The sequence below is a fragment of the Alishewanella tabrizica genome (genome assembly GCF_014652375.1).
Classification (GTDB): domain Bacteria; phylum Pseudomonadota; class Gammaproteobacteria; order Enterobacterales; family Alteromonadaceae; genus Alishewanella; species Alishewanella tabrizica.
On sequence record NZ_BMYR01000007.1, the window covers coordinates 115,344 to 173,014 of the forward strand.

The 57,671-nt window shown below is 45.3% G+C and carries 55 protein-coding genes (2 of these 55 cut by a window edge); 16 read left to right on the plus strand and 39 right to left on the minus strand.

The features are described 5' to 3' along the window. Positions 1-87, plus strand: the final stretch of a protein-coding gene (gene prsT / locus IE070_RS09400) for an XrtA/PEP-CTERM system TPR-repeat protein PrsT (RefSeq protein ID WP_189482788.1). Its footprint begins 2,673 nt before the window's first position; only the last 87 of its 2,760 coding nucleotides appear in the window; its start codon lies off the left edge, out of view; its stop codon occupies positions 85-87. A 135-nt stretch (positions 88-222) separates the two neighbouring features. On the opposite strand, the gene IE070_RS09405 is transcribed toward prsT, so the two are convergent. The 3 genes from IE070_RS09405 to IE070_RS09415 all read right to left on the minus strand — a co-directional run bounded on the left by IE070_RS09405 (position 223) and on the right by IE070_RS09415 (position 3,128). Then, positions 223-1,233: a PEP-CTERM sorting domain-containing protein gene (locus tag IE070_RS09405; RefSeq protein ID WP_189482789.1), complete on the minus strand. Its 1,011-nt coding sequence runs from the start codon at positions 1,231-1,233 to the stop codon at positions 223-225. A gap of 149 nt (positions 1,234-1,382) precedes the next feature. Next, positions 1,383-2,246, minus strand: coding sequence for a ThiF family adenylyltransferase (locus IE070_RS09410; RefSeq protein ID WP_189482791.1), 864 nt, complete (start codon positions 2,244-2,246; stop codon positions 1,383-1,385). 24 nt (positions 2,247-2,270) lie between these two features. Further along, positions 2,271-3,128 (minus strand): PEP-CTERM/exosortase system-associated acyltransferase, encoded by an 858-nt coding sequence (locus IE070_RS09415; protein ID WP_189482792.1) that lies wholly within the window; start codon positions 3,126-3,128, stop codon positions 2,271-2,273. A 188-nt stretch (positions 3,129-3,316) separates the two neighbouring features. Here IE070_RS09415 and IE070_RS09420 point away from each other — a divergent pair, with 188 nt between their 5' ends. From IE070_RS09420 to IE070_RS09435, 4 genes are read left to right on the plus strand one after another with little or no spacing between them, the layout of a single operon-like run. After that, complete coding sequence (locus IE070_RS09420; protein WP_189482793.1) at positions 3,317-4,072, plus strand: S1 family peptidase; 756 nt, start codon at positions 3,317-3,319, stop codon at positions 4,070-4,072. Continuing rightward, positions 4,072-6,141 (plus strand): XrtA/PEP-CTERM system histidine kinase PrsK, encoded by a 2,070-nt coding sequence (gene prsK, locus IE070_RS09425; RefSeq protein ID WP_189482794.1) that lies wholly within the window; start codon positions 4,072-4,074, stop codon positions 6,139-6,141. Before IE070_RS09420 ends, prsK begins: the two co-directional genes overlap by 1 nt. A gap of 3 nt (positions 6,142-6,144) precedes the next feature. Then, entirely contained in the window at positions 6,145-7,524 is a 1,380-nt protein-coding gene (gene prsR, locus IE070_RS09430; RefSeq protein ID WP_189482795.1) for a PEP-CTERM-box response regulator transcription factor, read from the plus strand. Positions 7,525-7,544: 20 nt separating this feature from the next. Next, positions 7,545-8,537, plus strand: coding sequence for an oxidoreductase (locus tag IE070_RS09435; RefSeq protein WP_229797009.1), 993 nt, complete (start codon positions 7,545-7,547; stop codon positions 8,535-8,537). A 285-nt stretch (positions 8,538-8,822) separates the two neighbouring features. On the opposite strand, the gene IE070_RS09440 is transcribed toward IE070_RS09435, so the two are convergent. Then, on the minus strand, positions 8,823-10,955 hold the full coding sequence (locus IE070_RS09440) for a hypothetical protein (protein ID WP_189482797.1): 2,133 nt from the start codon (positions 10,953-10,955) through the stop codon (positions 8,823-8,825). Positions 10,956-11,225: 270 nt separating this feature from the next. Between IE070_RS09440 and nagB the strand changes: the two genes are divergently transcribed. Next, entirely contained in the window at positions 11,226-12,017 is a 792-nt protein-coding gene (gene nagB / locus IE070_RS09445; protein ID WP_189482799.1) for a glucosamine-6-phosphate deaminase, read from the plus strand. A 72-nt stretch (positions 12,018-12,089) separates the two neighbouring features. Here the strand turns inward: nagB and IE070_RS09450 are convergent, their stop codons facing one another. The 3 genes from IE070_RS09450 to nagK form a co-directional block, all read right to left on the minus strand. Beyond that, entirely contained in the window at positions 12,090-13,409 is a 1,320-nt protein-coding gene (locus tag IE070_RS09450; protein ID WP_229797010.1) for a sugar MFS transporter, read from the minus strand. Between the two features lie 157 nt (positions 13,410-13,566). Beyond that, a complete protein-coding gene (gene nagA / locus IE070_RS09455) occupies positions 13,567-14,685 on the minus strand; it encodes an N-acetylglucosamine-6-phosphate deacetylase (protein ID WP_189482801.1) in 1,119 nt (372 codons plus the stop codon). 2 nt (positions 14,686-14,687) lie between these two features. Then, complete coding sequence (nagK, locus tag IE070_RS09460) at positions 14,688-15,641, minus strand: N-acetylglucosamine kinase (RefSeq protein ID WP_189482803.1); 954 nt, start codon at positions 15,639-15,641, stop codon at positions 14,688-14,690. Positions 15,642-15,856: 215 nt separating this feature from the next. Between nagK and IE070_RS09465 the strand changes: the two genes are divergently transcribed. Next, a complete protein-coding gene (locus IE070_RS09465; RefSeq protein WP_189482805.1) occupies positions 15,857-18,460 on the plus strand; it encodes a family 20 glycosylhydrolase in 2,604 nt (867 codons plus the stop codon). A gap of 342 nt (positions 18,461-18,802) precedes the next feature. Here the strand turns inward: IE070_RS09465 and IE070_RS09470 are convergent, their stop codons facing one another. Next, complete coding sequence (locus IE070_RS09470) at positions 18,803-21,478, minus strand: TonB-dependent receptor (protein ID WP_189482807.1); 2,676 nt, start codon at positions 21,476-21,478, stop codon at positions 18,803-18,805. Between the two features lie 441 nt (positions 21,479-21,919). Here IE070_RS09470 and IE070_RS09475 point away from each other — a divergent pair, with 441 nt between their 5' ends. Beyond that, positions 21,920-22,936 carry a LacI family DNA-binding transcriptional regulator gene (locus IE070_RS09475; RefSeq protein ID WP_189482809.1) on the plus strand — a complete coding sequence of 339 codons (1,017 nt, stop codon included), beginning with the start codon at positions 21,920-21,922 and terminating at the stop codon, positions 22,934-22,936. Between the two features lie 8 nt (positions 22,937-22,944). On the opposite strand, the gene IE070_RS09480 is transcribed toward IE070_RS09475, so the two are convergent. Further along, positions 22,945-24,240: a ribonuclease J gene (locus tag IE070_RS09480; protein WP_229797019.1), complete on the minus strand. Its 1,296-nt coding sequence runs from the start codon at positions 24,238-24,240 to the stop codon at positions 22,945-22,947. Positions 24,241-24,692: 452 nt separating this feature from the next. Between IE070_RS09480 and IE070_RS09485 the strand changes: the two genes are divergently transcribed. From IE070_RS09485 to IE070_RS09495, 3 genes are all read left to right on the plus strand, one after another. Then, positions 24,693-25,676: a hypothetical protein gene (locus tag IE070_RS09485; RefSeq protein ID WP_229797011.1), complete on the plus strand. Its 984-nt coding sequence runs from the start codon at positions 24,693-24,695 to the stop codon at positions 25,674-25,676. Between the two features lie 259 nt (positions 25,677-25,935). Beyond that, entirely contained in the window at positions 25,936-26,775 is an 840-nt protein-coding gene (locus tag IE070_RS09490) for a 23S rRNA (adenine(2030)-N(6))-methyltransferase RlmJ (protein WP_189482811.1), read from the plus strand. 37 nt (positions 26,776-26,812) lie between these two features. Beyond that, on the plus strand, positions 26,813-27,598 hold the full coding sequence (locus IE070_RS09495; RefSeq protein WP_189482813.1) for a S1/P1 nuclease: 786 nt from the start codon (positions 26,813-26,815) through the stop codon (positions 27,596-27,598). A gap of 83 nt (positions 27,599-27,681) precedes the next feature. Here IE070_RS09495 and IE070_RS09500 read toward each other — a convergent pair whose 3' ends face one another. Together IE070_RS09500 and IE070_RS09505 are read right to left on the minus strand one after the other, a co-directional pair. Then, complete coding sequence (locus IE070_RS09500) at positions 27,682-28,227, minus strand: hydrolase (protein ID WP_189482815.1); 546 nt, start codon at positions 28,225-28,227, stop codon at positions 27,682-27,684. A gap of 34 nt (positions 28,228-28,261) precedes the next feature. Then, positions 28,262-28,591 (minus strand): DUF440 family protein, encoded by a 330-nt coding sequence (locus IE070_RS09505; protein WP_189482817.1) that lies wholly within the window; start codon positions 28,589-28,591, stop codon positions 28,262-28,264. 151 nt (positions 28,592-28,742) lie between these two features. Here IE070_RS09505 and rlmA point away from each other — a divergent pair, with 151 nt between their 5' ends. After that, the gene (gene rlmA, locus IE070_RS09510) at positions 28,743-29,555 is read left to right on the plus strand and encodes a 23S rRNA (guanine(745)-N(1))-methyltransferase (protein WP_189482818.1); all 813 of its coding nucleotides are present in this window, start codon (positions 28,743-28,745) and stop codon (positions 29,553-29,555) included. A 26-nt stretch (positions 29,556-29,581) separates the two neighbouring features. Here the strand turns inward: rlmA and IE070_RS09515 are convergent, their stop codons facing one another. The 5 genes from IE070_RS09515 to IE070_RS09535 all read right to left on the minus strand — a co-directional run bounded on the left by IE070_RS09515 (position 29,582) and on the right by IE070_RS09535 (position 33,253). Continuing rightward, positions 29,582-30,796 carry a serine hydrolase domain-containing protein gene (locus tag IE070_RS09515; RefSeq protein WP_189482820.1) on the minus strand — a complete coding sequence of 405 codons (1,215 nt, stop codon included), beginning with the start codon at positions 30,794-30,796 and terminating at the stop codon, positions 29,582-29,584. A gap of 72 nt (positions 30,797-30,868) precedes the next feature. Continuing rightward, a complete protein-coding gene (locus IE070_RS09520) occupies positions 30,869-31,528 on the minus strand; it encodes a hypothetical protein (protein WP_189482822.1) in 660 nt (219 codons plus the stop codon). Continuing rightward, a complete protein-coding gene (locus tag IE070_RS09525; protein ID WP_189482824.1) occupies positions 31,521-32,096 on the minus strand; it encodes an RNA polymerase sigma factor in 576 nt (191 codons plus the stop codon). The genes IE070_RS09520 and IE070_RS09525 overlap by 8 nt, the downstream gene beginning before the upstream one ends. A gap of 26 nt (positions 32,097-32,122) precedes the next feature. Continuing rightward, positions 32,123-32,773 carry an energy transducer TonB gene (locus tag IE070_RS09530; protein ID WP_189482826.1) on the minus strand — a complete coding sequence of 217 codons (651 nt, stop codon included), beginning with the start codon at positions 32,771-32,773 and terminating at the stop codon, positions 32,123-32,125. A 63-nt stretch (positions 32,774-32,836) separates the two neighbouring features. Further along, complete coding sequence (locus IE070_RS09535) at positions 32,837-33,253, minus strand: MAPEG family protein (RefSeq protein WP_189482828.1); 417 nt, start codon at positions 33,251-33,253, stop codon at positions 32,837-32,839. A gap of 263 nt (positions 33,254-33,516) precedes the next feature. Here IE070_RS09535 and IE070_RS09540 point away from each other — a divergent pair, with 263 nt between their 5' ends. From IE070_RS09540 to IE070_RS09550, 3 genes are all read left to right on the plus strand, one after another. Next, positions 33,517-35,577 carry a site-specific recombinase gene (locus tag IE070_RS09540; RefSeq protein WP_189482829.1) on the plus strand — a complete coding sequence of 687 codons (2,061 nt, stop codon included), beginning with the start codon at positions 33,517-33,519 and terminating at the stop codon, positions 35,575-35,577. Between the two features lie 185 nt (positions 35,578-35,762). Next, entirely contained in the window at positions 35,763-36,356 is a 594-nt protein-coding gene (locus tag IE070_RS09545) for a thymidine kinase (protein WP_189482831.1), read from the plus strand. A 13-nt stretch (positions 36,357-36,369) separates the two neighbouring features. Beyond that, positions 36,370-37,383 carry an MJ1255/VC2487 family glycosyltransferase gene (locus IE070_RS09550; RefSeq protein ID WP_189482833.1) on the plus strand — a complete coding sequence of 338 codons (1,014 nt, stop codon included), beginning with the start codon at positions 36,370-36,372 and terminating at the stop codon, positions 37,381-37,383. Between the two features lie 4 nt (positions 37,384-37,387). Here IE070_RS09550 and IE070_RS09555 read toward each other — a convergent pair whose 3' ends face one another. From IE070_RS09555 to flhA, 15 genes are all read right to left on the minus strand, one after another. Then, complete coding sequence (locus IE070_RS09555; RefSeq protein WP_373296959.1) at positions 37,388-37,696, minus strand: EscU/YscU/HrcU family type III secretion system export apparatus switch protein; 309 nt, start codon at positions 37,694-37,696, stop codon at positions 37,388-37,390. Positions 37,697-37,773: 77 nt separating this feature from the next. Further along, the gene (locus IE070_RS09560; protein ID WP_189482837.1) at positions 37,774-38,211 is read right to left on the minus strand and encodes a DUF2802 domain-containing protein; all 438 of its coding nucleotides are present in this window, start codon (positions 38,209-38,211) and stop codon (positions 37,774-37,776) included. Next, a complete protein-coding gene (locus IE070_RS09565; RefSeq protein WP_189482839.1) occupies positions 38,211-38,705 on the minus strand; it encodes a chemotaxis protein CheW in 495 nt (164 codons plus the stop codon). The genes IE070_RS09560 and IE070_RS09565 overlap by 1 nt, the downstream gene beginning before the upstream one ends. Before the next feature lie 26 nt (positions 38,706-38,731). Further along, positions 38,732-39,574, minus strand: a complete 843-nt coding sequence (locus tag IE070_RS09570) for a chemotaxis protein CheW (protein ID WP_189482841.1) — start codon at positions 39,572-39,574, stop codon at positions 38,732-38,734. A gap of 1 nt (position 39,575) precedes the next feature. Beyond that, positions 39,576-40,352 (minus strand): ParA family protein, encoded by a 777-nt coding sequence (locus tag IE070_RS09575; protein WP_189482843.1) that lies wholly within the window; start codon positions 40,350-40,352, stop codon positions 39,576-39,578. 1 nt (position 40,353) lies between these two features. Continuing rightward, positions 40,354-41,319, minus strand: a complete 966-nt coding sequence (locus tag IE070_RS09580; protein ID WP_189482846.1) for a flagellar motor protein MotB — start codon at positions 41,317-41,319, stop codon at positions 40,354-40,356. 3 nt (positions 41,320-41,322) lie between these two features. Then, entirely contained in the window at positions 41,323-42,066 is a 744-nt protein-coding gene (locus IE070_RS09585; protein ID WP_189482848.1) for a flagellar motor protein, read from the minus strand. After that, positions 42,059-43,234: a protein-glutamate methylesterase/protein-glutamine glutaminase gene (locus tag IE070_RS09590; protein WP_189482851.1), complete on the minus strand. Its 1,176-nt coding sequence runs from the start codon at positions 43,232-43,234 to the stop codon at positions 42,059-42,061. Before IE070_RS09590 ends, IE070_RS09585 begins: the two co-directional genes overlap by 8 nt. A gap of 11 nt (positions 43,235-43,245) precedes the next feature. Then, positions 43,246-45,432, minus strand: a complete 2,187-nt coding sequence (locus tag IE070_RS09595; RefSeq protein WP_189482852.1) for a chemotaxis protein CheA — start codon at positions 45,430-45,432, stop codon at positions 43,246-43,248. 15 nt (positions 45,433-45,447) lie between these two features. Further along, on the minus strand, positions 45,448-46,200 hold the full coding sequence (locus tag IE070_RS09600; protein ID WP_189482854.1) for a protein phosphatase CheZ: 753 nt from the start codon (positions 46,198-46,200) through the stop codon (positions 45,448-45,450). A gap of 25 nt (positions 46,201-46,225) precedes the next feature. Beyond that, a complete protein-coding gene (cheY, locus tag IE070_RS09605) occupies positions 46,226-46,609 on the minus strand; it encodes a chemotaxis response regulator CheY (RefSeq protein ID WP_189482855.1) in 384 nt (127 codons plus the stop codon). 42 nt (positions 46,610-46,651) lie between these two features. Continuing rightward, entirely contained in the window at positions 46,652-47,371 is a 720-nt protein-coding gene (locus tag IE070_RS09610; RefSeq protein WP_189482858.1) for an RNA polymerase sigma factor FliA, read from the minus strand. Between the two features lie 8 nt (positions 47,372-47,379). Continuing rightward, complete coding sequence (locus tag IE070_RS09615; RefSeq protein ID WP_189482860.1) at positions 47,380-48,246, minus strand: MinD/ParA family protein; 867 nt, start codon at positions 48,244-48,246, stop codon at positions 47,380-47,382. Continuing rightward, the gene (flhF, locus tag IE070_RS09620) at positions 48,239-49,699 is read right to left on the minus strand and encodes a flagellar biosynthesis GTPase FlhF (protein ID WP_189482861.1); all 1,461 of its coding nucleotides are present in this window, start codon (positions 49,697-49,699) and stop codon (positions 48,239-48,241) included. Before flhF ends, IE070_RS09615 begins: the two co-directional genes overlap by 8 nt. Positions 49,700-49,708: 9 nt before the next feature. After that, positions 49,709-51,820: a flagellar biosynthesis protein FlhA gene (gene flhA, locus IE070_RS09625; protein WP_189482863.1), complete on the minus strand. Its 2,112-nt coding sequence runs from the start codon at positions 51,818-51,820 to the stop codon at positions 49,709-49,711. A 278-nt stretch (positions 51,821-52,098) separates the two neighbouring features. On the opposite strand from flhA, the gene IE070_RS09630 reads away from it, so the two are divergent. Beyond that, positions 52,099-52,410, plus strand: a complete 312-nt coding sequence (locus tag IE070_RS09630; RefSeq protein WP_189482865.1) for a hypothetical protein — start codon at positions 52,099-52,101, stop codon at positions 52,408-52,410. An 80-nt stretch (positions 52,411-52,490) separates the two neighbouring features. On the opposite strand, the gene flhB is transcribed toward IE070_RS09630, so the two are convergent. The 8 genes in view from flhB to fliL are tightly spaced (at most 12 nt apart) and all read right to left on the minus strand, a layout consistent with a single transcriptional unit that may run on beyond the window. Continuing rightward, positions 52,491-53,621, minus strand: coding sequence for a flagellar biosynthesis protein FlhB (gene flhB, locus IE070_RS09635; protein ID WP_189482867.1), 1,131 nt, complete (start codon positions 53,619-53,621; stop codon positions 52,491-52,493). 9 nt (positions 53,622-53,630) lie between these two features. Further along, on the minus strand, positions 53,631-54,404 hold the full coding sequence (gene fliR / locus IE070_RS09640; protein WP_189482869.1) for a flagellar biosynthetic protein FliR: 774 nt from the start codon (positions 54,402-54,404) through the stop codon (positions 53,631-53,633). A gap of 12 nt (positions 54,405-54,416) precedes the next feature. Further along, positions 54,417-54,686, minus strand: coding sequence for a flagellar biosynthesis protein FliQ (gene fliQ, locus IE070_RS09645; protein ID WP_189482871.1), 270 nt, complete (start codon positions 54,684-54,686; stop codon positions 54,417-54,419). Next, complete coding sequence (gene fliP / locus IE070_RS09650; protein WP_189482874.1) at positions 54,683-55,429, minus strand: flagellar type III secretion system pore protein FliP; 747 nt, start codon at positions 55,427-55,429, stop codon at positions 54,683-54,685. Before fliP ends, fliQ begins: the two co-directional genes overlap by 4 nt. Positions 55,430-55,436: 7 nt before the next feature. Further along, a complete protein-coding gene (fliO, locus tag IE070_RS09655; RefSeq protein ID WP_229797013.1) occupies positions 55,437-56,135 on the minus strand; it encodes a flagellar biosynthetic protein FliO in 699 nt (232 codons plus the stop codon). Then, positions 56,135-56,512, minus strand: coding sequence for a flagellar motor switch protein FliN (gene fliN / locus IE070_RS09660; protein WP_189482876.1), 378 nt, complete (start codon positions 56,510-56,512; stop codon positions 56,135-56,137). The genes fliO and fliN overlap by 1 nt, the downstream gene beginning before the upstream one ends. Before the next feature lie 5 nt (positions 56,513-56,517). Then, positions 56,518-57,606 carry a flagellar motor switch protein FliM gene (gene fliM / locus IE070_RS09665; protein ID WP_189482877.1) on the minus strand — a complete coding sequence of 363 codons (1,089 nt, stop codon included), beginning with the start codon at positions 57,604-57,606 and terminating at the stop codon, positions 56,518-56,520. 12 nt (positions 57,607-57,618) lie between these two features. Beyond that, positions 57,619-57,671, minus strand: partial view of a flagellar basal body-associated protein FliL gene (gene fliL, locus IE070_RS09670; protein WP_189482878.1) — the 3' end only. It continues 469 nt past the right edge of the window; only the last 53 of its 522 coding nucleotides appear in the window; its start codon lies off the right edge, out of view; its stop codon occupies positions 57,619-57,621.

Sequence of the window (57,671 nt, forward strand, 5' to 3'; positions counted from 1 at the left end):
GACGAAGCAAGAGTGTTACTTGAAGGTTTTAAACCTAATAGCACACAACATCAAGAAAAGTTAAAGTCGCTATTGATTGCACTCTGATTTAACCGCAAATCACCGTTTAATTTACCTTGTTAAACGGTGTTTTTTAAACGGTGTAGTTTTAAAATATATATTGTCTATATAGATAAAAACAAAAAACCCCGCATTGCGGGGTTTCGTTTTTTCAAATGGTAATTAATTTACTGATTTCTCACGACGACGACGAGAAACTAAACCCATACCTAATAAGCCTGCGCCAAATAAAGCAATTGAAACAGGTTCTGGAACTGCGCTAACGACGACAGAACCACTTAATGATTCACCAGTACGAGCAGTAACTTTAACATCATTTAATGGAGTAACACCAAAACCAGCTAAATTTGCAAAAATTGAGTTTTGCAAAGGCGACCCAGTAAAAGAAAAGTCTCCTGTGCTTTGACCATACTGTAAAGAAGAAATTGACGGTAAAACAGAGTTACTTGGGCCGCTTAAAGTTGAAATTAAGACTGAATTTAGTGATTGAACTGGCGTAGCTGCAACTCCAGCAGTCCATAAATCGACCCAATTAGTTGAATTAACACCATTAACCGTTACAGGCGAAGAGAAAGAAAAGAAATTTTTGATTAGTGGATCTGTTACATCTAATCCAGAATAATCAACTACACCAAAAATACTAATACCAGCAGACGTAGTGCCAACTCCAGAAGACTGCGAGCCCGTAACAGCAAGACTTGCAACTGTTTCGAAAGGCGTAGCAGTTCTAGCAGTAATATTTTTGCTAACTTGAATGTCAATGAAACCGCCTAAAATGGCACCAACTAAATCACCACCTAAAGGTTGAACAAGACCGAAGAAATTGTAACTTGCTTGAAGCTTGAATTCGTTTGAGCAAAAAACACCTTCGTCAGGGTCGCCTACACGTTCACAAAAATTGCTTTGACCATCAACTAGATTAATAGCAGTAACGCCAACATCAGAAAAAATATCACCAACATCAACGTTAGTTTTATTCAAAAGCGCGTTTGCCGCACTCTGGTAATAAACAGACGTTGCATTGGTAATATTAAAACCTAAAGAGGTAATATTTGTTGAAAACATATCGGTTTGAACAAATGCAGCGCGTGGTAAACCAGCGTTAATATCTATCAAAGCGGCTTGTGAGCTAAAGCTCATGGCAATTGCGGTAACTGCTAATAATTTTTTCATGTTTGTTCCCTCAGGATAAGTTTGAATATTTCGCACTCTCGTCCATTAATAATGCAACTAGCAGGCCAACATTTAAAATCCATTACTATTAGTCACTTACAGAAATTCACTATTTTAAAAAACTAAACATGTAAAAAAAACTGACGATATTAATGTGCTTTATTTTTAAGCACGGTTTTTTTTGCAATCATAAACATGATTCTGGATAGCAGGCCATTGGTGCCGAAGGGTAACCAGGTCTTTTTTAGTTTGTTACGATAGGCATCGAAATGTAAGCCGTAAGGTGCACTAACCACCTGGCCACGGTTAAGTAAAATCTTTAACGTGTTGGTTATGGCTATACCCGCGCAGAGCCGAACAGCCATAATAGTAGAGGGGCCTTTCTCAGCAATAAAATCCACTCGGGTTTTATCAACTAAATATGGCAACTGCAACATAGAGGGTGAAAGGCCGACTAAAAATTTTAAGAGTTGATCAACGCGAGATAAATTGCCAAATTTGAAATATTGCTCATACGTCATTTTACCCGGCATAAAACATAGAAAGGCGCAGCCCATGCCTAGAGGTGCCGCTGTCACGATGGGAATATTTTTTTGCGTACAGGCCGCGAATACCAGTTTTCTCGCGTCTAAAGCAAAAAAGTCTAAACTGTCAACATAGATGTCGACACCGTCTAAAAAAGTGTCGATATTTCCTTCGTTTATTCCTTCTGGAAAAAGACCGATTTGACTATCAGGATTAATCTCCAGCGCCATGTTAGCCATCACGTCTAACTTGTTTTGATGAAGGGTGGACATATTAGCGCCGGTTTGACGATTAAAGTTATGCACATCAAACTGATCAAAATCTGCGATAGTGAAATTTTCAACGCCCAATCTAGCCAGTGTAATAAGATGCTCGCCACCGACCCCGCCTAAGCCTGCTATGGCGACTTTGCACTGTTTTAAACGTTGTTGTTCTTGCTCCGTGACCCAACCAATATTGCGTGAAAAGGCCTGTGTATAGTCAAACATAAATAACCTTACATGTTCGTGCTGTTAAACGCTCCAGCCTAAGCTGAACTCATCGGGTTTAACGTCTGTTTCTAAGGCAAGATTACCAAATAATTCGTGTTCTACTGATTGGAGTAAACTTTGATAACCACCACTTAGATTGGCACGAAGTTCTCTTGAATCAATAAAATACGCGGCACGTTGGCCATGATAGTCAACAGGATCGCCTAACTGATGAAACTTGATACCAACATAGCTTAAACTTTTTGCTAAACGAGGCTCCATCATAACAAAGCCATAATAGCGTTTAGTTTTAAATGACATCGCCACCGCCGACATATACAAACAAATCGCGATGTAAGGGAAACAACGAAGCTCAGTAGCTGAAAAAGTATTGGGATCAATGGCACCTGTCGCCGCGCCAGCAAATTTATCAATAGACCGTTTTCTAAAAGCCGCGGGGACCGCTAAGCGCGAAATTTCACAAATTTCATTTCGTTCAAAGCGCCCAGGATAAATCTGTTTATCGGTTATGGCATGCGAACAAAATTCTTCAATGGGCAGTAGTTGTTGAGCAGATTTTGAGTAAATAAGCCTAACAGTACCTGCTAGGTTGCCCGAGTTTAGATGTCTAACAAAGCAATGAATTGAATGCGCATCAAAACCGTCTTTTTCTTGATGTGTTGCGTTTGGTTCTTCAAAACTTAATTCTTCGCAATATACCTGATAACGTAATTTGTACACTTCATCACGTAGGGCATCTGTGTTAGCGATAGTGGGCATTAAAAATTTTGAAAAGTGCTCAGAAATGTTTCTTGCGTCTTTGCTGGCTACTGCGGACATCGCTTTTTTAACCACGCCACCTATGACAGGTGCATTCGCAAATTGACTTATTTTCTTCATAAATGCCTCTGAATAGCAATGTTGCCATTATTACTTAACAGCGCGTGATAATTCTCGCTCAATTGCGTCAAAATACCCATTGATGAGTATGGAGTGAAAATCGTTTTTTTTGCCAGCTTACGCAAGCAAAATATTTTTTATTAATATAATATCCACTTATTCTAGAGTAATTGATAGTGGTAAATTGCATGCTATTTACAAAAACTATTTTTTTATTTATCGTTTTTTTGTATTCAACAACCGTTTTTGCTCAGCTCGCCACTACTGTTAAGCAAATAAAACCTTCAATTGTTGCTATTGGCATCCATAATCCCTCAGCAACGCCCAGAGTTAAACTGGTTGGCACCGGCTTTGTTGTGTCTCCGGGAAATCGAATTGTTACTAATTTTCATGTTATTAGCGCACCATTAAATGATAGAGAACTCGAAACCTATGTGGTTATTTCGGGCTCAGGCACGCAGTTATTGCAACATTCTATTATGGCTCAAACCGTCTCACCTGCTCATGATTTAGCCGTATTAACTATTGAAAAAACACTGCCTGCATTATCGCTTAAAGCCAACAACGCACTACTTGATGAAGGAGAAGACATTGCCTTTACGGGGTTTCCCATAACGCAGGTTTTGGGATTATACCCAGCCACGCACCGAGGTATAGTGGCTGCACACACGCCCGTGGCTATACCTGTAGATCATTCAAGTAATCTGCATGCGGCCGCAATACGCCGTTTAGCCGCCCCCTATTTAGTTTATCAATTAGATGCGGTGGCTTATCCGGGTAACAGTGGCAGCCCATTATATTTACCCAGTACTGGTGAAGTGATTGGCGTGATTAATATGGTGCACGTTAAATCGACACGGGAAGCGGTATTAAGCGATCCAAGCGGTATTAGCTATGCCATCCCTGTAGAACATTTAAAGGCATTATTACGGGAAAATCGTTGATGGCATTTTGGGACACCTTTTTACCAGAGCGGATTGGCTTTGGTTTTGCCGCAGTAGCGTATCTCGTTTTATGTTTACTCATATTAACGACCAAGAGTCGTAATGTTCCCAAAACATTGTTGCTGGGATTTTTTTTCAGCAGTTTTCTCTGGGCAGTACACTATGCAGTTTGGGTAAATAGCTCTTACAATTCTGCTTTCTCTCACTTTTTTGAAATTACACGCCAATTAATGTTGGTGTTATTTTTATTTTCAGCCTTAAATAAACACACTAATTTGAAACACTTTTTGCAACAACCTTACAGCGTTGTTAGCGGCATATGTGCATTGATTTGGTTTGTTTGCTGTGTATTCTTGTCTCTTGAAGAAAGCATACTTTTTACCGGTTATCTGGCTTTTTGTGTTTTATCCTTAGCATTACTCGAAGCGCTATATCGCAAAGCGGCAATAACTGAACGTTGGCAATACAAACCTTTGTTGATTGCACTTGCTGTTATCATCGTTTTCGATTTTGTATTACTGGCTGAATCTGCGCTCTTTGTCAGAATTGACACGCATTTATGGCAAGCGCGCGGTTTTGTGTTTGCCTTAATGACGCCCTTTTTAATTATTTCGATCAAACGCATACAGGCTTGGGGGATCAATGTGTACATCTCCCGCGATATTGTGTTGCAAAGTACCCTAGTTATGGCCGCAGGCATTTACCTGTGCTTGTTGGCCGTAACCGGTTTTTATTTACGCTATATTGGCGGCAGTTGGTCGGAGTTATTGCAAACCAGCTTTATTGTGCTGGGTTTTGCCTTAATGTTGCTGCTGATCCTTTCTGGTACCATTCGCCGCCGCCTTAAAGTGTTTATTGAAAAACACTTTTTTGCCAATCGGTTTGATTATCGTGAGCAATGGCTGAAACTGACCTCTGGGCTTCGGCAAATTGATATTAGCCAAGCCGATCGGCATCAGCGTATTTTGCAAGTGTGGCTGCAAAGTATCAACTATAGCCAAGGCGCCATTGTGCAATACCGGCCGCATGGTGAATTAAAAACCTTGGCCTTACAGCAACGTGGCGAGTTAACAGAAGCCGAGCAGCAGTTGTTGCAGCGCTATCAACACCTTTATGCTTCGCAAAATTGGCAAATTGATCTAAGCGAACCGCAGGGTGCGCTTACGGCCGGCTTGCCTGACGAGCAGCTTAAACTGCAATTGCTGCTTCCAATCAGAACCAAAGAGGGTTTATGGGGCGTGTGTTTAATGCGTGCCGAAAAGGAGCATAAATTGCGCTTAAACTGGGAGCTTCGTGATTATTTGTTTGTGGTATCTGAGCAAATTGCCGCACTGCTTTTATTAATGCAGCACAGTGATAAATTAAGTGAAAACGCGCAGTTTATTGCGTTTAGCAGGATGTCAGCCTTTGTGGTCCACGATTTAAAAAATGTGAAAGCGCAATTAGATTTAATGCTTCGTAATGCCAAAAAACACAAACATAATCCTGAATTTATTGATGATAGCTTTATTACCTTAGAAGCAATGCAACAACGGCTTGATCATATGTTGCTACAACTCACCAATAAACAGCAGGATGAACAACCCTTACGCAGTTTTTCGGTGGCCACTGTATTACGTCACGTAATCAACGAACGCTGCGCTGCAAAACAGCCACAGCCTCAGCTAAGTGTGATCCAAGACGCAGAATTAACTCTCGATGGTCATCGCTTTGCCAATGTAATGTTTCATTTACTTGATAACGCCCAACATGCGACATCGGATACTGGCCGTATTACCGTGACGCTGCAGCATAACGATACGGATGTGCTGATTCACATTGCGGATACCGGCTGTGGCATGAGCGAGGAGTTTATTGCAAACCGCTTGTTTAAACCCTTTGATACCACCAAAGGCAATGCGGGCATGGGGATCGGCGTTTATGATGCGCAAACCTTTATTGAGCAAGCCGGCGGTTCGATAAAAGTCAGCAGTGTGTTGAACGAGGGAACTACCTTTAGCATTCAACTTCCGTTACACTTTAGTAAAACCAATAGCTCAGCAGGTTCGCTGTTGGCACAAGGAAGATAAAACATGAATACTGTTTTGGTAATAGAAGATGATATTGGGATCCAGAAGCAGCTTAAATGGAGCCTAAGTGACTACGAGCTAGTATTTGCAGGTGATCGCCAACAAGCCATGACGCAATTGCGCCGTTATGAACCGGCAGTAGTGACCTTAGATCTCGGTTTACCGCCTGATCCCGCGAATGCCACCGAAGGATTAGCCTGTTTAAGCGAGATCCTTAGTGCCTTACCAGAAACCAAAGTTATTGTGTTAACAGGAAGCACGGATAATAACCATGCTTTACAAGCTATCGCCCTGGGTGCCTACGATTACTATCAAAAACCGATTGATGCCGATGTACTAACCATTATTTTGCAACGAGCCTTTAAACTGGCCCAGTTGGAAAAAGAAAACCACGCGCTTAGGGCAAGTAGTCAGCAACAAGCCGATATAATTGGTAATAGCGAAGTCATTCAAAAAGCCTGCCGTACCGTTGAAAAAATTGCGCCAACCGAAATCACCACATTATTACTGGGCGAAAGTGGCACAGGAAAAGAAGTGTTTGCCCGCGCTATTCATAAACAAAGCCGCCGCGCTGATAAACCTTTTATTGCTATTAACTGTGCCTCTATTCCAGAGAACTTGTTAGAAAGCGAGTTGTTTGGTTATGAGAAAGGTGCCTTCACTGGTGCGGGTAAAACCACACTTGGAAAAATTGAATGTGCTAATGGCGGCACATTGTTACTTGATGAAATTGGCGATATGCCTCTTAGCTTACAAGCAAAAATGCTACGTTTTTTGCAAGAGCGTGTGATTGAACGGGTGGGCGGACGTAGCGAAATTGAAGTAGATGTGCGTGTTATTTGTGCTACCCATCGTGATTTACAAGAGATGGTGGCACAGCAAAGCTTCCGTGAAGATTTATTCTACCGCGTAAGTGAAATTGTGCTGCGTATACCGCCACTGCGTAATCGTGGGCACGATATTATCATTATTGCTAAAGCTCTACTGCATCGCTTTAACCAAGAGTATAAAACCCAAATACAGGGGTTTACTGAATGCGCGACCAATGCCATGTTAGCGCATTCTTGGCCAGGCAATATTCGTGAGTTACAAAACAAATTAAAGTCGGCCGTGATTTTAGCCGAAGCGAAATTTATCAGTGCTGACGATCTTAATCTCAGAGCAGGGCAAAGTCCGGTTAAGATGCAAACACTACGGCAAATTCGCGAGCAAGCAGAATCTGAAGGGATCCGCCAAGCCTATATGTTGTCGAGCAATAATTTATCGAAAACGGCAGACTTACTGGGCGTTACTCGGCCTACCCTGTATGCCTTAATCGATAAATATAAATTGTATGATTTACGTAGCGCCGACGCAGATAACGGCAATGCACTTCCCTCGTAAACAAGGTTATTTTTAAGATCATGTCATCTTTACGCGTTGCATTGTTGGGTTATGGCTATGCCGGAAAAACCTTTCACGCGCCCTTGATACAAAGCTGCTCTGCGCTATCGTTAACGCATATTGGTTCACGTCAAGGGCAAGTATTACAACAGGCTGTTGGCAACCAGATTAGGGTGGAAGCCGACATCTCGGCTTTAATTTCTCATCCCCACATTGATATTGTTGTGATTGCTACCCCTAATGCCAGCCATTTCAGTTTAGCCGAGGCCGCCCTAAACGCCGGTAAGCATGTTGTGGTTGATAAGCCCTTTACCCTAACCTTTGCCGAAGCCACGCGCTTGTGCGAGCTTGCTGTGCACAATAATCGTTTATTATCCGTTTTTCATAATCGGCGCTACGATGACGACTTTATCACGCTGCAACAGCATATAAACACCGGCACTTACGGCACCGTGCAGTCCCTCACATCACGCTTTGATCGTTATCGACCCGAGGTACGACAACGCTGGCGCGAGCAAGCCGTTCCAGGTGCGGGGTTATGGTACGATTTAGGCCCACATTTATTGGATCAAGCACTGCTTTTATTTGGTGAGCCGCTGCGCCTTAGCGGCCATATTCAGATCCGCCGAATTGGGGCAACGGTTGATGATGAATTTGCCATTACCTTACATTATGCGCAGCATCAGGTGCATTTACAGGCTTCGATGCTGCAAGCCAGCCCAACGCCGCGCTTTGAATTACAGGGTAGCAAAGGACACTGGCAGTGCCTGGGGCTAGATCCACAAGAAGAGCAATTGAAAGCAGGGTTAACGCCTTTAGCGCCCAATTGGGGGATAAGGCCTGATGCGGCGTTAGAAAGTGGCGCTGCCGTATTATCGCGCGGAGGCTATCAGCAGTATTACGCGCAATTGGCTGCAGCCATTCAAGGTGAAGCCGCGAATCCCGTTCCCGCCAGGCAAGCAGCCAGAGTGATGTATTGGTTAGAACTCGCGAAAAATCAGCTGATTATGTAGCGCGTTATGCTCGGTAAGCCGCATTTTATTACCTTAAACAGGGCTTCTTTACGTAATCGACTTATTTAGGTGATCGACTTATTAACGTGATCGACTTATTTAGGTGATCGACTAATTAACGTGATCGACCTATTAAAGTAAGCGTTAGGATGTGCCGGGTTACCAAACGTAACCCAGCAATATTAACTACATGATTTACTAAATGATTAACTACATGATTAACGGCATGGTTACTGGCATTATTAACGACAAGATTAAATGCCAGCCACCAAGCCAAGCTATACACTAACCGGGCGTTGCCCCTAATTGTTGTAACAGCACCACGCCAACTACCACAATGGCAATAACCACTAAAACCAGCGGCCAACGGCTTTTCTTCTCTGCATAAGGATCATGCAATGAGCGTTTAGCGCCAGCAGGAAGATGGGCTAAACCGGTTAGTGCTGCGCCAAAGGGTAAATTGATTTTAGCGCGCGTATTCATCGCCCAGCCATTCGCATCTAGTAAGGGGCCTAAATTGCGTCGACGCAACGTTAAAAACGCCATTAACATTGAGGGGGTGGAAATGGCCAGCATCACGCCAATAAACACCAAGGGGATCTGCCACCAGAAAAGGGTAAACAACCCAGCAACGATAGCCGCTAACGCAGTACCCAAGGCCCCTATTGCCATACCAAAAGCGGCAAAAATACCGGCAAATTTAGCAATATCAAAGTTGCTGGGGGCCGCAGCAGGCGCCGCCACGGAATCGGCTACGCCACTGGTGGTTTTCGCTTCTATTTCTTTATCACGCGAGGCAGCAAATTTTTGCACCTGCGCTTCAATAAATGCAGCCATACGGCGGTAAGGTGACCAAAACGCTTGGCGGATACTGACAGGCTGTGCCACTACTTTGGTTACACTGGCACGCCAATCTCGACCTTTGCGATCATAGAATATGCCATTACGCCCAGATACCATCAATTCATCAACATCACCTGCCGTTAAGGCGGCAACAATATTAATTGGCGCCTCGCCCTGACGCACACACGTGCAATATACCAAATAACAGCCACTAAAGGGCGCCATGGTGGCATGACGTGCCAAATCTGCAACCTGCAATACAAGCTCACAGCTGCGTTGATCAAGATATAAGGTACCGGCTTGGAAAATGGCTTTGGTCTCGCCTTGATAAAAATCGCTAAAGGAGACGAAATTACGCAGTAAGGTAACAAGATCACGTTGATAACGCACTAACTGCTCTAAAGCCGCTAAGTTATCGGCAAAGGTGCTTGCTGCTAAATCAGCCGTGATTAAAGCCTGCAGTGCCAGCTGGCCATCACTGGCTAAAATCTCTTGTATACGCGTTAAGCCAAGGGTGTGTAATGCCGAATCTGGCTTTTGAGCCATCCAATTACGCCATGCGGCTAGCTGTGTTGATACCTGTTGCCAATCGGAGTACGTGAGCTCGGTACAGGTTTTTCCTAATAGCGGCGTTAAAACCTTGGCGCTAAATTGCGCGATTTTTTCAGCCCAAGCTGGATTTACCCCCGTGGTGAGCGATAACGGTTTGTCTGCCGCAATCGCAGATAGCGGTAAATCTGCAATGTCTTGATCTGCGCCAGCAACAACGCGATTAGCTAGCGCATCATATAAACCGGCTACAGGGTTTAAGCTGTCTACCGCACGTGCATCAAAGGCCGCTAACTGACAACGTACAAAATAATCATTAATTTTGGCGTTTACCGATTCAAAAATCGCTACGGCTTCAGCCGTTTCACCCGCCAAAGGACATAATTGCCCTTCACTTTCGGTAAAGGCTGTATGCCAAGCCGCAACATGCTCGGCTTGCTGCCAAAACTGGGTCAGCGTATCCTGATTAACCCCTACCCCGCCACTGCGATCCGCTACGCCACCTTGTGTGCTGATGATATCTACCATCAGCTGCTGTAGCACGGGATCGGTGGTGAGCTCTGGCATAATCACGCCATCACCATTAAAGTGATCGGCCGAAAACAACCGGGTGCTGTCCTGTAAGTCAGCCACTTGTATCAACTGATCAGCGTCTTTACCAGAATACGCCAGCACTTGGCGCGCCGCCTCTTTGATCCCTGCCCCTACACTGTCATGTTCAGCAATACTGCTCAGTGGCAATCCCGGTGCGGCAAACATAACGTCGGCATTAGTTAAGCGTTCGCAACTAAACCGTACCGCCGCCAAAATCTCAGGTACGCGAATTTGGCCATCACCATCTTGATCCATGATCGCCAAGGTTTTATCGTCAAATTCTAAGCCGGTGGTAGGACAATTAAGCACGGTCCATAGTTTTGGATCTAACAGCGCTAGATGCTGTAAATCTGCCGCAGTGGTAATAGCGACTTGATCAAAGCCGCCAGAACGAAAAAAACGCCATTGATGCGCTGAGGTCGAAGTAGACAAGTTTCTGCTCCTTGCAGGGGGTTAGTTACACTCAGCATAATGCAGCTTAGTAAAGCTTGCCATGGCTAAATTAAAAAAAGGTTATTTACGAACTATCTTTGTATTCTCAATTGCATATTGTTCTTTGGGCTAGTATCAAAAACCTGTTTAGATAAAATCTCAATGCAAAATGACAGCGTTGTCAATTGTGTTTAGTTCTGCTACATTAGCGGTGTTGCGTCGGCTTAAAAAGCCACGTTATTTTTTTACAGGTGGCACAGGAGCACTATTATGCAAGTTGTGATAAAACCCGATGCAGCTGCGGTAGCCAAGTATGGCGCGGCAATTTTTATCCAGCAAATTGTGACAAAACCTGATTCCGTTCTAGGGCTGGCAACAGGCTCGACTCCCCTGGCGTTGTATCAGCAACTGATTGATGCATATCGCGTGGAAAGTGTATCGTTTAAACAGGTTAAAACCTTTAATTTGGACGAATATCTTGGGCTTGCTGCTGATCATCCGCAAAGCTACCGCTATTTTATGCAGCAACACTTGTTTAACCATATTGATATTCGAATAGAACACACCGCGGTACCCAATGGTAATGCGCCTGATCCACTTCACGCCTGTAACGACTACGAGCGGCAAATTACTGCTGCAGGCGGTATAGATTTGCAACTCTTAGGGCTGGGTCGCAATGGCCATATTGGTTTTAATGAACCCTCCTCGGGTTTGCAATCGCGCACTCGCATTAAAACGCTAACTGCTGCAACGATTGCGGATAATGCTCGCTTTTTTCAACCTAACGAATATCAGCCGCATCTGGCCATCACCATGGGTATCGGCACCATTCTTGATGCGCGCAAAGTAGTGTTACTTGCAACGGGCAGTGCAAAAGCAGCAGCCGTTAAAGCGATGATTGAAGGGCCGTTAAGCGCGAGTTGTCCCGCTTCAGCGCTTCAGCTACATCAACATGCGGTAATTGTTATTGATGAAGCTGCCGCGTCAGAATTGACTGATATGGCGTTTTATCAACATATAGAGCGGGAAAACGAGGCGTTATTACGCCAGCTTAAACGATAATAATGTGACAATACTTGCTCACCTATCCAGATAATAGCCGCCATAAGCTTGGCGGCTTTATCTAAAACCCTCTTACCACTGCCGCAATTTATGTCCTTTAAACGCATAAAATAGAATGAATAAATAACACGGAACTAAAATCCAATAGGCGGCCTGACTGTTACCCGACGATTCTGCCAAATAACCATAAGTAAGGGGTAATACCGCTCCCCCAGCAATACCCATAATCAACATGGCCGAACCTGTTGCAGTGAGCTTACCTAAACCAGCCAGTGCTAACGGCCATACCGCTGGCCATACCAATGCGTTAGCTAACCCTAACAGCGCTACAAAAAATACGGTATCAGGCACTAAGGGTACCCCTAGCCATCCTAAGACAAGGTGTGACAACTGCACGCTGTCAGCGGATGCGAATAAAACGCCGAAACTAAACAACAAGCCAAAAATAGCGGATAACTGTAGCGCTAAGGTTTGTGACAAATAACGAGGGATTAATGACACCCCCAAAATGTAGCCAACGACCATAAAGCTCATGGTATAGGAGGTGAGAATACCAAAATGTGCCACACCAAGTTGGCTACCGTACAAACCAATGGTATCGCCAGCAATCACTTCGACACCGACATAACAGAATAATGCCACCACACCCAATACCAGCTGTGGATAAGCTAATGCAGCTTTGATGTAGCCTTTACGCTTTGTTTCTGCCCCTTCCTGCTCTGGTAACTCAGGTAAAGGCGCAAACCATATAAATACCGCTAACAGTAACAGCGCTCCTGTCATATAAACGTAAGGTAAAACCAACCGAGCCGATAACGCGGCTAACTGCAATTCCCGCTCAGTAGCGGTTAATAATGCAAGGGCTTCGGCAGAGAACTGTTCAATGTCACTGAGCACTAAAGCCGCAAAAACTACCGGTACAACGATCCCTGCAGCTTTATTAACTAACCCCATAATACTGATGCGCATGGCGGCACTTTCGTGCGGACCAATACACACGATGTAGGGATTGGTAGCGGTTTGCAGAATGGTTAAGCCGGTTCCTAGCGTGAAAAGCGCTAACAAGAAAAGCGGATACCATGCGCTTTGTGCCGCGGGTATAAACAATAATGCCCCCACGGCCATAATTAATAAGCCCGCTAGCATGCCTTTTTTATAACCCAGTACATTTAGTAAAAACGACATAGGTAAGGCCATTACCGTGTAAGCGATATAAAAAGCGAACGTGACGAGCAAGGCCTGAAACTCATTTAGCTCACACACAATTTGCAAAAAGGGGATCAGTGCTCCATTTAACCAGGTTACAAAACCAAATATAAAAAACAAAATACCGATAATGAGCATGGGGGTTAGCGTGGATGGCTGACGCTGCGATGTGAGAGTATTTTCCATTGTTCGTCCTGTCAAATATGCTTAATTTTTTTAGTTGCTGTTTAAATGCGGTTATCGTGGTAGTTAATAGATTTTAGGGTTATCACGATAATCGCTGTTGTTGTTTTGTCGCTGTATTAAGTCGTTTTATTTTTAACCATCGTTTTGACTGTACCGCTTAACTAGGCTGCGGGTTATTTCCTGCAATCCAGCACTGTTGAACCTGACCATGCGCATCAAGCAACACACAATCTGCCGCATAGCCCGGTAATAAGTATCCACGCTGTGCTGCCACACCTAAGGCTTGCGCTGGGTACAGCGACGCCATCCGATATGCTTCCGCAGGGGCAACATCTAGGGTTGTAATGGCATAGCGCACTGCAGCCGCCATATCGAGTACGGAGCCCGCTAATGCCCCTGCTTCGTTAGTAAGCTTGTTGCCATCGCGACGTACTTTGCCGCTAAAAAATGCGAACTCTGTTTCATCAGTGCCAACCGGTGACATTGCGTCGGTCACAATTAATGCCTTACCTTTTGGCTTAGCTAATAATGCGAGTTTTGCAACCAGTGGATGCATATGCAAACCATCTAAAATTAAGCCGCACCAGCTGTGTTCATCAGTTAGCGCCACGCCAACCATACCGGGTTCACGAGAAGTTAGTGGCGACATGGCATTGTATAAATGGGTAAAGCCACAAGCGCCAGCAGCCAGTGCTTGCTGCACAGTGGCGGCATCGGCGTTAGAATGCCCTAACCATACACGGACACCGGCGGCGGTTAATTGGGCTATCTGTGTTGGTGACACGTTTTCTGGTGCGACCGTTAGTAAGCGTATGCCTAAATCAGAGCGGCTATAAAGGGCTAATTCCTGTTCGGAAATGCCGCGAATGTGTTGCTCTGGGTGCACACCTTTTTTGGGTACCGATAAGTGTGGCCCCTCAAAATGTACGCCAATAATACCTGGCTCTTTTTGCGCGATAGCTAACGCAATCACATCAGCACAGCGCTGCATTACAGCCAGATCGTCGGTGATCAATGTAGGGAGCATCGCCGTTGTTCCATACTGGCTATGTGCTCGCATCATGCGCTGCAAGGTAGTGTATTCAGGCGCAGTATTAAACAACACGCCCCCCCCACCGTTAACTTGTAAATCAATAAAACCTGGGACAAGCGTTCCTGATAATACTGCACCAGAACTGGGTTGAACGGCTTGGATCACGCCATGCGCAATCGTTATCTCTACATGCTCGAGCCATTCTTCACCAGTAAATAACCGCTCAACGGCAATACGTTGCATTGTTATGTCTCCAAAATATAGGGGGATATCCCCGCATGACTGTTAATAACCGTGCTGCTGCCAGCACGTTGATCTGCAGTCTTTGCAAACCAGATAGCGCCAAATTCAGGTGGCTGGCATGCGGGGACTAATAATGCACGAATGTGTGTATCTAAGTAAGGTATTAGCTTGGGGGCTAATCCACCTATTAAGGTGATTGCCGGTGGTTCGAGCACTAATAATCTTTTGGCAATGGCGTTTACGTGACTTGCCCCTTCTGCAATAATTTGCAGCGCTTGTACATCCTGTTGTTCGGCAGCATCAAACACTAGAGGCGCTAAACGCGCATACTCGGTGGCCGAAGCATGCATAAAATGCGTCGCCAGCGCGACCGTATCAGTAATGCCGAGCGCTTGCTGCAATAATTCCGTCATGCGGGTTGGCGCCAATAAACCATCTTTACTTCTTAAAACTCGCTGTAATAATTGTAAACCAAACCACGCGCCGCTACCGCTATCGCCGTAGGGGAAACCATGCCCCCCCACTTCCAACACTTGTCCTTTTACCGCCGCCAAACCACAAGAGCCAGTACCACAAATGATCACTGCACCATCTCGGCCCTGATGCGCACCAATGCAGGCAGCGTGCAAATCGCTCGTTAAATGCAGTGCTGCAAATGGATGCTGCCAAGTACTAAAGAGCTGATGATATTTTGGGATGTTCACCCCCGCTAATCCGGCACCTACTGTAAGGCTACCAATAACGGAGGCCGGTAACGCAGCCTGCTCAAGAGCCTGATAGGTCGCATCTAAAATAGATTGCGTCGTTAACTCCATACCACGTAATGGGTTGGCTGGCCCACCCAAACCTTTACCTAGTACGGTTGCTGAGGCATCAGTTAACACAACCTGGCATTTACTCCCTCCCCCATCAATACCTAAATAATAGGGCTGCTTTACTGGCGCTATGCTGGACATCAGCACTCCTTCACTTGCTGTTAAAATGGCTCATGTACTGTGCTACTCAGTCGCGACTTTATTCTGGATATGTGCTGAATTAGCTTGACATCCATACAGTGCTCTGAGAAATTGACAGCGTTGTCATTTTTTCAGCATATCGCAATTACAGCAAATAACAAGCGCCTTATTTAAAACAAGCGCATTTTTTTTAGCAACAGCGGAGATATCTGCAAATGAACCGATTCTTTTTACTTATTGTCCTGAGTATTTTTAGCCGTTGCGCCTTAGCCAATATTACCACGCAAGCACAACTCGCCGAATTTACCCAAAATACCGCGTTATGGTTTAGTACTACTAATAATCTTCTCGCCACGCCCGCCACCTTTACCGGTGCAATTGAGTTAGAGAATCACAGTCGCTTACCCTTAGCTGCGGGCAATACCCAATGGGTTATTTATTTTCATCTTATTCGTAAAATACACGATAGTGAAAGCCAAGGGCTGAAAATTGAACATGTTCAGGGTGATTTACACCGCATCACACCCACCAATAACTTTGCCGGCCTTGCATCAGGTAAAAAGCTAACCGTACCCTTTGAATCTGCTCCGTGGATGATTAGCTATAGCGACTTTATGCCCAGAGCTTTTATGGTAATAGACGGCTTAGCGCCAGAAATATTTGCCAATACGGATACGGAAGACTGGCAACAATTTGTAAGACCACTTGTGACTCGTCAACAACAGCTTCGTCATATTGATCAAGGCGATCTGATCCCTACGGTGACGAACGCTGCACGCTATGAACGGCATCAGCGTGAACCTAAACCCGCTACTAACAACGCCGCATTCATGTCAGAGCAAAGTGTAGCCACCCGAATTATTCCCAAAGTGCAGCAGCTGGTGCAGCATGATGGTATTACTCAACTTGATTCGAGTTGGCGAATAATCGCGTTAGCAGCACTTCACAACGAAGCTTTTTACTTACAACGGCAATTACAGCAGCTCGGTCTCCCCCAGCTTGAACTAACGAATGTACCAGCACAAAAAACGATAGGCCTTACGATTGATAAAGCCCTGCAACACGCGGAGCGTTATCAACTTACAATCACCCCGGAAGCGATTAATATTGTTGGCTATGATGCCGCTGCGGTGTTTTATGGTATTCAAAGCTTGTTGGCCTTAATGCCGGTTACCGAGCCAAATGCCAGTGCTAAAGCCACTATGCAGTTACCGAATGTGAGCATTGACGATGTGCCACGTTATAGCTGGCGTGGTATGCATTACGATATGGCGCGAAACTTTCACGGTGTTGAAGTCACTAAGCGTTTAATTGCACACATGGGTCGATATAAACTGAATAAGTTACATCTGCATTTAACCGAAGATGAAGGATGGCGCCTGGAGATCCCTGGCTTACCAGAACTTACCGAGATTGGTGCCATACGGTGTTTTGATTTAACGGAACAACAGTGTTTGCTGACTCAATTAGGCAGCGGCCCTCATCCGTCGGCCTCAGGTAATGGTTATTTTCGTCGTGCTGACTTTATTGAATTACTTAAATACGCTCGGGAGCACCATATACAGGTGATCCCAGAAGTCGATTTACCCAGCCATGCGCGAGCCGCCATTAAAGCGATGGAAGTTCGCTATCAACGATTACTGGCAGCAGGTAAACCGGAAGACGCATTACGCTATCGTTTAACGGAAGACAACGATCTGTCTCGATATCTTACCGTACAGAATTACAATGATAATGCCGTGAATGTTTGCTTGGACTCAACTTACCGCTTTGTTGATAAAGTGATTGCTGAAATACAATTGATGTATCAAGAAGCCGGTGTAACCTTAGAGATATTCCATATGGGCGGTGATGAAGTTGGCAAAGGTGCTTGGGAAAAAGCGCCTTCTTGCCAACAGCTTATTGCTAACCATCCTAAAGTAAACAGTGTTGCTGATTTTAAACCGTATTTTATTAATAAGGTGGCCGAATTGACCAACCAACGAGGCTTGGGTATGGCAGCCTGGGAAGATGGATTAATGGCCGATCCTCATACGCCCTTTCCTCGTTCACAATTTAATAATGAACAGGTGATTGTAAATGCTTGGGATAATATTTGGGAATGGGGCTATGGTGATCGGGCTTATGTGTTTGCGAATCAGGGGTATCACGTTGTACAGTCGCCGGGAACCCATCTTTATTTTGATCATCCGCAAGAAGCCCACCCCGAAGAGCGCGGCTTTTATTGGGCGACGCGCTACAATGACACCGAACGCGTGTTCTTTTATCGGCCAGACCATTTATATCACAATGCCGAATTTAAGCGCGATGGCACTCCGATCACCGATTTAGCGGCCTTAGTGGGTCGCCCATTACCTGCATTAGAAAAACCTGAAAATATGTTAGGTATTCAAGGCCAGGTATGGAGTGAAACCATTCGTACCCCTGCGCAATTAGAACAAATGATTTACCCAAGATTGTTGGCCTTGGCCGAACGCGCTTGGCATAAAGCCCCTTGGGAGCCAGAAAAAACAAATGCCTTGGCGAAAGCCGATTGGCAGAGCTTCTCAGCTCGCTTAAGCGCAGTAGAATTGGTACGCCTGCAACACAGTGGCAGCTTACATTATTTACCGCCGCCAGGCGCCTTGCTACAACAAACAAAATGGCATGCTAATGTGGCTTGGCCACACTTACACATAGAGTTCAGCTTAGATCAAGGCCAACATTGGCAGCACTACCAGCAACCTTTAGCGAGCCAAGATAAGCCTATTTTACTGCGTAGCCGCCTAGGTAAGCTAACTAGCCGAACGCTTGTACTTGAGCCAGTTACCTTGCACTAGCCTTGTTAGGTCGCACTAGCCTTGTTACGTTGCTCTAGCCCTGTTACGTTGCTCTAGCCCTGTTGCGTTGCACTAGGTTTGGCATCGCGATTAATTAAGAGTACTTGCGCTGCTTAAGGCGCAACAGGGTGACTTAGTGACCAATGCACTAAAGTACGTTTGATAGCAACAGGTTATGCCTGTTACAAGAGGGTTTGCTCAAGATAGTTAGAGGTATTATGACCAAGCTCGTGATTACTGCAGCTAAGGTCAAGGATGATTTTCATAATGTCTAAAGCAAAAAAAGGTTGATACATCCATGTATCAACCTTTTACACCAGGGAAAACGCGTAGAGAAAAGCGTTAGAACGCCATTCGGACACCAGCAACAAAGCGACGACCGTTTTCATAGATAGAAAATAAGCGCGCTGGATCCGTGTTGTATTCGGTAACCCGCTCATTGGTTAGATTTATCGCTTCAAACGACAGCACTACACTGTCCGTTAAATTGTAGTTAATGCTGGCATCAACCTGACCATAGGCATCATTCCACAATTCATCGCCATTGAAATGTAACCCTTTATACCATTCGGTACGATAGTTATACATCAAACGCACACTGAATAAATCTGTTTCATAATAACCACTTACGTTATACATATGCTTTGACGTACCCTCAACTAAACCGGAGCCTGGCTTGGTAAGATCACGTTCTTCATCTCGTTTAGCGTCGGTATAGGTGTAATTAGCCATTACCCCAAAATCGCCAAAAGCCTGCTGATAGCTCAGCTCCATCCCTTGCGTTTGTCCACCAGGGCCATTCGTCGGCCGCGTAAAGGTCACATCAACTAGCCGCTCTTCTTGCTCCCAGTAGCGCTGCCCAGTAAATGTAGAGAAACTGCGATAGCTCTTAACATCTTTAATAAAGTACGTTGCGGCAAATACCGATGATGGATTGAAATACCATTCATAACTTAAATCAAATTGATCAACAATCTGAGGCTTTAACAATGGGTTACTAGCTGTACCCGTTGGCTGCGCAACATTTAATGAGCCATAACTGACAGAGGTAGAAATATCATTCCAATTTTGCCGAGCCATAACTCGCGCTGCACCAAAACGTAATAAGGAATCGGTCGTTAAATCAAACGCGATGTTAAAGCTGGGTAAGACTTCTTTATAGTTGTTATTTACCTCAACCCAAGCGAGTTCTGCCGGACGAAGCCACTCGCGATCAATAGTTAAAAAGCCCCAACTATCATCAGAAAACTCGTAGCCACCTGAGGTTTGACGGGTATCCACATAGCGTACGCCTAAGTTACCGCGAAAGCCCTCGCCTTCGAAATCGCCTTGTAAATACAGGGCAGTAATATCTTCTTCAACGGCCCAGTTCTCCGCTAAAATTAGCGATTTAGCATAATCGGCCTTTACGCCGTTTAAGCCAACAAAGGCAATTTCTTCCATACGTTCGCGATTATGAATAACTTGCTGACCTAAATTACCATTTACCGCGGCATTAATATTTTGTGTGCCGGTCGTTAAATTACATTGGGCTAACGTTGGGCAAGTATTGAAAATATACTGCAAATAAACAGGCCAATCTGGGGCTAAACTTGCATCTGATAGCGTGTTAGGTCCATGCCAACTGTAAGCCGTGCGGCTTTGAGTGCGCTCAGCAGCACGCAGTTTAATACCGGTTTTAATCTGCTTGAAAACACCATAATCGACTGGAAGACTTAAATCTAACTGTCCATAATTTTCTTCATCCGTGGTCGGCTTTTCGCCACCCCAGATCCATCCAGCACGAAATTGTGCAGGATCCGCTGCATTTACATTGGTACTGGCGCTTGGTGTATTGCCGCGTAAATCAAAATTATATCCTGTGGTCGCGCCATATTCCCAAGAGGTTTCGCGCAGAGTACCGCCTTTAGCGCGTGTTGTACCAAATTGACCATGCAACTCGTAGTTGTCTGCACGGTAAGTTAAATCAAAATCTAAGCCTTTAGTTTCTGTTGACGCAACCCGATTAATAAAGTTGTAGGCTGAAGTGCCCCCTGCTGCCACAGTTCCTGCAACAACACTATTATTCACTAAGCTGGTATTACCAAGTAATGCCGCATCGTTATTGATAAATACCAACCAGTTGGCATTTTGGTTATTGGCATCAACTTTAGAGTGCAGTGCATTGACTGTCATGTCAAAATTGGCAGAGGGTGCATATTGAAATGAAGCAAATAAGGTTTCGCGTTCACGTTGCTGTTCAAACCGTGGCACCCCAATATGACTGGGTAAACGGGCATCTAACCCCGGGTTTTTCGGCCAACCTAAAATCTCAAACCCTTCACGCACCACGGTGCGATCTTGTTTTATCGCAGAAACCAGTATGCCTACTGTGTCATCCGTATTTTTCCACGAATACAAACCAGACAATTGTGGATCCCACTCTCCTGACATTTCAGAATATTGCCCTTCAACGGATAAATTGGCGCTGTTTGCGTCTAATTCCAACGGTTTACGGGTTCTTAATATCACAGTACCGCCGATAGAACCTTCGTCAATACTGGCCATTGGCGATTTATACACTTCCAAATCAGAAACAAGGGCTGAAGGCAGCATGGTATAGTTAAAGCTACGTCCAGGATTATCCAAAATAAACCAATCCGCTGTCGCGACGGTTTGGCCATTTAACAATGTACGATTGGTGGCAGAACTTGCACCACGAATGGTAATTTTTTCGCCTTCACCAAATTCACGGCTTACGCCAACACCGGTGATCCGAGATAATGATTCGGCAACGTTACGATCTGGAAATTTACCAATATCTTCCGCAGTAACCACATCAACGACGGCATCAGAGTAACGTTTAGCATTTAGGTTTGCTTGTTGTGATGCTTTAATACCCCGGATCTGAATAACTTCGACAGCCTCATCAGTGTTTGCCGCGTTTTCAGCATAAGAAAGCGACGCTACGCCAAGCCCGCTGGTTATTAAAGCTGCTTTTACTGCTAAGGCACAAATGCCGATCTTTTGGTTAAGCATGGGATTCTCCCGTTCCTGTTCTGGTAGTCTTGTTTTTATGTTTATGACAACGCTGTCATAAAGTAACCATACACAAAAAAATCTGGCTTTGCAAACAGCATAAGCTGTTTTTTTAATCAGGGGGGCATAATTGCGAGGTAACAAGGGCTCAGGTGCAAACACATTTCACTTTCCTAAAGTTATACAAGCTAACTTAAGTCAATAAAATTCAACGAAATAAACAACATACAACCTTGCCATCAGCCATTGTTTTAGCTGAAAAAATACTATGCCTTTGATAGCCGTTATCGACATATCGCAAAATTAATTGTAATGCTGTCAATTCTTCTAGGCGATAACTGTACAATATTAATGACTAGCGCTGTCATATCGATATAAACTAATTGCGATTATCTGATAATCAATCGCATAATAGCCGCAGACTAACTACTTGAAGATAAGATGAAAGTAACGATTAATGATGTAGCAAAATTGGCCGGTGTATCCATTAAAACGGTGTCTCGCGTGATGAACAATGAACCTTCTGTTCGTCAGGATACTGTAGACAAAGTTATGGCGGCAGTTAAGCAATTACAGTACCAACCCAATGCAGCGGCACGCAATCTGGCCAGCAGCAAGTCTTATAGCATTGGCTATGTGTACGATAATCCCAATGCGTATTACATTATTGATATGCAAAATGGTTTATTAGAAGCTTGCCGTAAACATGGTTATGAATTGTTAATTCACCCTACCAATGCTAAATCGACAAACATCGTTAATGAAGTGCTTGATCTGGTTGAACGCTCACGTTTAGCGGGGTTGGTATTAACTCCGCCATTTTCTGAGATGCCGGAACTTGCCGCTGAGCTCGATAAAAAGGGCATTGATTTCGTTAGAATTATCTCTGGTTCTACCCCCTCAGACAAACTCAAAAACTGTGTGTTAATTGATGACTTCACCGCCGCGTTTAGAATTACAAATCATTTACTGGATCAGGGACACAGTAAATTAGCGTTTTTATGTGGTGATGAGGAGCACAGCTCTAGTGGCGAGCGATTAGCCGGTTTTAAAGCGGCTTTAACTAAAAGAGGCATAACCTTAAACGACGATTATATTATTCCAGGCACATATTCATTTGAGTCTGGCGTGCAAGGTGCGCAAACACTCTTAGCAATGGCTGACAAACCCAGTGCAATCTTTGCCTGTAATGATGAAATTGCTGCTGGAGCGCTATTTTGCGCAAGACTCTCACACATTAACATTCCAGCACAATTGGCTATTGCCGGTTTTGAAAACAGCCCGTTTTCACGTCAAACGTGGCCACCTCTAACAACGGCGAACCAACCGAATAGCATTATTGCCTGCCAAGCGGCTGAATTATTATTTAAAGCCTGTAAACAGACATCTGCTAATGCTAATTTTGAGCAACCTGTCTTTGTACCGGAACTCCTAGTACGCGAATCAACACGCGCTTAAAGCCGCCATTAATTGTCTATCGCAATTCGCCCGGCTTTGACAAAATTTTGCCAGCAGCGAGCTTGTGGTGCTAATACAAAAAGATCGCCATTTTGACCAAGCAGTTGCTGTGGCACGCCTGCTTGACGCGCAACAGCGGCATTCGCTTGCATATGCGGCAGTTCGCCATGCACGGGAACCGCAATCGCGGGTTTCACATATCGATAGAGTAAATCGAGTTCGCCCTGATTAGGGTGACCAGAAACATGAATAGGCAACAAGGTATCACTGGGTTGCAGTACCTGTATTTTTTTTGCTTTAAACTTATCAATTAAGCGGCTTATTAGCATTTCGTTGCCGGGGATCATAATGGCACTGAAAATAACTAAATCGTTTTCTTCGAGTAATAGATGCGGATGACGATCTTCAGCCAGCTTAGTTAAGGCGGCTCGGGGCTCTCCCTGACTTCCGGTTGCCACAACTAATACTTCTTCTGGCGGTAAAAAGCCAATATGCCCCACGTCAATCAGCGGAATATCTTCTGGCCAAAAACCACATTGTCTGGCAGCGCCCAGCATATTTTCCATGGCACGACCGAATAATGCTAAATACCGACCACTTTGCTGCGCCACACGGCCAAGGCTGATTAATCGGCCAATATTGCTGCTAAAACCACTGACGACAACCCGTTGTTTAACCGGCTTAATCACTTCTAAAAGTGCCTGATAACAGGCTGTTTCAGATAATGAAAAACCGCTTTTTAACGCATTAGTAGAATCGCACACCATGGCAGTAATGCCTTGTTTAGCCAAGCGTTTAAATACCTGAGGTTTAAATGCCCGTCCCAAAATAGGCGCAGCATCCATTTTCCAGTCTGCGGTATGAAACACCTTACCCGCTTCAGTGCTAATTAATAACGCTTGCGGCTCAGGTATCGAGTGCGTAATGTTTAACCAATTGATCAAAAACGGACCACACTGACAGGTGCCTCCAGGTGGGATCTCGATTATCGGCATCTCGGTAGAAAGACCACTGCGGGCAATTTTTCGACGCAAAATTTCGGCAGTAAACGGCGTGCAATACACCGGAGCCTGTAAACGTGGCCATAAGTGGATTAATGCGCCGACATGATCCTCATGTGCATGCGTTATAATAATGGCAGACAAGCGTTCACGTTGCTGACAAATAAAGCTCGGATCAGCTGCTTGTACTTCTGCGGTAAGCTTTGGCGCAGCAGTGGATAAGGGTTGTAATGGATTATAAAACGTGACGCCGCAATCTACCATTAACCACTGGCCATCATGCCCATATAGGTTTAAATTCATGCCAATTTCGCCGCAGCCTCCCAGCGGCAAAAACCATAAATCTTTTAGCCCGGGCTGCATATCGAATACTACTGCCTTACTCAAAATAGCCCCCTTTAAAGCGGATAACGTGATGTTTCCGCTGACACAAGTCTATTACGATACCTCACTGACCTCAAGATCCGAGTAGATATGCTTATTCTAAGACTACGGCCAAAGGGGCTATTTGGGTTTTAGCTTGTTGCGCATAGCTGATAAGTGACAACATCAGCCGCACGAGTAATCAGGCAACATATTCTACATATGCAGTTTTAAGCATCCACGGCGAACCTGGTTCTGCTTCTGATCGCCTCTAACAGAATATATTTTACATTGCTAATGTGGTTAAGCATTAAGCAGCATGCTAGAGTGCGCGCAACTCGGTTCCGGGTTAACTCAACGTCAATCTTAGTCCCATTTAGGTAGTTAAAACTATGTTCGCTTATGTCGTAAATACGCGTGTGTCAGGTCGCCTTGGTTTGTTATTACTAGCCGTTTTGTTAAGTGCTTGCGTTGCCCCTGCCCTATTGTTATCTCCCCAAGGTCAGCTGATGTGGGCGATAATGAAACCCATGGTCGGCTTAGATCCTAACGAAGTAAACTTATTTGAGCAGCCCATCATTAAAAAACGGTTAGAACCCCTTCTGGGTGAACATTACTTGACGGCTGTAACACTGTTAAACACTGCTGATGAAATTAAACAGCAAGGGCCATTGTTTTATGTTGCCTCTAACTACACACCGTTGCCAACGTTAGCCGAGAAAGCTGGCTTTGTGTGGAATGCTGAAACAAACCAAATGGCAGTATTAATAAGCAAAGGCGGCGTAACGCACATTTTTGCCGAAGCGGTAGAGCAAAAAGCCAAAGCCGTATTGCCTGTATGGCCTGATGAGCTGGTAGATTATGCAAAAATGGCAAGTGATCCGGAAAAAATGCTTAAAAAACAACTGGAAGAGCAAACACAGCAATTAATTGAACAACCTAAACAACAATTGCAAAACGCGATTGATGAACAAAAACAGCTATTAATCGAACAACCTAAACAACAGTTACAAAACGCGATTGATGAACAAAAACAGCAATTGCTCGAACAGCCAAAACAGCAATTGCAAAACGCGATTGATGAACAAAAACAGCAATTAATTGAACAGCCTAAACAGCAATTGCAAAACGCGATTGATGAACAAAAACAGCTATTAATCGAACAACCTAAACAACAATTGCAAAACGCGATTGATGAACAAAAACAGCAATTAATTGAACAGCCTAAACAACAATTGCAAAACGCGATTGATGAACAAAAACAGCTATTAATCGAACAACCTAAACAACAATTGCAAAACGCGATTGATGAACAAAAACGGTTAATTGAACAGCAAAAACCAACACCTAAAAAAGACAACAAACCTGCTAATTAATTTTTTTAGCACATTCAATTTTGCCGAATAGCCAAGCATTTGTTTGGTATTCGGCACAGGTTTAAGCGCTATTAACATTAAGCATTGCGATAGCGCGTTTTACTCTCTCGATAAAAAACGCCTATTACATCTGAGATGCATGGCTTAAAATGACTAAGAGGTACGGGTTCAAAACTGGTGCTATTTCATTCTCATACTTGTATTTTACCGTTAAGGCAGTATCCTTGGCGCCTGAAAATTTCCAGATAAGGTCTTCTCGATGTTAAGTTATCGTCATAGTTATCATGCGGGTAATCATGCAGATGTGATAAAACACCTTACGCAAGTGGCGATACTGGATTATCTGTTGAAAAAAGATAAACCCTTTTGCTATCACGATACCCATGCTGGCGCCGGGCTGTATAGCTTACAGAGCGAACATGCCCAAAAAACAGCGGAATACCAAGGCGGTATCGCTAAGCTCTGGCACTACCAAGCACAAAGCCCCGTTTTGCAACGCTATCTGGGATTGGTAAAACAGCTAAACCCAGATGACACCCTTAATTTCTACCCAGGCTCACCCAAAATTGCGGCGCTGATGTTACGCCAATCTGATCACTTGCAAGCAACAGAGTTACATCCAACCGATTTCCCGCTATTGAAGAGTCAGTTTGTAAAACGCCGTTATACTCGGATTGAAAATATTGATGCGTATGCCGGATTTAAAGCGATGCTTCCGCCACTGGTTAAACGGGGTGTCGTGTTGATGGATCCCCCGTACGAGCTTAAAACGGAATATCAGGATCTGGTAAACGGTTTGCAGGACGCGTATAAGCGTTGGCCACAAGCAACCTACGCTATTTGGTATCCGGTGATTGAACGCCCAGCCGTTGAGGCTTTTATTGCCGCCATTGTAGCGAGTGGTATTAAAAACCAGCTTCGTATTGAATTCAACTTGCATGCTGACAGTAGCGGTCATGGTATGACGGGCAGCGGTATGCTCGTGATCAATCCTCCCTTTACTCTCGCTACAGAAATGCGACAGGCCTTAACAGAGGTGCTATCGCAAATAGGCTCAGTGCACAGCACGGTGCAAATCACCCCATTAGTTGCAGAATAGGTTGCAGAATAGATTGAAGAACAACTTGGAGAATACAATGCGTTATCTATTGGTTATCTTTAGCATGCTACTGAGTTTTCACAGTCATGGTTTTGGTCGCACCGGCCACGGTATGGTTTGCGATATGGCTTTACAGTTGGTCAGCAGCAGCACCCAACAACACCTTGCCAGCCTGGTTGCTGCATCGCCCCATAATGAATTTGCGACAGCCTGTGCTTGGCCTGATGAAGTAAGACGTGAAGAGGCGTTTCGTTGGAGCGCACCACATCATTACGTGAATATGCCACGGGGCGAAAAGCAAGTGAGCTTAGAGAATTGTCCAGAGCAAGGGTGTATTTTATCGGCCATTGCCGATATGCAGCAGCGATTACAGAACGATGCTGATGATTGGCAAGCATTGTTGTTTTTAGCGCATCACATAGGCGATTTACATCAACCTTTGCATGTCAGTTATGCCGATGATTTAGGCGGCAATCGAACCGCCGTTTATTTTTTGAGTCACGAAACGCCCACTAACTTGCATGGTGTCTGGGATGGCAATATCTTAAACACGCTTGGCTATGAAAACAATTTTGAGAAACAAGAAGCGCTGTTTTTGCAGATAACACCTGAACATATTGCTAAATGGCAACAGGGAACGGTGCTTGATTGGGCTAACGAATCCGCTGCCATAACCTATGATATTTACCAGAATTATCGTCCAGGGATGTTAATAGACGAGGCGTATGTTACTCAACACCAACCGGTGCTAGAACAGCGTTTACAACAAGCTGCTGTGCGATTGGCTTGGGTATTAGAGCAGCTTTTTGCGCAGCCGCGCTAACGCCGGCGTACACAATGCCCTCAAGCTGACGCTGGGGGCAAAACATTTACGCTACTGGGTAATGCTGCAGTAATGCGCTAGGCTTAGCGGATCCAGCCTTTACTGATCTGTCGAAATAATTCGGTTCCCGCTTTTTCTAGCCACTCAAACGCTAGCATTTCTTGGCTAACAATCTGCGCACCGGCTTGCTGCATGCGCGAGAATGCTAATTGCTTATTCTCTGGTGTGCGTGAACCGGTGGCTTCACTGACCACAAATACCTGATACTTCGCCGCCAATAAATCCATCACCGTTTGTAACACGCACACATGGGCCTCGGTACCCAATACTATAACTTGAGATCGTTGCGCTTGTGCCAAGGCATTGGCTATCGTTGCTTCACGTAAGGCACTAAAGTGAATTTTTTCGTAGATGGCAGTGCTAGGAATTAATTCTGCCAAGGCAGGTAAGGTGTGCCCAAGTCCTTTCGGATAATGCTCCGTTGCCATAACCGGCACCTCACACAAGCTTGCCACTTGCAGTACCCATGCCGCCGCCTGACTCACTGCCGCATGATCAAAAATAGCGGGCGCTAATCGACTTTGAATATCAATTAATAACACCTGACTCTGCTGCGCTTGAATAAGCATGTCTCTCTCCAATTACACACGTAACCTGAAATAGTTAAAACGTCTGACCGCGCCATAACGCATGGCACAAACTTTCCTCTTTATCTCGACTAAGCAAAATTCTGGCTAACACCACATCTGCGGCTCCCGGTTCAGCCGTTAAACCCACTTGCACTTCAACATGCAGCTCAGGCGATAATTCTTGCGCGGCTAAATCTACCCAGCCTTCACCTGGTGGCACCACATCGGCGTAACCTCGCGTTTCATAATTTTGTTGATAAAGCTGATAATCGGCTGCTGACAAATTATCCACTGCTAATTCTTCAAAAATATCAAAGGCATGATCACATAACTCATCTAACGACCATAGTTCTAATTCGTGCATAGGGTTCCCCTTAATAATATCTCCTAAGTATAACAAGGCTTGGCAGTGAAAGCTTGCACGCTGTTTTGGGTAAAACCCGCCGCAGCGAAAACTGAAAGTCGCATCCATGTACTAATTACGTATACAATAGGCTTTTTGTTTCGGAAGCCTTATGTATCTTTGCCCGCTTTGTCAGTTACCACTAACGTTATCTAGCCGCCACTATCAATGTGCCAACAAGCATAGCTTTGATGTGGCAAAAGAAGGTTATGTTAATCTGTTGCCAGTGCAGCAAAAAAAATCGTTAGATCCTGGTGATAATAGCGAGATGATGCAAGCGCGCCGAGCTTTTTTAGAGGCGGGTTGGTACCAAAGGGTGGCAGAAGAGGTGGCCACTATGCTTCAGCCTGCCAATCCTCAGCAAATATTAGATTTAGGGTGTGGCGAAGGCTACTACAGCGGCATCTTGCAGCGTCAATTAGCACCTAAGCAACTGTATGGCATCGATATCTCCAAAGCAGCCATCCGCTATGCAGCAAAACATTATCCTAACGCCACTTTTGCTGTAGCGAGCGCTTATCAACTGCCATTTGCCGCCGATCAGTTTGATGCCATTGTACGAATTTATGCACCATCTCTGCTCAGTGAGCTACAACGGGTTCTTAACGTGGGCGGGTACTTACTTACCGTTACGCCGGCTCCAGCACATTTAGTGCAAATAAAACAGGCTATTTACCCACACGTAAAACTGCATAGTGATGCGATAGAGCAATTAGCTGGGTTTCAGCATTGTGAGCGTAAGCAGCTACGCTTTACCTTAGATCAGTTAACCGCAGCGGATTTAGATCATCTGCTCACGATGGTACCGTTAGGTTGGAAATTTAACGCAGCTACCAAAACACAATTTATCGAAAGTAAGCCCGCCATCGAATGTGATTTTTACCTAGATCTATATCAACTTGGCACAAAACAGCCTTGCCCTTAATTAAATAAGGCTGTTATCGCTATCGTTTAACACTTAGGCCCTTTTAGCGCTGTGCCGGTGCTGGTTGTTGTTTTAGCCGCAGGCTGGCACTGCGCCAGCAAGGCAGCTTTATCTTGTTGTTGCATGGCGGTAAACATGTTTGACCAAAACCGCGTGCTAATATCAGCAATCACATTTGACTCGGCATTTAACAACAACACTAAGCCCAGTTCCCGATCTTTTGAATACGCGATTTCAGCCCGAAACCCCTGCACCCAGCCGCCATGATAGATCAATTGCTCTTGTCCAAATTGATATACCCGCCAACCTAAACCGTAATGCGCATCTTTCAAATGCTCACGCCATAAACGACGCCGCGTATCTCTTACCGTGCGCACCCGTTTACGCGTGATGTGGTTAAGATGCTCCTCCGAAAGCACATCAGGGTTGTAGCCTAATTGCGCAATCAACCAAAACCCCAGATCAATAGCACTGGCATTAACCCCCGCGGCTGGGGCAAAACGATAGTAACTTTCATTTACCGTGCGTGAATGCCATTTTCCACGTGCTTTAACATGCGGTAACGCCCGATTTTTGCTATTTAAAAACCCTTCTAAACCAACCGAGGCCGTTGGCATTTTTAACGGTGTAAAAATATTTTGCTGCAGCAAGCTCGCATAATCTTGCGAGGTTGTTTGCTGCATGATGGGCTCAATTAAACTAAATAGCACATTTTGATAGCCGTAGCACTGTCCTGGGTTACACAGAGGATCTAACTTTTTAAATTGCGGCAAAATACGATCAGGTTCTAAATTGGCTTCAATTAAATTGTCGTAGGCATTGGCAATAACGCCGGTGCTTTGTGCCAATAAATGCTCTACTTTCAATTTGTTATTATAAGAGCGGGTTTTAAATGAAAACTCAGGCAAATAACGGGTTACGGGTTCATCCCATTTGAAATGGCCTTGAGCGGCTAAAATGCTGGCTAAGCCACCGGCAAAAGTTTTTGAAACCGACGCAATACGAAAAACCGTATAGGCATCCACAGGGGCTTTGGATCCCACCTCTCTAACACCGTATCCCCCGGTACTAACAATTTTATCTTTGTAAACAATCGCGTAAGCAGCACCAGGTACCTTTTGCTCGGCCAATGACTTTTCAAAGTGTTGCTTAAAATCAGCAATCTGTGCAGGCGTAACGTCCCTCGCTAGAACGGAGAACGTGCTTAACACGCCGATGAATAATATTGCTCTTAACAACACGACAGCCCTCTTAGGCAACAGTAGCCCATTTGTGTCTACGACGAGGCATTATTGCAATGCAGCGGTTTTTTTTCAACTAACTGGGCACAGCTGGGCGTTATCTGCTGGCTTTATCGCCACTAATTGGCCTTGCGCCCCGCGATAAAAAGCAATTTGCTGCTGTGTTTGCCATACTGACGGCGTCGCATCAAACGTTTTTAATTGTTGCAACAAGGCATCATCTAGCGTTACGGCAATCTTATCACATACCGTAATTTGCCATTCTTGCTGTACTTTTTGTAACACGCCATATTCTGCATGAAATTGACTTATATCGCGCTGTGCAGCCACCATCTGTTGATAACGTTGTTGCTGTTCGTCATTAGAAAACTGAGCCACCACCGCAGGAAGCGAACGCATCGTTAAACGGTGGTTCTCCCTTTCCGACGGCTGGTTTTGATAGGTAATGGCAATGTGATAAGACGGGATGCTAACGGGTTGCAACAACAAAAAACCCAATATGGCTAAGCATATACTGCCAAGCACGAATTGAGCTTGACGAAACCATGCTTGCAATGGCCACGAAAATGGAAATGCGGATCGCTGATTAACCTGCTGTAACAACTTGGCTTTAAGGGCTGCAGGTAAAGGATGCTGTGCTTTACTGTCCGCATAGGCCTGTTTTAACCTTTGCTCTTGGGCATCCAGCTTGGACGTTGTGGGCGTAAAATTGGGGGGTGTTGGCTTAGTCATGATCGACTCCGCAAAATTGCTGCAAAAATTGCCGTGCATAACGCAGGCGGCTTTTAATAGTTTCTTGAGGCTGCCCAGTGATAAGGGCAATATCGGCCAGCGAAAACCCCTCTAATTGCAAAATCAAGGCTTCACGCTGCACGAAAGGTAATAGCGTCAAATGCGCATCAAACGCCATTTGCTGCTGATGCTGAGCCACCTTTTGCCAAACCTCGGTGTCTGCACTTTCGCTAATATGGTCGTCCCATTCAATCGTCTGCCAACGTTGTTGACGTCGCATCTCATCAACCAACGTATGCCGACCTATGGTGAATAGCCAGGTTTTGAAGCTTGCGCCGCCGGCAAAGCGCTGGTGTTGTTCAATCACTTTTAGCCATGTTTGCTGACTCACGTCTTCTGCCATTTTGGCATCCGATTGTTTTACTAAAAAATAATACAAATCTGGGCCGCATTGCTCTACAAGTTGCGCCATATAGCCCGGTTTTCCGCTTCGCGTAAACTGGGCCAGTAACGCTTCAGCAGAGGACGCTTTCCCCAAGCGTCCACTAAACAAAAAAGCCAATGCCATACTCTATCCTTATACCGGCTGTCGCATTATTGCTCCGCTAGCTGAAAATCCAGCTGCACCTGCAGATCAGTTTGCTTTAATGGTTTTCCATCCTGTAATTGTGGCTGATATTTCCACCGCCGTAAGGCGCTAACCGCTTCACGATCAAATATATTTCTGGGCTCCGCCTCGATGACTTTAATATCATATACACTGCCACTTTCATCAATACTAAAACGTAACCTGACCCAACCACTGATCCCCTTTCGGGCGGCATCAATTGGAAACCGTGGCTCTACCCTTACTAAAGGCGTAGCCATGTTATTGGTTAAATTAGCCATGGGCTGCGGTCCATCCAACGTGATCCCCATATCAGGCTGCCATTTACCCAAATCAACGCCTGTGATGCTGTCGCTAGGATCACTTTGTAGCAGGGTATTAGGTGGCGGCGTCAGTGCCGGCGGTGGCGGTACCAAATTGCGAATTTCAGGCGGCGTCTCTTGCGGCGGCTCAAATAATTCAACTCTGGGTAGCTCACGTTCAATTTTCACTAACGCATCGTCTATGGGGGTAATAAACCATTTCATTAATGCAAACAAACTAAAAGTTATCAGAATCGCTAGCAGCGTGCTGATCAAAAAGCGTAATACGCCTGATTGTAATAAAGAGGGGGTAACTGTTTGGGCCATTATCATCATGATACTCCTGTCGTAAGGGGATATACATTAGACGTTTGACCCAACGTTATGGGGTTAAAAAAATTATAAAAATGCTAATACTAATAAACGGATCCAAATGATCCAAAGGACCAAACACCCTAACAGAAAAACGCGAAAACGCGCACGGAGCACGTTGCTGCCTATATGGATAAAAGTATGCCAGTAGCGCAGGGCCACAAAAAGTCCTCCCAATATCACGAAGGCGAGATCAGCCAATCCAAGCTGCAAGATAAACAGCACGCTGGCAATATAAAGCATGGGCATTTGAAATTGATTGTCAAAATTACGACCTGTAGCAATTACCTGCTCACTGGCACCGGTTAAATTCATCGTTTGAAATGCCGCAACGCTGATCTGCTTCATTTTTGCGGCCTTAATACGCCGCCGCCCCATCAATACCATAACCACACTGGTTAACACGACTTGGGCAAAAACAGAGAGTAACAACCACTTTTCCATTATTATTTTTCCTTACTGGTTGGGTGATTTAACATGTCGCCGCACTATCAGCGCGACAGAACCGGAATAAAACCGGGATAGAACCGCGACAGGATATCGTGCAAACGCCACATCTGATCATTGTTTGAGTATACTAACCGCGCTAGTATGCCCTTAATTAGATGAAAACACCTATAGCACTACTGCAAAATTCATTGCCCAGCATCATGTTCTTGGAACATAACAGTTTTCATGCTGGGCCTGCGTAACACCCTGAGGTATCGATGGATAAATTAAACGCGTTGATGTTGGTTCGTGCTTTAGCCACGGAACAAGACGGCTTAAGCCTTACCAAACAGTTGGTCAGTTGGCTGCACGAATCGCGCTTTAGCTTTGAGCGCAATAAACGAGCGAAAAAGCTGCTTGAAACATTGCAACAACATCCAAACGAAGGCAAGCAGATTGCCGATACCCTATTTAACTGGCTCTGCAAAGTACATCTCTACCCGGCGCTGGTGAGTTTAGGCGTATTTTCGCGCCGTGGTTTTTTTCGAGAACTCTCAAGCCGTTTATATGAAAAAGTGATGCCCGCTCCCAGAGATATCACTGAGCTTAAAGACGTATTAGCCGATATCTTTAAAGCCATGCCCTTTACAGATGAAGAGTCAGTGGAAGGACAAAGTGTCTTTGCCAGTTTTAGTGAATACTTTTTAAGTGTTGCCTCACCCGAACCGCTACAGCGTTTTGTGGCGCATCTGCATGAAGAGGCCTTGTGTGCGTTAGAAATGCTCAGTGTGTGGATTGCAGCAGAAGAAATGGAACCGGATTTAATGCGTTTGGATAAACGCCTCAATAACATTGATTCTGCTTTTATTGCCTTGCACCGCGAGCTAAACATTCTGGTTATTCATACGAGAAAACGACAACAGGATCCCGACGAGCCCCTGTATGATTGTGCACATTATCATGTGATGATGGCCCAGTGTTATGAGCAGGTCGATCAATTAAGGCGCAGAGCCGCTGCAGCAGGGAGCACCGTTGCTGTTGCACACTTACTCGAACGCTTAGAGCAAACCTTAAGCCGCATTGAACAATTAGTTACGTTAGTCACCGCTGAACATGACGCAGATCTGCGTCAACTCAGCTTACACTTGAGCGAACAATTATTAGAAACCAGCCGCGAGAAAAAAAGCGTGCGAGCACTATGGCGCAGCAGTACACAGTTACTATCAAAAAGTATCAGTGTGAATAAAAGCAGCCACGGTGAGCACTATATTACCCGCGATAAAAGTCAATTTTTTGGCTTAATGGCTTCTGCAGCGGGCGCAGGGATCATTATTGCCTGTATGGCATTATTAAAAATTCACATTGAAAGTTTAGCCTTAAGTCCCTTTACCAATGCGCTATTAGTGAGTTTAAATTATGGCTTGGGCTTTGTTCTGATTCATATACTTGGGTTAACGGTTGCGACTAAACAGCCGGCTATGACAGCGGCCAGTTTTGCTGCTGAAGTTGAAAAAGGTGAAAATGGTCGGGCGGCGCATAAAAAACTTGCCACCTTGTTACTCGACGTAAATCGCTCACAATGGGCAGCGGTGTGGGGTAATGTCAGTATCGCGGTACTTACCGCCTCGCTCATTGCCCTAGGTGTGTGGTTTTGGCAAGGCGAAGCACTGTTGTCAGCAGAAGCGGTGTCCTACCAGCTCAAAGCCATATCACCTTGGCATGGCTCGTTATTTTTTGCAGCCATCGCGGGCGTGTGGCTATTTTGCTCAGGCATTATTGCTGGTTTTTTTGAAAACCGCGCTAACTATTTAGATTTTAGGATCCGGCTGTATCATCATCCCTTACTGAAAAAGTTGCTCCCCGATCGTGCACGCAAAGCCTTTGCTAATTATTGGCATGATAATTATGGTGCGCTAGCCGGTAATTTTATTTTTGGCATGCTGTTGGGTATGACCGGCTATATTGGCTATTTGCTTGGCTTACCCTTGGATATTCGACATGTGGCTTTTGCTTCAGCCAACTTGGGATACAGCACTGTCAGCGGTGATTTAGGCATTTTTAGCTTTTTGTTCTATCTGGTATTAGTGCTGATGATTGGCTTTGTTAATTTGTGGGTCAGCTTTACCTTAGCGTTGACCATTGCACTGCGCGCTAGAGGTACACGCATCGGTAAGTTTTCATTACTCTTGAAAAGTGTTGTCGAGCAAGTTAAGCAACACCCCTTATCGGTTTTTTTCCCGGTGGTAACATCGCAAAAAGCGCCTACCCCCCAAAAAAAGCCGGATGATACGAACAATAAAAGTACCGAGCCGACAAAAGATCCACTAAACACACCTTAACACTTTGCCTCACTGCGGTTACCCGTAAAGGTAGCCGCATTTAAGCTATCTAACTTGCATTATTCTTTCAAAACAGACATACCGCACACCTGCAAGCGGATATTGTCAATTGTCTTACTACTGTCATCTTAACCCGTTATATTTTTGCGATATACTGTGCCATCACATCTTAAGGGGCATCATCGATGGCGCAATTGTATTTCTATTATTCAGCAATGAACGCAGGTAAATCGACCTCGTTATTACAAAGTGCATATAACTATCAGGAACGGGGGATGACTGTGGCCATTTACACGGCGGCGCTAGATAACCGCTATGGGTTAGGCAAGGTCAGTTCACGTATCGGTATCGCTATGGATGCCTATATTTTTGATGCGGATTTTGACTTTGTGGCACATGTATCAAACTTAAAACAGCAGGGACGACTCGATTGTGTACTCTTAGATGAAGCACAGTTTTTAAGTAAAACGCAGGTAAAACAGCTGACAGACGTGGTAGATAATTTGGGTATTCCGGTTTTGGCTTTTGGCCTTAGAACCGATTTCCTTGGTGAAACCTTTGCAGGCAGCCAAGCCTTACTGGCTTGGGCTGACAAATTGATCGAGCTAAAAACTATCTGTCATTGTGGTAGAAAAGCCAACTTTGTTGTGCGATTAGATGAGCATGGACACGCGGCAACGGCGGGATCGCAAGTACAAATAGGCGGTAATGAAAGCTATGTCTCTATGTGCCGTCAACATTTTAAAGCGCTGGTATGGAAACATCCCGCGCTAGACTAAACGGAGTAAATTAATGCGGATCCTTTATGGCGTTCAGGCAACAGGAAATGGGCATATCAGCCGAGCTCGAGCCATGGAGAAACAATTTCGTCAGGCTGGCGTAAGCGTAGATTTTCTTTTTTCTGGCCGCCCTCAAGATCAATTTTTTGATATGCAACAATTTGGCGATTATCAACTACGCCAAGGGCTAACGTTCGTAACTGAGGCTGGTAAGGTCAATTACTGGCAAAGTGCCAAACGCGCACGGTTGTCGACTTTATGGCACGATATCACGACGCTGGATCTGCAATCTTATGATCTGGTGCTAACCGATTTTGAACCGATTAGCGCCTGGGCAGCAAAACGCCAAGGGAAAACCTGTATTGCGATAGGTCATCAGTATGCTTTTTTACATGCTATTCCGATGGAAAACGCCAACCTGTTAAGTCGGGCTATTTTCCGCCATTTTGCCCCAGCGAATTACAGCTTAGGCTTACATTGGCACCATTTTGAACAACCTATTTTACCCCCGATCATTGATTTACCGGTAAGCAGTAAGCCAGTGCAATCCGACCGGGTATTAGTGTATTTACCTTTTGAAGATCAACAGCAGGTTCTAAGCGTGTTAGCGCCGTTAACTGATTACCAGTTTTCTGTTTATGGCCCAGGACTTGCCAACGCAGAATTAGGGCATATTCGCACGCAACCGCCCTCTCTAAACGCCTTTAAAAACGATTTACTGCAAAGTCACGCGGTATTAAGCAATGCAGGATTCGAGCTGATAAGCGAAGCACTTCAGCTCAATAAACACATTCTCGTGAAGCCGTTACAAGGCCAAATGGAACAACAGTCCAATGCACTAGCACTGACGCGCCTTAATCTCGCCAGTCGAACGGATACGTTGAGTACCGCCGTTATTGCAAAGTGGTTAGCCCAAGCGGGGCCCTTTAACCAGGTGAGTTATCCCGATGTTGCAGCCGCTATTTGTCGCTGGTTACTGCAAGATACGCCAGATCAAAGGCAAAAATTAGTGGCGTCGTTATGGTAGTTTGCTAGGTTTTTAAATCGATGCGTTGATGAATATTATGCCAATTCTCGGGAAACTTTCCTTGTAGGACATAAGAGAAGGCAATGAGCTCGGCGATAATAAGGTATAACTCGCGAGGGATTTGCTCACCCAGTTGTAATTGGCTGAGTAATTTAGTGAGCTCAGCGTCTTCATGCACTAATACGCCATGTGCACGCGCCAGTGCAATGATCTCAGCCGCAACGGCCCCGCTACCTTGAGCGACAATAACGGGCGCAGCTTGACCATCATATTTTATCGCAGTCGCGGTTTTATCAGGGGATGGGTCATCCACTTCGGCATCTTTGGTTGCCTTAGCACCCTCATCATGCACGTTATAGTGATATGACGGTTCATCATATTGCATAGATATTAGCGCGATTTTTGCTGATGCAAATTAAAAAGGAGTTCAGCCTCAGCGCGCGGTAATTCGCATTCTCGGATGATCTCCTCTAAATCAGCACCCAACTCGACCATTTTCATGGCGCGGCTGTAAATTTTGCTTTCTGGATCACTTAACGCAATGGCCTGCTGTTGCACATCGAGTTGCTCCAGCTCTGCAGCTAACGCCTGTTGACGCTCTTGCAGCACCAACACGCGTTGTCCAACACCAATGACGCCTGCCCGCAATTCTTCGATTTCAGCTTGCGCTATGCCCCATTGCTGCTGGCTAGTTTCCAGTTGCTGGCTTAATAACGCAAGCTGCTGTTTATTACTCCGCCACTGTATCGTGCACCACACCAATAGCAGGACACCCAGTAAAAATACCGCAGCGATAGCCAACCACACAAACTCACTAGAATTTTGCATTAGATACTACTAATGTCATCCCACTCATCATCATTGAGCAGTTTGTTCAGATCAACTAAGATTAGTAGCTCACCTTCGCGGTTAGCCACGCCCTGAATAAAGCGGGCACTTTCGTCTGTACCAACATTAGGCGCCACATCCACTTCAGATTGTTTTAAGTACACCACTTCGGCCACGCTGTCGACCAAAATACCAATGACTTGTTTTTCGGCTTCAATAATGACAACCCGGGTGTTATCAGTAACTTCTGCTGGCGGCAAACCAAAACGCGCCCGAGTATCAATCACCGTTACTACATTACCTCGCAAATTAATAATGCCTAACACATATTCAGGAGACCCTGGAACGGGTGCAATTTCTGAGTAACGTAGCACTTCCTGTACCTGCATTACATTTATACCGTAGGTTTCTTCCTGCAAGCGAAAGGTAACCCATTGCAACACCTGATCAGCGGCCTGGTTTTTATCTGCCGTCTGCGAAAATTTATTACTCATCTACAGCTCCTCATTGGTCTGCCTGTTCAGGCGTTGATATCAAGGCCGCGACTGAGTAAGTCTATCAGCGCATCAACATCAACTAATACACACATATGTTCTTTAATTAAGCCTGCCATCCAAGGCCGTTTTCCTTCCTGTTCTCGCCACTTAATTTGCTCGGGTTCAAGCGTAATCGTATCTATTAGGGTTTCACAACAGAGGCCCCAATTACTGGCCCCCAGTAACACAAGGTATTGATAGTGTAACCCTTGTTCGACAATAGCGTCATATTTTTCTGGCATAACCCAACGCGCAGTATCAACCACATTATACTTTTGCGCTTTATGTAGCATAACACCTTTAAACCAACGCGGTTTACCAAATAAGGTATTGATATCACCTAATTCGTGGATCCCTCCTAACTCGGTGAGGGGCACGGCTACTTTAAGACCGGCTACACTAAAAAACAATGCTTGAAAACGGCCGTGTCGATAGCTTTTTTCCGCAACCGTTGCCACAGGCGAAGGTTCAGCTAAACGCTGCGCAATCGGGATATCACGCTGCAATATTGCAGGGGCCGAGCTACCCTGAAGTTCCTCTAGAGAGGCTCTGGCGGCAATTTCCACTAATTTGCTTAAGGTTGGCGCTGGCGCAACTTTCGGTGCAACCTTGGGTACAACTGGCTTAGGCGTTTCTTTAAGCGCGATAACAGGCGACACCACTGCAGGCGCGGCTACAGGCACCGCCTGCGCTAATAATTTATTTAATTCGGCTTTGCGTTCAGCCGCTAATGCTGGCTTTACAGCCGGTTCTGGCGACTCATCTTCTGTCAGCAGCGCGGCAAGATAATGCTGGATCACTTTCTGACTGGCAATTAAATGGCTCATACTACCCTTCCGGTGCCAATTGCAGTAAGTACGTTAATAAGGTGTTATAGGCAAACACGCCTCTAGATGCACCGGCAAAGGCATTGGGTGGCGTTTGCGCCAACGATGCATCTCGAAATTTTGTATCCACTGGGACAACAGCTGACCACACCCTATCTTGGTATTTTGCTTTGAGTTCTTTATAGGCCTCTAGTGACGCCCGCGTCCGTTTATCATACATAGTGGGAATAATGGTAAAGGCTAAATGTTGCTGCGAGCTACGCATCAACGCCATGGTAGCAATCATCCGTTCTAACCCTTTTAGCGCCAAGAACTCGGTTTGCACTGGGATCAATACCCTATGGCAGGCCGCTAAGGCATTGACCATCAATACCCCCATTACCGGTGGACAATCTATCAGAACATAATCATAGTCTTTAGCAATCAACTTCAGCGCTTTTTTTATAATAAGCCCCATGCCGCCTTTATTTCCCATGGAGCGATCTAAGGTTGCTAACGACATAGATGCCGGTAAAATATCTAGGCGTTCAGCCGTACTGGGACAAAGCGATTGCAGAATCTGCTCGCGAGTAATGTCTTTACCCCGAATAAAAATATCGTACACGCTCACTTCGAGCTCTTCGGCGTCGATACCAAAATAATACGTTAATGACGCATGAGGATCGGTATCGACTAATAATACACGATAGCCGCGCTCTGCAAGGAGCCCCCCCAGCGTTACGGTCGTGGTCGTTTTACCCACACCGCCTTTTTGATTTGCAATTGTCCAAATAACCACGTTAGGGATCCTGTCTCTCTGGCAACGCATCAGTATTATCTTGACGCGTTGTAATACGAATACCGCCCCCTGGTAGCGAGATCACTTGGATAGAACCATCGGCTTGGGTAACTTGTCGTAATTGTTGCTCGGTAGACGATACCGGCTCAGTATTTGTTGGCGGCATTGGCCGATAACCGAAGCGGGATACGGCAATCACAACCTTGCGATTTTCAGCCCGCCCCGCTGCTGTGCTATTATCTGCGCTGGGATAAAATTGACCAAATCCTTCCACCGCCATGCGATGTGATGGCGTACCTAAACTTTCGAGAAGCCGTAATACCGACGTTGCTCTGGCCACAGACAATTCCCAATTCGACGAAAATAATTCATTACTGATCGGCACATTATCAGTATAGCCACGTACGCGCAGAAAATTGTTGATAGGGTTAATGATTTTACTAATTTCTTGTAATACCGTGCTTGCGGATGCGGTGGCAGATGCGCTGCCAGAAGCAAACAGTAAACCACTGTTTAATTCTATTATCAGCCAATCATCTTCTTGCCGTAATTTCGCCACCCCTTGTTCAATAAGATTGCTTAATGAACGCGTCAGTTCAACTTCAACCGATTGCAATGGGCTGCCCAAGAATTGTTGACGAACATCCGATAGCGTAGTGGCATCCGCGACGACTTCAGGCCCTTTAGCTTGCTGCAAAGCGGTGCCGTATAATTCAAACTCACTTTGCCGCTCACTCTGTGGCAGCACACTCACATCGCGCGCACCCGTAGCCTTTTGAGCAGGTTTATCAAACACCTTCGTTAACGATTCAGTGAGCACACTAAATTCTTCATTCTTCACTAACGACAAGGCATATAACACAACAAACAAGGCAAACATCAGCGTCATATAGTCGGCATAAGAAACTAACCAACGATCCAGTTCTTCTCGTTCAGGTTGCTGCTGGGTTCGTCGATGCCGATACATAGTTTAGGCCGGCCGATAGGCAGCCAGTTTACTTTCAATAGTGCGAGGATTTTGTCCCTGCGCTATCGATACTAGCCCTTCAATAATTAGTTCATGATAAAGGCTTTGCTGCTGCACCAAATTTTTTAATTTATTACCCACAGGAATAAACAGTAAATTCGCTAAGCCTACGCCATAAATTGTGGCCACAAAAGCTGTCGCAATACCTAAACCCAATAAGTCAGGATCATTAATATTGCTCATTGCTTGAATTAAGCCTAGTACCGCGCCAATGATGCCAATTGTCGGGCTGTACCCTCCCATGGCATCAAAAATTCTTGCACCTCTAAGTAAACGCTCACGTTCCAGACTAAGCTCAGCGTCTAAGGTATTTTGTAACACAGGGATTTCTGCGCCATCGACTAATAAATTTAATCCCCGATGCAAAAAGGGATCAGATTCTTGTAATGCCGCCGATTCTAAAGATAAAAAACCGTTTGCTCGCGCAGAATTACCCCATTCCACTATCCGTGTCAGGGTGTGTTGTACTGGCAAGCTTTTAGGCCGAAATACCCAAGGCAACATCGACATGCCTAAACTGAACTGGCTAAAGGGGGTTTGTAACATCACTGCGCCAAGCGTGCCGCCAAACACAATAATAAAAGCAGGTAAATGCAATAACGTGGTGAGACTGCCGCCTTCCAGCATAAAGCCGCCAACCACGGCGACAATTGCCAGTAAAAAGCCACTTATTGCCAATTTATCCATGCTTTAATTCCACGAGTATTTTACTGGCGACATCGTTAAGACTGACTTCGGCGTCCATTAGACCCGCAGCAGCAATAGCTTGAGGCATACCATACACCACGCAGCTGGCTTCGTCTTGCGCCCACACCGTGGCGCCTTGTTGTTTAAGCAACCGCGCCCCTTCGCGTCCATCCGAGCCCATACCCGTTAACACGATAGCCAGCACTTTATCGTTAAATACTCTGGCCGCTGTCGCGAAGGTAATATCAACACTGGGTTTAAACGTTATGCGCGGTGAATCGTCTTCTTTGATACGCAGTCTAGCTTGGCCTTCAGTTCCTTCAACCAGCATTTGCTTGCCGCCAGGAGCGAGATACGCCACGCCAGGGCGCAGTAAATCATTATCTTCCGCTTCTTTAATTTCAATTTGCGATAAGGTATTTAAACGCTGGGCAAAAGCGCCGGTAAAGGCTGCCGGCATATGCTGAATTAAAATAATAGGTAATGGGAAGGTCGCTGGTAACGCCGTGAGAATTCGCTGCAACGCCACTGGACCTCCTGTAGAGGTACCAATCGCAACCAGTTTGTACTCTTTACCGCTGGCGATAGAACTACTACGAACAGACATCGGGGCCCGTTCTGAGAGCTTTGGCCGCTCTAACATACTGCGTGCAGTTAACGATTTATTTCCTTCTGCAAGGGCACGCACAGTGTCGCTCGCTGAGCGGGTGGTTACACTGCTGGTACTGCGAGCCAATGCCGAACTGCTAAAGGTACTGCGGCCTAATGGCCGGCGCCGAGCAACAGCTCGCACACGTTCCCGCAACACGTCAGCGGCTTCATGTTTGTCACGCGCAATATCTTCAAATTTTTTCGGTAAAAAATCTACCGCTCCCGCATCAAGCGCATCTAAGGTGGCTTTCGCGCCTTCGTGCGTTAATGAAGAGAACATTAAAATTGGAATCCGCTGCACTTTCATGATTTCACGTACCGCGGAAATGCCATCTAAAATCGGCATCTCGATGTCCATGGTAATGACATCCGGCTTTAGCGCCAGTGCTTTATCAACGGCTTCGCGGCCATTATTGGCGGTATCGATAACGTCCAGTTCGGGATCTGCCGACAGTATCTCGGTTAAGCGCCGCCGAAAAAAACTGGAATCGTCTACAATCAATACTTTAATTGCCATGCATTACTCGCTTAACCATGTAATTTCTTAAACTGCTCAAGTTTAATTTTCGATTTTTTGGCATAATGTTTTAACAAATTAGGCACATCGAGAATCAGCGCAATGCCGCCATCAGAGGTTATTGTTGCGCCCGCCATGCCAGGTGTTCCTTGCAATAGCGCATCTAACGCTTTGATAACCACTTCTTCTTGGCCAATTAATTGATCCACCACAAAGCCGACTTGCTGCGTTCCAATTTGCACAATAACCACATGCCCCTGCTCTTTGCGTAGCTTTTTATCCGAGCCTTTTACTAGCCAATGCTCTAAATAAAACAGCGGAATGGCTTTATTGCGAACCACAATGGTTAACTGTCCATCAACAATATTGCATTTTGCCAAATCGAGGTGGAATATCTCGTTTACGCCTGCAAGGGGAAGCGCAAACGTTTGTTTGCCCACCATGACCATTAAGGTTGGTAATATTGCCAAGGTCAACGGCACTTTAATTTCGAGCAGTGTGCCTTCACCCAATTTAGAGCTGATATGCACTGTTCCATTGAGCTGGGTAATTTTGGTTTTCACCACATCCATACCCACACCACGGCCTGAAATATCAGAAATTTGTTCTTTGGTCGAAAAGCCCGGTGCAAATATCAAGTTAAAAGCATCCGTATCCGACATTCTGGCGGCCATGTCGTGATCAATAACACCGCGTTTAATCGCAATATTTTTCAGTTTTTCAGGATCCATACCGGCACCATCATCTTGGATGGTTAACAAGATATGATCGCCTGCTTGCGTCGCGGCAAGCTTAACAATACCCGTACGTGGTTTGCCTGCGGCTTGTCGTATATCAGGTAATTCAATACCGTGATCTACCGAGTTGCGCACTAAGTGCACTAATGGATCCGCTAGGGCCTCTACTAAGTTTTTATCTAAATCGGTTTCTTCGCCTTCTAGCACCAAATCAATGTCTTTCTTTAATGCCCGCGCTAAATCGCGCACAACACGTGGGAAGCGACCAAATACTTTTTTGATGGGCTGCATGCGGGTTTTCATCACCGCACCCTGAATATCCGCCGTCACGACATCTAGGTTAGCAATGGCTTTGTTCATCTCTTCATTTTGCGCCGTGCCTGATAAACTAACCAATCGGTTACGCACGAGCACCAATTCGCCTACCATGTTCATGATCTGATCAAGACGCTTGGTGTCGACCCTAACGGTTGTTTCTGCAACAACGGCATTTGCTGCACCAGCTTTGTCTGCCGCAGCAGGCATAACGGGGGTTTCAGTCGCTTTTGCTGGTATTGAAGCCGGTGCCGCAACCGGCGCAGGTGGCGTTGCACGTTCATTATCGGGTTTAGCAGCCACAACTGGGGCTTGCCCTTTACCGTGTAATTGATCCAATAATGCTTCAAACTCATCATCAGAAATTTCATCATTATTAGATGCAGCAGTTGGCGCAGGCGCTGTTGCTGCTGGCGTGGCAGTAGTGGGTGCTGGTGTTGCAACAGGTTCGGTTTTAAAGCCACCTTTGCCATGCAACTGATCTAAAATGGCTTCAAATTCATCATCGGTAATATCATCGCTTGCTGCCGTGCTGGCGGCAGGCGGAGTAGCAACCACCTTGGCATTCTGTCCAGGCGCTTTGCTGCCATGTAATTCATCGAGCATACGCTCAAATTCATCTTCAGTTATGCTACCAACATCCTCAGATGAAGATGAAGTTGCGGCTGGCGCAGCAGCAGCAGGCGCCGCAGCTTGAACCACAACAGGTGTGGGCTCGGGAGCTTTTGTTGCCCCTGGCGCCACTTCACCTGCCACCTCTGGCTCACTGTAATGATGTAAAGCAGCAAGAAGCTCTGGCGCAGCCGGTGTCAACGGCTGTTTCGCCTTAACTTCGTTAAACATTTCGTTAATCGCATCGAGCGATTGCAAAATGGTATCCATTAATTCAGACGTGATACTGCGTTTACCCGTGCGCAAGATATCAAAAACGTTTTCTGCACCATGGCAGGCATCAACAAGTTCAGTTAAGGATAAGAAGCCGGCACCACCTTTAACCGTGTGAAAGCCACGAAAAATGGCATTTAACAGGGCCGCATCTTGTGGATTATTCTCCAGCTCAACCAGCTGCTCTTGTAACAGCTCCAAAATTTCGCCGGCTTCCACCAGAAAATCCTGAAGAATATCTTCATCCATATCAAAACTCATCTGCAGACACCTCTGTTAAAAACCTAAGCTCGACAGTAAATCGTCAACGTCGTCTTGGCCAGTTACCACATCATTGCGCTCAGCAGCATCAATAATTGGGCCTTCAGCTGTTACCGCAGTTTTGGGTTTGCTTTTCACTGATTTTTGTTCAAGTACTTTAGGATTAGCATTACCAAACGCAGTTAACAAACCAATTAAACTTTCTTCAACCTCACGCACTAACTCAATTACACGCCGTAAAATCTGACCCGTAAGATCTTGATAATCCTGTGCCATCAATACGTCAGTTAATAGGTTATTTAATCGTGCTGACTCGGCCACAGTGTGTTGTAAAAAACCGTCTATGCCATGGCAAAGTGTTTTGAATTCTCCCAGCGCTAGATCACGGGTCATCAGTTTTTGCCATTGTGGCATTAAGGTGTGTAATTGACCGCTAATACTATCTGCAATGGGTAAGCACGACTCAACCGCATCCATTGTGCGGTTTGCAGCTTGCTCTGTCATATCAATAACATGATTAAGACGCTTTTTAGCGTCAGGAATATCTTCTTGGATAATATTGTTTAAAGAGGGATCAAGTTGGAAATTATTAAGCGAGTCGTGTAGTTGTCGGGTAAGCTTGCCAACTTCGGCGAAGAGCTCTGTCGAACCGGGTAATCCGAGCTGTTGCACTAATTGATTGGCAATGTCTTGCTCGCCCATCTCTAGCAGTTGAACGAGCTCCTTAGCTTGTTCAAGCGTAATTAATGGTGCCGAAGATGCAGGCATGGCTTAACTCCTTTTATAAGGCGGCTTAACCAAGCCGCTCAAATACTTTAGCCAGTTTTTCCTGTAGAGTGGCAGCAGTAAAGGGTTTAACGATATAACCATTTACGCCCGCTTGCGCCGCAGCAATAATTTGTTCTTTCTTTGCCTCGGCAGTAACCATAAGTACTGGAATGTGCTTAAGCTTCGCATCAGCACGAATTGCCCGCAGTAAATCGATCCCTTGCATACCGGGCATGTTCCAGTCGGTTACCACAAAATCAAAATCGCCATTTTGTAGCATAGGCAATGCCGTACTACCGTCATCCGCTTCTGAAATATTGGTAAACCCAAGATCACGTAACAGGTTTTTGATGATGCGTCTCATTGTCGAAAAATCATCGACCACGAGAATTTTCATATTTTTATCCAAAGTCCCCTCCGAAGAGCAAGTCATCCCAGCATTTAGGATACATTACAACCAAGCCTGCATTCGGGCTTTTAACCGCACCAATGCCTGACTATGAATCTGACTGATACGGGACTCACTGACATCCAGTACCGCCCCAATCTCTTTTAAATTTAATTCATCATTATAATACAGTGACAGAACTAATGCTTCGCGTTCGGGCAAACTACTAATGGTTTTTGCCAAGGTGTCGTTAAAGGCATCATTCGCTTGCTGCTGATAAAGCTGATCGGTATCGACATCATCTGCGGTGACCAACACATCTTCAGAGATGCCAAGATCTTCAATACCAATAATACGACCTGAACTTACATCACTTAACATATGATGATATTCATCTAATGATATAGCAAGTTTTTCTGCAACTTCATAATCTTTTACATCACGACCCAGCTCAGCTTCCAATTCGGCAATGGTATCAGCGATTAATCTCGCATTTCTGTGAACAGATCGTGGCGTCCAATCGCCACGGCGTATTTCATCCAGCATAGAGCCGCGAATACGAATACCTGCAAAGGTTTCAAAACTCGCGCCTTTTCCACCATCAAAATTTTTCGCGGCTTCAATTAAACCAATCATGCCCGATTGTATCAAATCGTCCACTTGCACACTGGCTGGCAGACGTGCCAGTAAATGATAGGCAATACGTTTAACTAGCGGGGCATGTCGCTCCACTAGTTGTTGCATGTGATCTATACCACCATAAGCGGCCAGCTTGCTGTTCACAGGTCCCCCTATTCAGACTGAGGCTGCACTAACTGCTCCAGGAAAAACTCCAGGTGCCCAGACGCGTTAACCGGTAATGGCCATTTCGCGGCTTTTAATGCTAACGTTTTTATAGCCATACTGGCGGGTGTTGTTGGAAATGCTTCGATAAACGCTTTTTGTTTGCGGGCCGCTTTGCGTACATTTTCATCATGCGGCACGGTCGCGACCAACTCTAAACTGACATCTAAAAACCGATCGGTAACGCGCGTCAATTTAGCAAATAATTCTTGGCCTTCTTTCAGGCTACGCACCATATTGGCGACAATCTTAAATTTTTCAACAGCATGATCGCGGCTAAGAATTTTCATTAGGGCGTACGCATCGGTAATCGACGATGGCTCATCACAGACCACAACGAGTACATCCTGCGATGCCCGTGAAAAACTCAGCACCATGTCTGAAATTCCTGCAGCGGTATCCACTAACAACACATCTACCGCGGTCTGTAACTCGCTAAAAGCACGGATAAGGCTGGCATGCTCCACCGACGAGAGTTCCGTCATATTCTGGCTACCCGAGGTTGCTGGAACAATTTTTATCCCAAAAGGCCCCTCTACCAAAATATCGTCTAAAGTGGCGGTTCCTGCCAGTACATGCGATAAATTTCTTTCAACACGTAACCCTAGCATGACATCACAATTTGCCAAACCCAAATCGGCATCGAGCACCATCACTTTTTTACCCAGTTGGGCCAGTGCCATCGCCAGATTAAGCGTGACGTTAGTTTTACCCACGCCACCTTTACCACCGGTTATGGAAATCACTTTTACCATCTGTTTCTTCATTTGTCTTAGGCCACTGGCTTGATCATCAGCTAATTGATTATTAGGCATAGGCGGCGTCTACTCGTGTTGTGTCGTCTTGATACCATTGATGCGCCGGTGCACTGTGTTGCTGTCTTAATTGTTCCGCTTCTTGCACGAGCGCACTGGCTTCGGCAATACGAATATCTTCTGGCACGCGTTGACCATGCGTAAGATAACTGACTGGCAACGCATTTTGGATTGCCACGTTAATCACCTCACCTAAACTTAAACATTCGTCTAACTTGGTGAAAATACACCCCGCTAAACCAATGCGTTTAAACTGTTGCACGCTTTCTTGCATAACTTTAGCTTGCGCTGTTGCAGACAATACCAGATAACTTTTTATTTTAACACGAGAATTATGTACTAAAGACGCGAGTTTTTCGGCTAAACGCAAATCACGCTGACTCATGCCCGCCGTATCAATTAAAATAAGCTTACGTTGTTGCAATTGATTCAACAATAACGATAACTCTTCGCTGTCTTTCGCCTGCTTCACAGGACAACCAATAATACGACCAAAGGTTGCCAATTGCTCAAAGGCCCCAATGCGGAAGCAATCGGTGGTAATTAAGGCAACTTGATCCACACCATGACGTTTAGCAAAACCAGCCGCCAGTTTTGCTACCGTCGTTGTTTTACCGACACCCGTTGGACCAACCAATGCAATCACCCCACCACGACGTAAAATGTCATCGTTGGTGGTGTTTAACTGACCCGCTAATAATTCCAGCGCGGTATCCCAAGCGTCAGCCGCATTTAAATCGTCTGGCATAAAGCAAGCTAATTGATCGGCAATTTGCTCTGATAATCCCAACTGTTGTAAATTTTCGATAACTAATGCCCGAACCGGCTCGCGACGGGCGAGATCTTGCCACATTAACCCCGATACCTGATGCTGCAATAACTGACGCATCGACAGCATTTCAGTTTGCATTTTTGCAAATTGCTGTTGCATCAATTGGGCTTGCGCTTGTTGAGCTTTGCTTAGCTCTTGCCATTGTGCTGATGAACCTGCGGCATTGCCAGAATTTTGACGTTCAAACTGCGGCGCTTTACTCACTGCGGGCTCTGACTGTGATGCTCTGGCATTAACCGAATTGTTTGCTGCACGATTTATGGCGCTGTTTTGGCTGCTATTTTGGGTATTGCTCGGTTCACGCCCTTGTTGTTTTATCATTTGCCGGGCCAGTAATGCGCGTAATGAATCTGCCGGCTCGTTATCAGCCTCATCATCGACTTTAATACTCAGCCTAGGCTCTGCGCGTTTCGATGCAGGGGTAATATCTTCGACCACAGCCTTAGCTGCCGTGGCTTGGCGCGGTATGGCTGCCGCAGGCTCGGCATCAATGGCCGCCACAATTTCGACCCCTTCGGGGACTTTTTTATTCGATAAAATAATAGCATCGGGTCCGAGGAACTCTTTGACTTCTGCCAGGGCGCTGCGCATATCTTTGGCAACAAAGCGTTTTATTTTCATGAGTTACTCCTAGTTCGACTGGCCGATCACACTAACAATGCGAATTTGTTTATCATCGGGTATCTCTTGATAAGACAATACCCGTAATCCTGGAATAGTGTATTTCACGAATCGTGCCATAACCGAGCGTAAAATTCCTGACGTTAGCATAACGGCACTTTCGCCACTCAGTTCTTGGTTCTGATGCGCCTCTTGCAACGATTGCTGAATGCGATCAGCGAGGCCAGGTTCAATGCCCGCGCCATCATTACCGGCCGCCTGCATAGATTGATGTAACATTTGCTCCAGCTCTGGGGCAAAGGTAATGACTGGGATCTCTTGTTTACTACCAACCACTTCTTGCACAATTAAACGACGCAAGGCAATTCGGCATGCCGCCGTGAGCACATCCACATCCTGACTTTTAGCACCATACTCCACCAGTGTTTGCACAATAGTGCGCATATCTCGAATCGGCACCCCTTCATGCAGCAAGTTTTGCAACACTTTGACAACCGTAGTTAATGGCAACGTATCTGGTACAAGGCCTTCAACTAATTTGGGTGAGTGTTTCGCTAGCATATCCAACAGGTTTTGTACTTCTTCATGCCCTAACAAGCTAGCAGCATGGTTAGTGAGTATTTGGCTTAAATGCGTTGCTACTACTGTGGCGGCATCGACTACGGTGTAACCCAAGGTTTGCGCATGCTCACGCTGATCTTTACTGATCCATACTGCATCAAGGCCAAAGGCAGGATCTTTGGTAGCGATACCTTTTACAGTGCCAAACACTTGACCAGGATTGATCGCTAATTCATTGTCGTGGCGTAATTCGCCCTCGCCATTCGTTACCCCCATCAGCGCCACCCGATAACTATTGGGTTCTAAATCTAAATTGTCTCGAATATGCACGGGAGGAATGAGAAAGCCTAATTCTTGTGATAATTTCTTACGCACCCCTTTAATACGATTTAGTAATTCCCCCCCCTGCGCTTTATCAACCAGCGGGATCAGTCTATACCCCACCTCTAAGCCAATGGTATCTACGCCATGCACATCGTCCCAGCCAATTTCTTTTACCGCATTCGATTCAGCTTTTGGTTGGCCACTTGTGGCGTTGCGCGGCTGAATTAACGCTGTGGCTTTGGCGGTGGCTAATTTTTTAATGTACCAGGCTAGGCCACCTAAAATGGCTGCGAGAGTTAAAAACGCAAAATGCGGCATACCAGGTACAATACCCATCAAGGTCATTACGCCCGCTGCAACCACTAACACATGCGTGTTATCACCTAATTGGCTCGCCATTTGGTTACCTAAATCACCCTCTTTATTTTGGCGGGTAACAATAATTGCCGTGCCAATAGAGAGTAATAATCCAGGAATTTGCGCCACTAAACCGTCACCAATCGTCAGCAGCGTATAAATCTCCATGGCCTCACCAAAGCCCAATCCGTGCTGCATCATGCCGATAAATAAGCCGCCAATCAGGTTAATCAGCAAAATCACAATACCGGCAATGGCATCCCCTTTTACAAATTTACTGGCACCGTCCATCGAACCATAAAAGTCGGCTTCACTGGTCACTTCTTCGCGCCGGGTGCGTGCCTCATCTTGGGTAATTAATCCCGCATTTAAATCGGCATCAATTGCCATTTGTTTACCGGGCATCGCATCTAAGGTAAAACGGGCAGATACTTCGGCGATACGCCCAGCACCCTTGGTCACCACCACAAAGTTGATAATAATAAGAATTAAGAAGACAACAATACCTACGGCGTAGTTACCCCCTATAACCACAGAACCAAAGGCTTCAATAACTTTTCCCGCTGCATCGCCCCCATTGTGCCCTTCTAGCAACACCACGCGGGTACTGGCCACATTTAAGGCTAAGCGTAAAATGGTTGCCACTAACAACACGCTTGGAAAGATGCCAAAATCTAGCGGCCGTCTGGTATACACCGTAACTAATAACACCACCAGCGCCAGCGCAATATTGAACGAGAACAACACATCGAGCATTAAAGGGGGCAAGGGTAATACGATCATGGCCAGAGCAGCCACAATTAAAATGGGCGTGCCAATCCCTTTTAAATGCTGTAAATGCGATTTATCAAACTTGCTTAAAAACAACGGTAACTGCATGGAAGACCTGACAATCTATTGGCGGACAATCAGATAAAGCAAAAAGTGTTCCAGTAGCAGTAAAACAACACGATTAGACTACTCTTTTAAACCGCCCCGCTTTCAAATCGCTACGCTTTCGCATCACTAAACTTTTAAATCCAAAGTATTTAAATCCAAAGTATTTAAATCCTAAGCGTTTAAATCAACACTTTTTAAATAGTTACACAGATCAGAAAAATTCAGCAGGCATTAAGTTAGAAACTGCTAAAAAGCGTTTATAGTAAAAGGAGTATTTTATGAAAAGTATCATTTTGATATTAGTAACACTAAGTGTCGTGGTTAGCCACTCTGCTGTTGCTAAACCCGACCACGATAAACCTTTACCACCAGGCTTAATGAAAAAAGTAAACCAAGGCAAACCTCTACCGCCTGGTTGGCAAAAGAAACTTTCTCCTGGACAATATCTTGCGGACGATTATTACTATCGCAGCACTGTGCTTAAAAAAGCTAATGTGGACGGTATTATTACAGTACAGATTGAAGGTACCATCGTAGAACTTTATGAACATAGCAGAGCCATCGTTCGTATCTTAGAGGGTAGTCGATAATTTTATTCCAATTTTGGGTATCGGTTATAAATACGCTTTGCCATAAAGATGCTTATATATTATAGATACCAAAACGTTCATCAATGCCTTACGTCTTCAGGTATTGGCAGATCTTTGGCCAAGCTTTTCGGCCTACTGCCTTTGCCTTTGCGATACATTTTTAACTGATAGACATAGGCCAAAATTTGCGCTACTGCAGCAAACAACTGCTCAGGGATAGGATGATCTAACTTGGTGGTGTAATAAATTGAACGCGCAAGCGCGGGAGATTCCAATACCGGAATTTTATGCTCGTTAGCAATTTTACGAATATGCATGGCAACTTCGTCAACCCCTTTCGCTACCACTACTGGCGCACGAAATTTCCCCTGATCATACTTTAAGGCCACCGCATAGTGTGTTGGGTTAGTGACAATAACATCCGCGGTAGGCACTTGCTGCATCATACGCTTCATCGACATTTGCATTTGGGTACGGCGAATACGCCCTTTCGTTTCTGGGCTACCTTCTGAGTTTTTATGTTCGTCTTTGATTTCTTGCAACGACATTTTTAACTGCTTAGTGTGATTCCATAACTGGTAAGGGGCATCTACCACCGCAATAATCGATACACTGGCGCACAATCCCAAAAATAACCATCCCAAAAAATACAGCGCCGACTCAATATTATTAGGCTCGCTCATAAGTGAGAGCGCCATAATATCCATAAAAAATAGCTTTAGTAGTAAATAGGCTACGCCAACTACAACAGCTACTTTTAAAATGCTTTTTATAAGTTCCACTAATGCTTGTAAGCCAAACATCCGTTTGAAGCCCTGCATGGGGTTCATTTTGCTGGCTTTGGGGCCGGCGGCTTCCCAGCTAAAATTAAAACCGCCTAGCAAGGTATTCCCAACAAAAGACGCGACCAAAATTAATAAAAAAATACCGGATAAAGGCGCAGCTAATTCACGCCCCGCATCGCCCCAAGCAGTAAACATGGAATTGGGTTCAAATATATCTTTTTGATCTAAGCGCATTAACCGCTGACCGATGTTTAACACCGCAATGGCCAGCATTTTGCCAAAAATCAGTAATGACGCTGCGCTGGCAATTAACACCACCGCAGTTCCTAAATCTTTTGATCGGGCAATTTGCCCTTTTTTGGCTGCGTCTTGCAGCTTCTTAGGTGTGGGCTGTTCGGTTTTTTCGCCGCCGGATTCTTCTGCCACGCCAGCCTCCTAACAGCCGATCAGCCGACAGCTGTAATCAATTACATGCTGCCACTGTTTGTCATAATGGAATAAAAAGGTATCTAAGGTTAACCATAAAATCAGCAAACCCGAGAGCATGGTAATGGGGAAACCAATTGAGAATACGTTTAACTGAGGAGCGGCACGGGTCATAATGCCAAATGCCAAATTTACCATTAACATGGCAACGATAGGGGCTAACGCGATAGCTAAAGACGTGGAAAACATCCAGCCACCAAACTCAATGATGGTCCAGTAGCTAGTAACATCCCACCATTCGCCATTAATGGGCAACGTATCAAAACTAAACACTAGCATTTGAATCATAATCAAATGGCCATTGAACACAAAAAACAACAAGGTGGCTAAGATAAGATAAAATTGGCCGACAGCTGGCACACTCATGCCACTGGCCGGATCCGCCATCGACGCAAAGGCTAAACCGGTTTGGGTTGCCAATAATTGACCTGCGAGCACAAAAGTATTGATAAACATCAACGAGATAAAGCCGAGCGCAAAACCAATGGTTAATTGCAATATCACCTCTAGCACCATGGCAAGCGAAATAAGTTCGGGGTATACCGTTTTAGGTAACATGGGCATCATGACAACGGTAATTAACACTACCAGTCCCGTTTTAATTCGCGTTGGGATATTACGCACCCCGAGGCCAGCCATAATCATTAACATACCTGACACGCGACAAAGTGGCAGTAAAAAATCCGCGATAGCCTGCATAAGGGTAGACATCAGGATTTCCATACTGTCTTCCTCTTAGCCAACAATTTGCGGAATGCTTTGGTACAAATCAATGGTGTAATCCATGATGACCCGCACCAACCAATGCCCACCGAACATTAAAGCAAGCAGCGTAACAATCAAGCGTGGTAGAAAACTTAAGGTTTGCTCGTTAATTGAGGTGGCCGCTTGAAAAATTGCTACGATTAAGCCAACAAATAATGAAGGTAAAATTATGGCACTCACCAATAAAATGACGATAAATAATGAATCACGTAGTACATCGACAAAGACTTCGGGGCTCATGTGCCTACTCCATAACTGGTCGCTAAAGTGCCCATTACCAGCATCCAGCCATCAACCAGGACAAACATCATCAATTTAAAGGGTAACGAAATAATCATGGGTGAGAGCATCATCATACCCATCGCCATTAAGACACTGGCAACCACCAAATCAATAATCAAAAACGGAATAAACAACATAAATCCAATTTGAAAAGCGGTTTTAAGCTCACTGGTTACAAACGCTGGGATCACCACGGTCATCGGATAGTCTTGCGGTTGTTCGGCAACCTCCAATCCAGCAATTTGCGCAAAGGTATCTAAATCTTTAACCCGGGTTTGGTGCAACATAAAGGCTTTAATGGGAATAATTGCCGCATCAAAGGCTTGCACTGGGGTGATGGTTTCGGCCAAATATGGCTGCACGGCTTGCTCATTAATGGTTTTAAACACCGGCGCCATAATAAAAAAGGTTAAAAACAGGGTTATGCCAATAAGCACTTGGTTAGAAGGCGTTTGTTGCAAGCCAATGGCTTGGCGCAAAATGGCCAACACCACAATAATACGCGTAAAGCTGGTCATCATAATGACTATCGCTGGAATAAAGCTTAACGCCGTCATGATCGCCAGAACTTGCAGAGTCACACTGTAAGACTGCGAACCGTCGGCATTGGTGGTTACGGTTAACGCCGATAATGCGCCATTATCGGCTAACAACGAGGGGCTGAGCAGCATCAGCAGCACAACACACAGCAATCGCAACATAGAAAACTTACTTTTTCAGGAATGATTGTAACTGTGTATGAAAATCTGATGCCAACTTTTCTTCGGGGAGAGGATTTTCTAGTTCAAACAGTAAATTAATGCTTTGAGGCGTCACCCCAATAACGCGCTGTTTTCCTTGTATTTCAATAACTAATATACGTTCTCGCTGCCCCAATGGCAGAGCAGAAATAATTTTAATTTGTCGGTTTCCGGGCAAACGTAAACTCAGTTTTTTGAATAACCAGCCTAATCCAAGCACTAACAAAATGACTAGCGCCAGAGAAATGACGATTTTACCTAGCGCCATCCCGGGATGCGTTTGCTCACTGCCAGAGGCTAAAACGGTTGAACGCGGCGTTACTAAAGATGGCGTGACTCGAGAGGGTATGGCGTTAGGTGTTTCTACGCTGGGTGTCTGCGACGCATTCTCAGTGTCTACCTCCGATACAGCAGCATCTTGCTCGTTTGTTGGTTCTGCAACGGTGTTGGGGGCTGCTTGCTGAGTAGCCGTTTTATCCACTACCGTTATTAACGATGTATCGGTGTTTTCTTTGTTTTCTATGTTTTCTGTATTTGCAGCAGGCGTTTGCGCGATCTTCAGGGCCGATGTGGCAACGTCAGCAGATGATGTTACAGCCATAGCCAAAGGGACACTGCTATTAATCGCTAATAGCATTACGCCAACACTGATAAGCAAAATACGCATTAGCGAAGCTTCTTAATCCGTTCAATTTGGCTGATCACATCGGTTAAACGAATACCAAATTTATCGTTTACCACCACCACTTCACCATGGGCAATTAGGGTACCATTCACTAGGACATCCAGAGGCTCACCGGCGATACGTTCTAACTCGACGACAGAGCCTTGGTTTAATTGTAGTAAGTTGCGGATACTGATTTTTGCCCGCCCTACTTCCATCGAAATAGTCACCGGGATATCAAGAATCGTATCTAATTTACGTTTGTCCATCGCTGACTGTTTTTCGTCATGTAATTCTTCTAACTCAACCGCTTTGGCGCCATCACCGGCCTCTGACATCGCAGCTGCCCACTCATCCATTGTATCTTGATCATTTGCCATAATAGTTACCTTCTGTCCCGATCATTAAAATTCAGATCGGCTTCTAATTCTGAGATGTCTGCGTCATTATCTAAGCGTCTGCCGCCTTTGGTAAAGACTTGTAATTCTGATTTTACTGACTCTGGGCGTTTGATTTTTTCAATAATTTTTAATGCCACATTATCGCGTGAACGGCCCATTTTGGCACGAAAGGTGGGTAAATCTTCAATAAGTACGGTGATATGCTCAGGAATATCGACTGGAATAATATCGCCTGCTTTTAATTCCATAATATCGCGTAAGGTTAAATCCACATCCAACATTTTCGTGCTAAGCCCTACTTTCACATCCATAATTTCGTCACGTAAGGCTTTTGACCAGCGCAGATCGGTGTCTTCTTTATCACTTTGCACACCGGCATCTAATAACTCACGGATCGGCTCCAACATCGAGTAAGGCAGTGCCACGTGAAAATCGCCACCACCCCCATCAAGTTCAATATGGAACGAACTGATAACAACCACTTCAGTGGGACTCACAATATTCGCCATGGCGGGGTTAACTTCAGAGTCAAGATACTCAAAGGACACATCCATTACCGGCGCCCAAGCTTCTTTGTAATCCTCGAAAATCAGTTTAAGCAACATTTGAATAATACGTCGTTCGGTTGGCGTAAATTCCCGACCTTCAATTTTGGCGTGATAGCGGCCATCGCCACCAAAAAAGTTATCCACTAAAATAAAGACCAGCCGAGCTTCCATGGTAATTAAGCCGGTGCCTTTGAGCGGGCGAAAGCGCACCATGTTTAAACTGGTTGGCACAAACAGCGTATGCACATACTCGCCAAACTTAATCATTTGTACGCCATTTATCGACACTTCTGCGGTTCGACGCATCATGTTAAATAAGCTAATGCGCATGTGCCGGGCAAAGCGTTCATTTACCATTTCTAAGGTGGGCATTCGACCGCGAACAATCCGATCTTGTGACGAAAAATCGAATTGCATGGTGCCAGAGCCGTCTTTCGCGTCTGCCGACCCTACCTCTTCTTCTTCGACTTCGTCAACGCCATGTAATAGCGCATCAATTTCATCTTGTGACAATAAATCGGACACGGCTGCTCACTCTTATTGCATAACAAAACCGGTAAATAGCACTTCTGCTACTACCACAGAACCCA

What these genes read in the sequence shown, in the direction of transcription:
- IE070_RS09580 (WP_189482846.1), bottom strand. Translation starts at nt 41,319, where the DNA reads ATGTATCGGCATCGACGAACCCAGCAGCAACCTGAACGAGAAGAACTG.
- IE070_RS09545 (WP_189482831.1), top strand. Translation starts at nt 35,763, where the DNA reads ATGGCGCAATTGTATTTCTATTATTCAGCAATGAACGCAGGTAAATCG.
- prsK (WP_189482794.1), top strand. Translation starts at nt 4,072, where the DNA reads ATGGCATTTTGGGACACCTTTTTACCAGAGCGGATTGGCTTTGGTTTT.
- IE070_RS09470 (WP_189482807.1), bottom strand. Translation starts at nt 21,478, where the DNA reads ATGCTTAACCAAAAGATCGGCATTTGTGCCTTAGCAGTAAAAGCAGCT.
- nagK (WP_189482803.1), bottom strand. Translation starts at nt 15,641, where the DNA reads ATGTCCAGCATAGCGCCAGTAAAGCAGCCCTATTATTTAGGTATTGAT.
- IE070_RS09590 (WP_189482851.1), bottom strand. Translation starts at nt 43,234, where the DNA reads ATGGCAATTAAAGTATTGATTGTAGACGATTCCAGTTTTTTTCGGCGG.
- IE070_RS09550 (WP_189482833.1), top strand. Translation starts at nt 36,370, where the DNA reads ATGCGGATCCTTTATGGCGTTCAGGCAACAGGAAATGGGCATATCAGC.
- IE070_RS09630 (WP_189482865.1), top strand. Translation starts at nt 52,099, where the DNA reads ATGAAAAGTATCATTTTGATATTAGTAACACTAAGTGTCGTGGTTAGC.
- fliR (WP_189482869.1), bottom strand. Translation starts at nt 54,404, where the DNA reads ATGGAAATCCTGATGTCTACCCTTATGCAGGCTATCGCGGATTTTTTA.
- prsR (WP_189482795.1), top strand. Translation starts at nt 6,145, where the DNA reads ATGAATACTGTTTTGGTAATAGAAGATGATATTGGGATCCAGAAGCAG.
- IE070_RS09595 (WP_189482852.1), bottom strand. Translation starts at nt 45,432, where the DNA reads ATGAGTTTTGATATGGATGAAGATATTCTTCAGGATTTTCTGGTGGAA.
- flhF (WP_189482861.1), bottom strand. Translation starts at nt 49,699, where the DNA reads ATGAAAATAAAACGCTTTGTTGCCAAAGATATGCGCAGCGCCCTGGCA.
- IE070_RS09570 (WP_189482841.1), bottom strand. Translation starts at nt 39,574, where the DNA reads ATGAGCCATTTAATTGCCAGTCAGAAAGTGATCCAGCATTATCTTGCC.
- IE070_RS09540 (WP_189482829.1), top strand. Translation starts at nt 33,517, where the DNA reads ATGGATAAATTAAACGCGTTGATGTTGGTTCGTGCTTTAGCCACGGAA.
- IE070_RS09565 (WP_189482839.1), bottom strand. Translation starts at nt 38,705, where the DNA reads ATGAGTAATAAATTTTCGCAGACGGCAGATAAAAACCAGGCCGCTGAT.
- IE070_RS09420 (WP_189482793.1), top strand. Translation starts at nt 3,317, where the DNA reads ATGCTATTTACAAAAACTATTTTTTTATTTATCGTTTTTTTGTATTCA.
- IE070_RS09535 (WP_189482828.1), bottom strand. Translation starts at nt 33,253, where the DNA reads ATGGAAAAGTGGTTGTTACTCTCTGTTTTTGCCCAAGTCGTGTTAACC.
- IE070_RS09505 (WP_189482817.1), bottom strand. Translation starts at nt 28,591, where the DNA reads ATGCACGAATTAGAACTATGGTCGTTAGATGAGTTATGTGATCATGCC.
- nagB (WP_189482799.1), top strand. Translation starts at nt 11,226, where the DNA reads ATGCAAGTTGTGATAAAACCCGATGCAGCTGCGGTAGCCAAGTATGGC.
- IE070_RS09405 (WP_189482789.1), bottom strand. Translation starts at nt 1,233, where the DNA reads ATGAAAAAATTATTAGCAGTTACCGCAATTGCCATGAGCTTTAGCTCA.
- IE070_RS09490 (WP_189482811.1), top strand. Translation starts at nt 25,936, where the DNA reads ATGTTAAGTTATCGTCATAGTTATCATGCGGGTAATCATGCAGATGTG.
- IE070_RS09530 (WP_189482826.1), bottom strand. Translation starts at nt 32,773, where the DNA reads ATGATGATAATGGCCCAAACAGTTACCCCCTCTTTATTACAATCAGGC.
- fliQ (WP_189482871.1), bottom strand. Translation starts at nt 54,686, where the DNA reads ATGAGCCCCGAAGTCTTTGTCGATGTACTACGTGATTCATTATTTATC.
- IE070_RS09615 (WP_189482860.1), bottom strand. Translation starts at nt 48,246, where the DNA reads ATGCCTAATAATCAATTAGCTGATGATCAAGCCAGTGGCCTAAGACAA.
- IE070_RS09495 (WP_189482813.1), top strand. Translation starts at nt 26,813, where the DNA reads ATGCGTTATCTATTGGTTATCTTTAGCATGCTACTGAGTTTTCACAGT.
- rlmA (WP_189482818.1), top strand. Translation starts at nt 28,743, where the DNA reads ATGTATCTTTGCCCGCTTTGTCAGTTACCACTAACGTTATCTAGCCGC.
- IE070_RS09485 (WP_229797011.1), top strand. Translation starts at nt 24,693, where the DNA reads ATGTTCGCTTATGTCGTAAATACGCGTGTGTCAGGTCGCCTTGGTTTG.
- IE070_RS09525 (WP_189482824.1), bottom strand. Translation starts at nt 32,096, where the DNA reads ATGGCATTGGCTTTTTTGTTTAGTGGACGCTTGGGGAAAGCGTCCTCT.
- flhA (WP_189482863.1), bottom strand. Translation starts at nt 51,820, where the DNA reads ATGCAGTTACCGTTGTTTTTAAGCAAGTTTGATAAATCGCATTTACAG.
- IE070_RS09585 (WP_189482848.1), bottom strand. Translation starts at nt 42,066, where the DNA reads ATGGATAAATTGGCAATAAGTGGCTTTTTACTGGCAATTGTCGCCGTG.
- IE070_RS09600 (WP_189482854.1), bottom strand. Translation starts at nt 46,200, where the DNA reads ATGCCTGCATCTTCGGCACCATTAATTACGCTTGAACAAGCTAAGGAG.
- IE070_RS09435 (WP_229797009.1), top strand. Translation starts at nt 7,545, where the DNA reads ATGTCATCTTTACGCGTTGCATTGTTGGGTTATGGCTATGCCGGAAAA.
- IE070_RS09520 (WP_189482822.1), bottom strand. Translation starts at nt 31,528, where the DNA reads ATGACTAAGCCAACACCCCCCAATTTTACGCCCACAACGTCCAAGCTG.
- IE070_RS09560 (WP_189482837.1), bottom strand. Translation starts at nt 38,211, where the DNA reads ATGCAAAATTCTAGTGAGTTTGTGTGGTTGGCTATCGCTGCGGTATTT.
- nagA (WP_189482801.1), bottom strand. Translation starts at nt 14,685, where the DNA reads ATGCAACGTATTGCCGTTGAGCGGTTATTTACTGGTGAAGAATGGCTC.
- fliN (WP_189482876.1), bottom strand. Translation starts at nt 56,512, where the DNA reads ATGGCAAATGATCAAGATACAATGGATGAGTGGGCAGCTGCGATGTCA.
- fliP (WP_189482874.1), bottom strand. Translation starts at nt 55,429, where the DNA reads ATGTTGCGATTGCTGTGTGTTGTGCTGCTGATGCTGCTCAGCCCCTCG.
- IE070_RS09475 (WP_189482809.1), top strand. Translation starts at nt 21,920, where the DNA reads ATGAAAGTAACGATTAATGATGTAGCAAAATTGGCCGGTGTATCCATT.
- fliO (WP_229797013.1), bottom strand. Translation starts at nt 56,135, where the DNA reads ATGCGTATTTTGCTTATCAGTGTTGGCGTAATGCTATTAGCGATTAAT.
- IE070_RS09410 (WP_189482791.1), bottom strand. Translation starts at nt 2,246, where the DNA reads ATGTTTGACTATACACAGGCCTTTTCACGCAATATTGGTTGGGTCACG.
- IE070_RS09450 (WP_229797010.1), bottom strand. Translation starts at nt 13,409, where the DNA reads ATGGAAAATACTCTCACATCGCAGCGTCAGCCATCCACGCTAACCCCC.
- IE070_RS09480 (WP_229797019.1), bottom strand. Translation starts at nt 24,240, where the DNA reads ATGAATTTAAACCTATATGGGCATGATGGCCAGTGGTTAATGGTAGAT.
- IE070_RS09500 (WP_189482815.1), bottom strand. Translation starts at nt 28,227, where the DNA reads ATGCTTATTCAAGCGCAGCAGAGTCAGGTGTTATTAATTGATATTCAA.
- IE070_RS09415 (WP_189482792.1), bottom strand. Translation starts at nt 3,128, where the DNA reads ATGAAGAAAATAAGTCAATTTGCGAATGCACCTGTCATAGGTGGCGTG.
- IE070_RS09465 (WP_189482805.1), top strand. Translation starts at nt 15,857, where the DNA reads ATGAACCGATTCTTTTTACTTATTGTCCTGAGTATTTTTAGCCGTTGC.